General features: G+C 37.1%; 76 protein-coding genes (1 of these 76 cut by a window edge). 14 read left to right on the top strand and 62 right to left on the bottom strand.

Features of this window, described 5'->3' with window-relative positions; all coding sequences use genetic code 11:
* Positions 1–112: 112 nt before the first annotated feature.
* The 4 genes from CKK03_RS04825 to CKK03_RS04810 are packed head-to-tail and all read right to left on the bottom strand — an operon-like array spanning position 113 to position 2,608.
* Positions 113–1,240 (bottom strand): nuclease-related domain-containing protein, encoded by a 1,128-nt coding sequence (locus CKK03_RS04825; protein ID WP_099361483.1) that lies wholly within the window; start codon positions 1,238–1,240, stop codon positions 113–115.
* Positions 1,237–1,590, bottom strand: coding sequence for a DUF4181 domain-containing protein (locus tag CKK03_RS04820; RefSeq protein WP_099361482.1), 354 nt, complete (start codon positions 1,588–1,590; stop codon positions 1,237–1,239). Before CKK03_RS04820 ends, CKK03_RS04825 begins: the two co-directional genes overlap by 4 nt.
* An 8-nt stretch (positions 1,591–1,598) precedes the next feature.
* Positions 1,599–2,015 carry a hypothetical protein gene (locus tag CKK03_RS04815; RefSeq protein WP_099361481.1) on the bottom strand — a complete coding sequence of 139 codons (417 nt, stop codon included), beginning with the start codon at positions 2,013–2,015 and terminating at the stop codon, positions 1,599–1,601.
* Complete coding sequence (locus CKK03_RS04810; protein WP_099361480.1) at positions 2,012–2,608, bottom strand: hypothetical protein; 597 nt, start codon at positions 2,606–2,608, stop codon at positions 2,012–2,014. Before CKK03_RS04810 ends, CKK03_RS04815 begins: the two co-directional genes overlap by 4 nt.
* A gap of 113 nt (positions 2,609–2,721) precedes the next feature.
* On the opposite strand from CKK03_RS04810, the gene CKK03_RS04805 reads away from it, so the two are divergent.
* The gene (locus CKK03_RS04805; protein WP_099361479.1) at positions 2,722–4,383 is read left to right on the top strand and encodes a ribonuclease J; all 1,662 of its coding nucleotides are present in this window, start codon (positions 2,722–2,724) and stop codon (positions 4,381–4,383) included.
* A gap of 23 nt (positions 4,384–4,406) precedes the next feature.
* On the opposite strand, the gene CKK03_RS04800 is transcribed toward CKK03_RS04805, so the two are convergent.
* From CKK03_RS04800 to CKK03_RS04775, 6 genes are all read right to left on the bottom strand, one after another.
* On the bottom strand, positions 4,407–4,880 hold the full coding sequence (locus CKK03_RS04800; protein WP_099361478.1) for a tetratricopeptide repeat protein: 474 nt from the start codon (positions 4,878–4,880) through the stop codon (positions 4,407–4,409).
* Complete coding sequence (locus tag CKK03_RS04795; protein WP_099361477.1) at positions 4,877–5,407, bottom strand: cysteine hydrolase family protein; 531 nt, start codon at positions 5,405–5,407, stop codon at positions 4,877–4,879. The genes CKK03_RS04800 and CKK03_RS04795 overlap by 4 nt, the downstream gene beginning before the upstream one ends.
* A gap of 9 nt (positions 5,408–5,416) precedes the next feature.
* The gene (locus CKK03_RS04790) at positions 5,417–5,818 is read right to left on the bottom strand and encodes a VOC family protein (RefSeq protein ID WP_099361476.1); all 402 of its coding nucleotides are present in this window, start codon (positions 5,816–5,818) and stop codon (positions 5,417–5,419) included.
* Between the two features lie 154 nt (positions 5,819–5,972).
* Positions 5,973–6,452 carry an SRPBCC family protein gene (locus CKK03_RS04785; protein WP_099361475.1) on the bottom strand — a complete coding sequence of 160 codons (480 nt, stop codon included), beginning with the start codon at positions 6,450–6,452 and terminating at the stop codon, positions 5,973–5,975.
* A 10-nt stretch (positions 6,453–6,462) separates the two neighbouring features.
* On the bottom strand, positions 6,463–6,987 hold the full coding sequence (locus tag CKK03_RS04780; RefSeq protein ID WP_099361474.1) for a GNAT family N-acetyltransferase: 525 nt from the start codon (positions 6,985–6,987) through the stop codon (positions 6,463–6,465).
* 9 nt (positions 6,988–6,996) lie between these two features.
* On the bottom strand, positions 6,997–7,470 hold the full coding sequence (locus CKK03_RS04775) for a hypothetical protein (protein WP_099361473.1): 474 nt from the start codon (positions 7,468–7,470) through the stop codon (positions 6,997–6,999).
* 148 nt (positions 7,471–7,618) lie between these two features.
* Between CKK03_RS04775 and CKK03_RS04770 the strand changes: the two genes are divergently transcribed.
* Positions 7,619–7,843, top strand: coding sequence for a hypothetical protein (locus tag CKK03_RS04770; protein ID WP_099361472.1), 225 nt, complete (start codon positions 7,619–7,621; stop codon positions 7,841–7,843).
* 552 nt (positions 7,844–8,395) lie between these two features.
* On the opposite strand, the gene CKK03_RS04760 is transcribed toward CKK03_RS04770, so the two are convergent.
* Complete coding sequence (locus tag CKK03_RS04760) at positions 8,396–8,896, bottom strand: P-loop NTPase family protein (protein ID WP_099361470.1); 501 nt, start codon at positions 8,894–8,896, stop codon at positions 8,396–8,398.
* Between the two features lie 90 nt (positions 8,897–8,986).
* Here CKK03_RS04760 and CKK03_RS04755 point away from each other — a divergent pair, with 90 nt between their 5' ends.
* Positions 8,987–9,586, top strand: coding sequence for a lysophospholipid acyltransferase family protein (locus tag CKK03_RS04755; protein WP_099361469.1), 600 nt, complete (start codon positions 8,987–8,989; stop codon positions 9,584–9,586).
* 76 nt (positions 9,587–9,662) lie between these two features.
* Here the strand turns inward: CKK03_RS04755 and CKK03_RS04750 are convergent, their stop codons facing one another.
* The gene (locus tag CKK03_RS04750) at positions 9,663–10,223 is read right to left on the bottom strand and encodes an AAA family ATPase (protein ID WP_099361468.1); all 561 of its coding nucleotides are present in this window, start codon (positions 10,221–10,223) and stop codon (positions 9,663–9,665) included.
* A gap of 117 nt (positions 10,224–10,340) precedes the next feature.
* Between CKK03_RS04750 and CKK03_RS04745 the strand changes: the two genes are divergently transcribed.
* On the top strand, positions 10,341–10,697 hold the full coding sequence (locus tag CKK03_RS04745; RefSeq protein WP_099361467.1) for a DUF3221 domain-containing protein: 357 nt from the start codon (positions 10,341–10,343) through the stop codon (positions 10,695–10,697).
* A 70-nt stretch (positions 10,698–10,767) separates the two neighbouring features.
* On the opposite strand, the gene CKK03_RS04740 is transcribed toward CKK03_RS04745, so the two are convergent.
* Positions 10,768–11,994, bottom strand: coding sequence for an MFS transporter (locus tag CKK03_RS04740; protein ID WP_180271151.1), 1,227 nt, complete (start codon positions 11,992–11,994; stop codon positions 10,768–10,770).
* 134 nt (positions 11,995–12,128) lie between these two features.
* Between CKK03_RS04740 and CKK03_RS04735 the strand changes: the two genes are divergently transcribed.
* On the top strand, positions 12,129–12,605 hold the full coding sequence (locus CKK03_RS04735; protein ID WP_099361466.1) for a glutathione peroxidase: 477 nt from the start codon (positions 12,129–12,131) through the stop codon (positions 12,603–12,605).
* Here CKK03_RS04735 and CKK03_RS04730 read toward each other — a convergent pair.
* A complete protein-coding gene (locus CKK03_RS04730; RefSeq protein ID WP_099361465.1) occupies positions 12,600–13,106 on the bottom strand; it encodes a DNA-deoxyinosine glycosylase in 507 nt (168 codons plus the stop codon). The two genes, CKK03_RS04735 and CKK03_RS04730, sit on opposite strands and share 6 nt — an antisense overlap.
* Positions 13,107–13,153: 47 nt before the next feature.
* On the opposite strand from CKK03_RS04730, the gene CKK03_RS04725 reads away from it, so the two are divergent.
* Positions 13,154–13,585 carry an SRPBCC family protein gene (locus CKK03_RS04725; protein ID WP_099361464.1) on the top strand — a complete coding sequence of 144 codons (432 nt, stop codon included), beginning with the start codon at positions 13,154–13,156 and terminating at the stop codon, positions 13,583–13,585.
* A 30-nt stretch (positions 13,586–13,615) separates the two neighbouring features.
* Here the strand turns inward: CKK03_RS04725 and CKK03_RS04720 are convergent, their stop codons facing one another.
* From CKK03_RS04720 to CKK03_RS04700, 5 genes are all read right to left on the bottom strand, one after another.
* Positions 13,616–14,410: an MBL fold metallo-hydrolase gene (locus CKK03_RS04720; protein ID WP_099361463.1), complete on the bottom strand. Its 795-nt coding sequence runs from the start codon at positions 14,408–14,410 to the stop codon at positions 13,616–13,618.
* Positions 14,411–14,440: 30 nt separating this feature from the next.
* On the bottom strand, positions 14,441–14,944 hold the full coding sequence (locus CKK03_RS04715) for a hypothetical protein (protein WP_099361462.1): 504 nt from the start codon (positions 14,942–14,944) through the stop codon (positions 14,441–14,443).
* A gap of 22 nt (positions 14,945–14,966) precedes the next feature.
* Entirely contained in the window at positions 14,967–15,407 is a 441-nt protein-coding gene (locus CKK03_RS04710) for a hypothetical protein (RefSeq protein WP_099361461.1), read from the bottom strand.
* 12 nt (positions 15,408–15,419) lie between these two features.
* Positions 15,420–15,740: a hypothetical protein gene (locus CKK03_RS04705; protein WP_099361460.1), complete on the bottom strand. Its 321-nt coding sequence runs from the start codon at positions 15,738–15,740 to the stop codon at positions 15,420–15,422.
* Positions 15,741–15,861: 121 nt separating this feature from the next.
* On the bottom strand, positions 15,862–16,239 hold the full coding sequence (locus CKK03_RS04700; protein WP_099361459.1) for an S-Ena type endospore appendage: 378 nt from the start codon (positions 16,237–16,239) through the stop codon (positions 15,862–15,864).
* A 272-nt stretch (positions 16,240–16,511) separates the two neighbouring features.
* On the opposite strand from CKK03_RS04700, the gene CKK03_RS04695 reads away from it, so the two are divergent.
* Positions 16,512–16,829 (top strand): S-Ena type endospore appendage, encoded by a 318-nt coding sequence (locus tag CKK03_RS04695; protein ID WP_099361458.1) that lies wholly within the window; start codon positions 16,512–16,514, stop codon positions 16,827–16,829.
* Between the two features lie 68 nt (positions 16,830–16,897).
* Here the strand turns inward: CKK03_RS04695 and CKK03_RS04690 are convergent, their stop codons facing one another.
* From CKK03_RS04690 to CKK03_RS04615, 17 genes are all read right to left on the bottom strand, one after another.
* The gene (locus CKK03_RS04690) at positions 16,898–17,119 is read right to left on the bottom strand and encodes a hypothetical protein (protein ID WP_099361457.1); all 222 of its coding nucleotides are present in this window, start codon (positions 17,117–17,119) and stop codon (positions 16,898–16,900) included.
* A gap of 56 nt (positions 17,120–17,175) precedes the next feature.
* On the bottom strand, positions 17,176–17,715 hold the full coding sequence (locus CKK03_RS04685; protein ID WP_099361456.1) for a histidine phosphatase family protein: 540 nt from the start codon (positions 17,713–17,715) through the stop codon (positions 17,176–17,178).
* Between the two features lie 13 nt (positions 17,716–17,728).
* Complete coding sequence (locus CKK03_RS04680) at positions 17,729–18,139, bottom strand: hypothetical protein (protein ID WP_245864003.1); 411 nt, start codon at positions 18,137–18,139, stop codon at positions 17,729–17,731.
* Positions 18,140–18,225: 86 nt separating this feature from the next.
* Positions 18,226–18,723, bottom strand: a complete 498-nt coding sequence (locus tag CKK03_RS04675) for a GNAT family N-acetyltransferase (RefSeq protein ID WP_099361455.1) — start codon at positions 18,721–18,723, stop codon at positions 18,226–18,228.
* Between the two features lie 255 nt (positions 18,724–18,978).
* Positions 18,979–19,383 carry a GNAT family N-acetyltransferase gene (locus CKK03_RS04670; RefSeq protein ID WP_099361805.1) on the bottom strand — a complete coding sequence of 135 codons (405 nt, stop codon included), beginning with the start codon at positions 19,381–19,383 and terminating at the stop codon, positions 18,979–18,981.
* A gap of 34 nt (positions 19,384–19,417) precedes the next feature.
* Positions 19,418–19,843, bottom strand: a complete 426-nt coding sequence (locus CKK03_RS04665) for a hypothetical protein (RefSeq protein WP_099361454.1) — start codon at positions 19,841–19,843, stop codon at positions 19,418–19,420.
* A gap of 15 nt (positions 19,844–19,858) precedes the next feature.
* Positions 19,859–20,650, bottom strand: a complete 792-nt coding sequence (locus tag CKK03_RS04660; protein ID WP_099361453.1) for a DUF817 domain-containing protein — start codon at positions 20,648–20,650, stop codon at positions 19,859–19,861.
* Positions 20,651–20,866: 216 nt separating this feature from the next.
* A complete protein-coding gene (locus CKK03_RS04655) occupies positions 20,867–21,700 on the bottom strand; it encodes a glycerophosphodiester phosphodiesterase (RefSeq protein WP_099361452.1) in 834 nt (277 codons plus the stop codon).
* A gap of 166 nt (positions 21,701–21,866) precedes the next feature.
* On the bottom strand, positions 21,867–22,022 hold the full coding sequence (locus CKK03_RS23580; protein ID WP_180271150.1) for a hypothetical protein: 156 nt from the start codon (positions 22,020–22,022) through the stop codon (positions 21,867–21,869).
* Positions 22,023–22,049: 27 nt separating this feature from the next.
* Positions 22,050–22,709, bottom strand: coding sequence for a phosphate signaling complex protein PhoU (phoU, locus tag CKK03_RS04650; protein WP_099361451.1), 660 nt, complete (start codon positions 22,707–22,709; stop codon positions 22,050–22,052).
* A 17-nt stretch (positions 22,710–22,726) separates the two neighbouring features.
* On the bottom strand, positions 22,727–23,554 hold the full coding sequence (gene pstB / locus CKK03_RS04645) for a phosphate ABC transporter ATP-binding protein PstB (protein ID WP_099361450.1): 828 nt from the start codon (positions 23,552–23,554) through the stop codon (positions 22,727–22,729).
* A gap of 23 nt (positions 23,555–23,577) precedes the next feature.
* A complete protein-coding gene (gene pstA / locus CKK03_RS04640) occupies positions 23,578–24,462 on the bottom strand; it encodes a phosphate ABC transporter permease PstA (protein ID WP_099361449.1) in 885 nt (294 codons plus the stop codon).
* Between the two features lie 2 nt (positions 24,463–24,464).
* Positions 24,465–25,403, bottom strand: coding sequence for a phosphate ABC transporter permease subunit PstC (gene pstC / locus CKK03_RS04635; RefSeq protein WP_099361448.1), 939 nt, complete (start codon positions 25,401–25,403; stop codon positions 24,465–24,467).
* 48 nt (positions 25,404–25,451) lie between these two features.
* Positions 25,452–26,411, bottom strand: a complete 960-nt coding sequence (locus CKK03_RS04630) for a PstS family phosphate ABC transporter substrate-binding protein (RefSeq protein WP_099361447.1) — start codon at positions 26,409–26,411, stop codon at positions 25,452–25,454.
* Positions 26,412–26,581: 170 nt separating this feature from the next.
* Positions 26,582–28,270 (bottom strand): HAMP domain-containing methyl-accepting chemotaxis protein, encoded by a 1,689-nt coding sequence (locus CKK03_RS04625; protein WP_180271149.1) that lies wholly within the window; start codon positions 28,268–28,270, stop codon positions 26,582–26,584.
* A gap of 189 nt (positions 28,271–28,459) precedes the next feature.
* Positions 28,460–28,978, bottom strand: coding sequence for a DUF4352 domain-containing protein (locus CKK03_RS04620; protein ID WP_099361445.1), 519 nt, complete (start codon positions 28,976–28,978; stop codon positions 28,460–28,462).
* Between the two features lie 369 nt (positions 28,979–29,347).
* Positions 29,348–29,842: an NUDIX hydrolase gene (locus CKK03_RS04615; RefSeq protein WP_099361444.1), complete on the bottom strand. Its 495-nt coding sequence runs from the start codon at positions 29,840–29,842 to the stop codon at positions 29,348–29,350.
* Between the two features lie 224 nt (positions 29,843–30,066).
* On the opposite strand from CKK03_RS04615, the gene CKK03_RS04610 reads away from it, so the two are divergent.
* The gene (locus tag CKK03_RS04610) at positions 30,067–30,348 is read left to right on the top strand and encodes a hypothetical protein (RefSeq protein ID WP_099361443.1); all 282 of its coding nucleotides are present in this window, start codon (positions 30,067–30,069) and stop codon (positions 30,346–30,348) included.
* Positions 30,349–30,373: 25 nt separating this feature from the next.
* On the opposite strand, the gene CKK03_RS04605 is transcribed toward CKK03_RS04610, so the two are convergent.
* The 4 genes from CKK03_RS04605 to CKK03_RS04590 all read right to left on the bottom strand — a co-directional run bounded on the left by CKK03_RS04605 (position 30,374) and on the right by CKK03_RS04590 (position 32,395).
* The gene (locus tag CKK03_RS04605; RefSeq protein WP_099361442.1) at positions 30,374–30,736 is read right to left on the bottom strand and encodes a hypothetical protein; all 363 of its coding nucleotides are present in this window, start codon (positions 30,734–30,736) and stop codon (positions 30,374–30,376) included.
* A 163-nt stretch (positions 30,737–30,899) separates the two neighbouring features.
* Positions 30,900–31,247, bottom strand: a complete 348-nt coding sequence (locus tag CKK03_RS04600) for a rhodanese-like domain-containing protein (RefSeq protein WP_099361441.1) — start codon at positions 31,245–31,247, stop codon at positions 30,900–30,902.
* Between the two features lie 14 nt (positions 31,248–31,261).
* Complete coding sequence (locus tag CKK03_RS04595) at positions 31,262–31,528, bottom strand: adhesin (RefSeq protein ID WP_099361440.1); 267 nt, start codon at positions 31,526–31,528, stop codon at positions 31,262–31,264.
* 84 nt (positions 31,529–31,612) lie between these two features.
* Entirely contained in the window at positions 31,613–32,395 is a 783-nt protein-coding gene (locus CKK03_RS04590; protein WP_218962798.1) for a class I SAM-dependent methyltransferase, read from the bottom strand.
* 118 nt (positions 32,396–32,513) lie between these two features.
* Here CKK03_RS04590 and CKK03_RS04585 point away from each other — a divergent pair, with 118 nt between their 5' ends.
* The gene (locus tag CKK03_RS04585) at positions 32,514–33,245 is read left to right on the top strand and encodes a class I SAM-dependent methyltransferase (protein WP_099361439.1); all 732 of its coding nucleotides are present in this window, start codon (positions 32,514–32,516) and stop codon (positions 33,243–33,245) included.
* A gap of 47 nt (positions 33,246–33,292) precedes the next feature.
* Here CKK03_RS04585 and CKK03_RS04580 read toward each other — a convergent pair whose 3' ends face one another.
* The 9 genes from CKK03_RS04580 to norA form a co-directional block, all read right to left on the bottom strand.
* Positions 33,293–33,670 (bottom strand): VOC family protein, encoded by a 378-nt coding sequence (locus CKK03_RS04580; protein WP_099361438.1) that lies wholly within the window; start codon positions 33,668–33,670, stop codon positions 33,293–33,295.
* A gap of 35 nt (positions 33,671–33,705) precedes the next feature.
* A complete protein-coding gene (locus CKK03_RS04575; RefSeq protein WP_099361437.1) occupies positions 33,706–34,158 on the bottom strand; it encodes a GNAT family N-acetyltransferase in 453 nt (150 codons plus the stop codon).
* Between the two features lie 36 nt (positions 34,159–34,194).
* Entirely contained in the window at positions 34,195–35,232 is a 1,038-nt protein-coding gene (locus CKK03_RS04570) for a serine hydrolase domain-containing protein (RefSeq protein WP_099361803.1), read from the bottom strand.
* 235 nt (positions 35,233–35,467) lie between these two features.
* Entirely contained in the window at positions 35,468–35,872 is a 405-nt protein-coding gene (locus CKK03_RS04565) for a group-specific protein (RefSeq protein ID WP_099361436.1), read from the bottom strand.
* 122 nt (positions 35,873–35,994) lie between these two features.
* On the bottom strand, positions 35,995–36,459 hold the full coding sequence (locus tag CKK03_RS04560) for a DUF3291 domain-containing protein (RefSeq protein ID WP_099361435.1): 465 nt from the start codon (positions 36,457–36,459) through the stop codon (positions 35,995–35,997).
* 82 nt (positions 36,460–36,541) lie between these two features.
* Positions 36,542–37,711, bottom strand: coding sequence for an MFS transporter (locus tag CKK03_RS04555; protein ID WP_099361434.1), 1,170 nt, complete (start codon positions 37,709–37,711; stop codon positions 36,542–36,544).
* Between the two features lie 217 nt (positions 37,712–37,928).
* Positions 37,929–38,414 carry a nitroreductase family protein gene (locus CKK03_RS04550; RefSeq protein ID WP_099361433.1) on the bottom strand — a complete coding sequence of 162 codons (486 nt, stop codon included), beginning with the start codon at positions 38,412–38,414 and terminating at the stop codon, positions 37,929–37,931.
* Between the two features lie 16 nt (positions 38,415–38,430).
* Complete coding sequence (locus tag CKK03_RS04545) at positions 38,431–38,835, bottom strand: hypothetical protein (RefSeq protein WP_099361432.1); 405 nt, start codon at positions 38,833–38,835, stop codon at positions 38,431–38,433.
* Between the two features lie 267 nt (positions 38,836–39,102).
* Positions 39,103–40,293, bottom strand: a complete 1,191-nt coding sequence (norA, locus tag CKK03_RS04540; RefSeq protein ID WP_099361802.1) for a multidrug efflux MFS transporter NorA — start codon at positions 40,291–40,293, stop codon at positions 39,103–39,105.
* A 106-nt stretch (positions 40,294–40,399) separates the two neighbouring features.
* On the opposite strand from norA, the gene CKK03_RS04535 reads away from it, so the two are divergent.
* On the top strand, positions 40,400–41,227 hold the full coding sequence (locus CKK03_RS04535) for a MerR family transcriptional regulator (RefSeq protein ID WP_099361431.1): 828 nt from the start codon (positions 40,400–40,402) through the stop codon (positions 41,225–41,227).
* 44 nt (positions 41,228–41,271) lie between these two features.
* Here CKK03_RS04535 and CKK03_RS04530 read toward each other — a convergent pair whose 3' ends face one another.
* Positions 41,272–41,658, bottom strand: a complete 387-nt coding sequence (locus tag CKK03_RS04530) for a nuclear transport factor 2 family protein (RefSeq protein ID WP_099361430.1) — start codon at positions 41,656–41,658, stop codon at positions 41,272–41,274.
* A 154-nt stretch (positions 41,659–41,812) separates the two neighbouring features.
* Between CKK03_RS04530 and CKK03_RS04525 the strand changes: the two genes are divergently transcribed.
* A complete protein-coding gene (locus CKK03_RS04525; RefSeq protein ID WP_099361429.1) occupies positions 41,813–42,415 on the top strand; it encodes a LysE/ArgO family amino acid transporter in 603 nt (200 codons plus the stop codon).
* A 123-nt stretch (positions 42,416–42,538) separates the two neighbouring features.
* On the opposite strand, the gene CKK03_RS04520 is transcribed toward CKK03_RS04525, so the two are convergent.
* From CKK03_RS04520 to CKK03_RS04505, 4 genes are all read right to left on the bottom strand, one after another.
* Positions 42,539–43,336: an HAD family hydrolase gene (locus CKK03_RS04520; protein ID WP_099361428.1), complete on the bottom strand. Its 798-nt coding sequence runs from the start codon at positions 43,334–43,336 to the stop codon at positions 42,539–42,541.
* Positions 43,337–43,462: 126 nt separating this feature from the next.
* Positions 43,463–43,672 (bottom strand): hypothetical protein, encoded by a 210-nt coding sequence (locus CKK03_RS04515; RefSeq protein ID WP_099361427.1) that lies wholly within the window; start codon positions 43,670–43,672, stop codon positions 43,463–43,465.
* Between the two features lie 229 nt (positions 43,673–43,901).
* On the bottom strand, positions 43,902–44,444 hold the full coding sequence (gene lepB, locus CKK03_RS04510; protein WP_099361426.1) for a signal peptidase I: 543 nt from the start codon (positions 44,442–44,444) through the stop codon (positions 43,902–43,904).
* Positions 44,445–44,631: 187 nt separating this feature from the next.
* Positions 44,632–45,201, bottom strand: a complete 570-nt coding sequence (locus CKK03_RS04505) for a hypothetical protein (protein ID WP_099361425.1) — start codon at positions 45,199–45,201, stop codon at positions 44,632–44,634.
* Between the two features lie 151 nt (positions 45,202–45,352).
* Between CKK03_RS04505 and CKK03_RS04500 the strand changes: the two genes are divergently transcribed.
* Together CKK03_RS04500 and CKK03_RS04495 are read left to right on the top strand one after the other, a co-directional pair.
* Positions 45,353–46,798 carry a PQQ-dependent sugar dehydrogenase gene (locus CKK03_RS04500; protein ID WP_099361424.1) on the top strand — a complete coding sequence of 482 codons (1,446 nt, stop codon included), beginning with the start codon at positions 45,353–45,355 and terminating at the stop codon, positions 46,796–46,798.
* Between the two features lie 84 nt (positions 46,799–46,882).
* Positions 46,883–47,179, top strand: a complete 297-nt coding sequence (locus tag CKK03_RS04495; protein ID WP_099361423.1) for a 4a-hydroxytetrahydrobiopterin dehydratase — start codon at positions 46,883–46,885, stop codon at positions 47,177–47,179.
* Positions 47,180–47,304: 125 nt separating this feature from the next.
* On the opposite strand, the gene CKK03_RS04490 is transcribed toward CKK03_RS04495, so the two are convergent.
* From CKK03_RS04490 to CKK03_RS04460, 7 genes are all read right to left on the bottom strand, one after another.
* A complete protein-coding gene (locus tag CKK03_RS04490; protein ID WP_099361422.1) occupies positions 47,305–47,802 on the bottom strand; it encodes a DinB family protein in 498 nt (165 codons plus the stop codon).
* A 330-nt stretch (positions 47,803–48,132) separates the two neighbouring features.
* Positions 48,133–48,483: a DUF2200 domain-containing protein gene (locus tag CKK03_RS04485; protein WP_099361421.1), complete on the bottom strand. Its 351-nt coding sequence runs from the start codon at positions 48,481–48,483 to the stop codon at positions 48,133–48,135.
* Positions 48,484–48,591: 108 nt separating this feature from the next.
* Positions 48,592–48,933, bottom strand: a complete 342-nt coding sequence (locus CKK03_RS04480; protein WP_180271148.1) for an avidin-fold protein — start codon at positions 48,931–48,933, stop codon at positions 48,592–48,594.
* On the bottom strand, positions 48,933–49,382 hold the full coding sequence (locus CKK03_RS04475) for a GNAT family N-acetyltransferase (protein ID WP_099361420.1): 450 nt from the start codon (positions 49,380–49,382) through the stop codon (positions 48,933–48,935). The genes CKK03_RS04480 and CKK03_RS04475 overlap by 1 nt, the downstream gene beginning before the upstream one ends.
* A 120-nt stretch (positions 49,383–49,502) precedes the next feature.
* Positions 49,503–50,381, bottom strand: a complete 879-nt coding sequence (locus CKK03_RS04470; RefSeq protein ID WP_099361419.1) for a PhzF family phenazine biosynthesis protein — start codon at positions 50,379–50,381, stop codon at positions 49,503–49,505.
* A gap of 80 nt (positions 50,382–50,461) precedes the next feature.
* On the bottom strand, positions 50,462–52,315 hold the full coding sequence (locus CKK03_RS04465) for an LTA synthase family protein (protein WP_099361418.1): 1,854 nt from the start codon (positions 52,313–52,315) through the stop codon (positions 50,462–50,464).
* A 183-nt stretch (positions 52,316–52,498) separates the two neighbouring features.
* Positions 52,499–52,909: an RrF2 family transcriptional regulator gene (locus CKK03_RS04460; protein WP_099361417.1), complete on the bottom strand. Its 411-nt coding sequence runs from the start codon at positions 52,907–52,909 to the stop codon at positions 52,499–52,501.
* A 175-nt stretch (positions 52,910–53,084) separates the two neighbouring features.
* Between CKK03_RS04460 and CKK03_RS04455 the strand changes: the two genes are divergently transcribed.
* Positions 53,085–53,966 carry a sulfite exporter TauE/SafE family protein gene (locus CKK03_RS04455; protein ID WP_099361416.1) on the top strand — a complete coding sequence of 294 codons (882 nt, stop codon included), beginning with the start codon at positions 53,085–53,087 and terminating at the stop codon, positions 53,964–53,966.
* Between the two features lie 86 nt (positions 53,967–54,052).
* Here the strand turns inward: CKK03_RS04455 and CKK03_RS04450 are convergent, their stop codons facing one another.
* Positions 54,053–54,233, bottom strand: the 3' portion of a protein-coding gene (locus tag CKK03_RS04450) for a VOC family protein (RefSeq protein WP_099361415.1). Its footprint extends 197 nt past the window's final position; 181 of the gene's 378 nt are visible here — the last part of the coding sequence; its start codon lies off the right edge, out of view; its stop codon occupies positions 54,053–54,055.

Raw genomic sequence — 54,233 nt, 5'->3', positions numbered from 1 at the left:
TGGCTGTAGTGGCAGTATTTTTTGGATAGTGGCAGTAAATCTCGGATAGTGGCAGTATTTTTAAATTAGTGGCAGTAAAACTTAGGATCAATTTTTTTAAGACAAATTAATGCTATTTTTTCAGGCTTTGTTCAGTTATTATGTATTTTCTATCCTTGTATTTCCCCTCACACTCCAAATTTAATGAAGATAGTATGTTAGTAGCTGTAGAAATTGATTGTATATCAAAAAAATCACGTAATTGGCGATTCGTAATCGTGTTGCCGAAGAGTAGAATATACTCGTTTAAAGAATTGTAACAAGGTTTGGACGAAGAATAGTGGCAAGAAGGGCAAGACCATGATCTAACGTTTCGAGTCATTGGGAGAAAATCGCATTTCGGACAACGCACGCCCTTAATGAGCTCATGCTCTTTTATCCCGAATTGTGCGAGTATGTCGTGATCATGTGGGGTGTGTTTCTTTAAAAGTAGTTTTGACACTTTTTGAAGTTGCTTTTTATCCAATATTTCTTGCCTGTTCCTTTTCTCAAACAATTCTATTTTCGAAAGAAAGCTAGGGCTTTTTATGACTTTATGAGAATGTTTAAAGTCTTTGCTGGCATCAATAATAGCATTGGGATTTGTAAAGACAACTAGGGTTTCAATTGTGGGGCTGGGTAATTTGAAGGTTTCGAGGAGTCTTTTTAGCTGTAGTTGGTGCCTGGTTATTTGGCCAACTGGGCAGTGGTATGGTTTCTTCGTATCTTTGTAGGTTTGGATCAGTTGGTCAAACTTTCCGTCAAAATATAATTCTCCGCGATAATTTTTAGCATCGATGATTAGTTGGAATTTGGGGCTAATTAGAAGGAGATCTATTTCAAAAAAGTGCTCACCGGAGATGTCAGGAAGACGTAGGTTGTGGAAGATGGAGTAATTTTTTTCTTTTAAAAAGGACAAATAGTACTTTAAGGATTGTTCACCGCGGTAGCCGGACATCCTTCGGCCATATTCATCGCTAATTTCTTGATATTTTGGGTGCGATTCCGGCAGTCTTTTAAGTTCGGCTTCAAGTTTTCTAATGCGTAAAGGAATTTCTAACTCTTTTTTTCTCATTAATCTAACTCCTTTAAGATTTGATAATACCTTTTTCGACAAAATCCCTACAAATCCTTTTACATTTTTCGGCGTAGGACACTTAATGGCTTTTATTAAAACTTTTATAGCCGTTATTTTTCTTTTATGGCCATTAGCCTCAATCACTCAAAAATCCACCAATAGGCCACAGCCCAAACTACCACTAACATCACTAATTCATAGAGAAAAAGGATATGGTGCTTCGTTTCGGGTTCGTATTTCCAGTGCATAAATGCGCGGAGAGAATTAAGGAGCGTAAAGAAACTGATCATGTAGAGAAAAATATTTTCTATCACGAACCAAATCCCTACTATATATACGACAAATAGTGCGATTTCAATGCAAGCTTGGACTTTGTTGACCCAGCCATAAATCCTGCTTCTTTTCTCTATATTAAACCTTCTTCGTAAATACTTTTCTCCGGCCGTACCCACCAAAATTCCAACTAAAACAAGAATAATCAACTTTAAAATCATAGATTCACCTATCCTCTCCGAAAATTCAAACCGATAAAATTGACCAAAATCACATAAAATGGGTATACAAACAAAGCACCAATGAGTACAAAACCGACGCCAGGGCTTGGTATTTCCCCAGGGTTTACGATTGGGAAAAGTGAAGCAAACATATAAACAAAGAGTACTAGATATGGTGCCCAAAGTGCCGCAGACCAGTAGCTAGATTTCCTTGCCTTCATCCACCTTTTCGTCATCAAAATGAGCAGAAGTGTTGCCCCAACAAATCCCACAAAAACAGGAATAATGACCACATTTGTTACACTTCCAAGCTCCCAGCCTGTGAGTCTACTAATCCGATAAACATTTAAAATTAGTTCAATCGCCACAAATAATACAAGGGCATAGAGTATGCCCATTATATTCAGTTTTATAAAAAATCTCATAATTCAATTTCAAACTCTACTCCAGTTGGAGCTTCACGATGTGGTGTTTGATATCCTTTGAATTGCAGGACTAGCCCCTTTGGTTCGTCGGGTAGTGGTGGTGACACAACAAATTTATAAGAAACATGGCCTCCTGATCCACTACCACCTTCTGTTCTGCACTCGTACTTATCCCCCATTTCTAATTCCCAAAAAGTGTGTACCCACGTTTCTTCGATTTCCTCTGATGCATCCCAATCAATATTTAAATTAATGACACTTGCGTTCGAGTATTGTCGTATAAAGTTGACAGTATAAAGTACATTTTTTACTTCAACCGCTTTTAAAACCGGTAGGTGCTTTTTAAAACCTTTGGGCTCTACCCTAGGTTTGAAGTATTTTTCAGATCGAAATGATTCAAAAACAGCAATCAAATATTCTTCGTAGAATCCATATTTTTTCGCCCACCCGGAAATCATTTCTTCCTTTGGTATTCCCGGATTGTCCTTTGAGATGTTCTTTCTCTTCTCTAAAAGGGCACATATTTGCTCATCTATTTCAAACAGTTTTTCATCATAATGTACGTTTGGTCGTTCAAATGGTAATCGTTTCACGTTTAATACCCCCTCACAAACTAATATTAACATATTTTGGAACACGTTATAAATAAATCCAAAAGACTCTGGTCAAACTAAGAACACGATTTAATATGTAGGAGGCGTGAGGATTGAGTAACGGATTATCGATTTTTGCACTTGGCGGGATTAATGAGATTGGGAAAAATATGTATGTGCTCCAGTATGATGATGATATTTTGGTAATTGATTGTGGGGGGAAGTTTCCGGATGAGAGCCTTCTTGGCATCGACTTAATCATTCCGGACCTTACTTACTTAGAAGAAAATCGGGAAAAAATTCGCGGCTTACTCGTAACTCATGGGCATGAGGATCACATTGGCGGGATTCCATACTTTCTAAAGAAACTCAATGTACCGATTTATGCGACTCGTTTTACACTTGGGTTAATTGAGTTAAAGCTAACAGAGCATCGACTTATTGCCGATTCGGAGCTAATAACAATTGATGCAGATTCAAAGCTTACGTTTGGAGAAATTTCAGTTTCCTTTTTCAAAGTAAATCATAGTATTCCGGATTGCCTCGGAATTGTGTTTGACACTCCCGAGGGTAGGGTTGTACATACTGGTGACTTTAAATTTGATTTGACACCTGTAAATGATCAACATTCTGACATTCATCGGATGGCTGAAATCGGGAGAGAAGGTGTGCTTGTACTATTATCAGAAAGTACGAATGCGGAGCGCCCTGGTTCAACACCGACTGAGCTAAAAGTTGGAAACAGTATTGAGGAAGCTTTTTTCAAAGCAAAGCGTAAGGTATTTGTGTCAACGTTTGCTTCCAATATTAGTCGGGTGCAACAAGTTGTTGATGCGGCGATGAAAACAAACCGAAAACTTGCTCTACTAGGGCGAAGTATGGTGAATGTGGTAGACGTTGCAGTCGAGCGTGGGTACCTCAATCTTCCAGATGGGATGCTGATTGATGCCAAAGAGGTGAACAATCTTGCGCCAGAGAAGGTTTGTATTTTATGTACTGGAAGTCAGGGGGAACCACTGGCTGCGCTCGCCCGTCTTTCGAATGCAAGTTACCGAGATGTGCAAATCCTTCCTGAAGACACAGTAATCTTAGCGGCGGGGCCGATTCCTGGTAATGAAAAAAATGTATCTCGTATTATTGATAATTTGTTCCAGCTTGGGGCGGTCGTTTTATACGGTGGCAGCGCAACTGGAATGCATGTTTCTGGTCATGGGTATCAGGAGGAATTGAAGCTCATGCTGACCTTAATGAAGCCGAGATATTTTATCCCGATTCACGGCGAATATCGAATGCTTCATCAGCACAAATTGCTTGCAGCATCCGTTGGAGTGGATCCAGAGAATACCTTTATCATTCAAAATGGTGATGTGGTTGATGTTACAAATTCGGAGGCCCGTCAAACTCGAAAAATCCCTTCTGGAGACACGTATGTGGATGGAATTGGTGTGGGTGACGTGGGCGATATTATTTTACGCGACCGCAAGCAGCTGTCTGAGGATGGCATGGTCGTCATTGTGGTTACACTCAGTAAACGAGACCAAAAAATCATATCAGGGCCGGATACAATTACGCGCGGTTTTGTGTTCAATCGAGACTCTGAAGAGCTTCTACGAGAGACAAACCGTCTTGTGAAAAAGGCGATTCTTGACCTTCAAAGTGAAAACAAGTACCAGTGGAATGCTATGAAAAGAGAAATTAAAAAGGCAGTGGGGCAATATTTATTTGCACAAACGAAACGAAAGCCGATGATTGTTCCGTTTATAATAGAAGTCTAACCCTCCAATTGTGGAGGGTTGTTTTATTTCCAAACTTCATCAAGTTTATCTGCGTAAAATTCAATTGCACGTCTGTATTGTTGAATATTCTTGTCGTTCGAGGTCATGGCCAAACCTTTTAAAAGAAGTTCCATAGCCTCCTGATGCCGATTAAGATTATAGAGTGTCATCGCGTAAAAAGACTTTATCGCATGATTTTCAGGGAATAGCTCGAGACCTTTTACTAAAGTCTCTGCTGATTTTTCATATTTTCCGAGGGTCCGATAAGTGCTACCCAAACCTAAAAGTGCCCCTTCCAAGTCTTCACCTTCTAGACCTAGTGCGATTGATTTTTCATAAAAAGGGACAGCTTCCGATTCCAAACCTAGCACATCAAAACTCCAGGCAACCTGATAGTTTAGCTGAGGATCATTTGGTGACTCTTTTACCAAACTCAATAGCCGTGCATTTGATTCCTTAAAATGGCCCGCTTCTCTAAGTTGAAGTGCTTGCTTCATTTTTGATAGGTCTCCTTATACTCATCATAATATAGAACCTCAACAGCATTTGACCAATTAAGGACTGTTCCTACAAAGTCCTTAATATCGAGTCCTTTCATCTCATAAGTATCTTCAGTGTTTGTGGTTCCGGTTGCATCCTCAATAAAGGTTACTTTATAGCCACGATCATATCCGGAAATGGCAGTAAACATGCAACAGAACTCTGTTTCAAAGCCAGTAATAAATATGTGCTCTACTCCGAGTTCCTCTAAAATACTTGCTAGCTTTGTTTTAAAAAAGGCACTCGGTGTCTCTTTTTCAACGATATAATCCGCATAATCTCTGACAGATTCATGTAGTTCAGAGCCCTCAGATTCCCGATATAACGGACTTTCCTCAACCTCATCAAAATGACGTACCATGATTACTGGTAGTTTTTTCTTTTTAAAATCTTGAATGATTTGTTGAATTTTGTGAAGTTCCTCGCTAAAATCTTTAAACTTCACTATTCCATTTTGGACATCAATCACTAGTAATGCTTGCATTTATTTCCCTCACTTTTTAAAAGTTGGACTGAGTACGCTCCAAACGTCGAATTGGTTACCGTCTGGATCACTAAATATAAAGTTCTTACCTGCATGGCCACGGTCCTCGATTTCTCCGACTGTGATATGAAGTTCTTTGAATTCATTATGTAAGTTCTCTAATGCTTGTAAACCATCAACCTCAAAAGTTAGTGAAAAGCGTTCATGACCCTTTGAATCAATGAAGTTTGCGGATTGCCCTTCCTGTGCTGCAACAAGGAAAAAACTTTGATTCGCCAAATCGATGATGGCTTTGTCCTCAGCCATATAGTTTAGCGTAGCTCCAAGTTTTTCAGTATACCAGTTAGCTGAATGCTCCACGTTTGAAACAGGAAGGTAAGTGGTTCCAACCCGTATGAGTTTTTGTGACATGTTTCTTGGCCTCCTTTTTCAACAGGATTTGTAATGTACTTTATTCGAGTTTTATCTTGATTTCCCTTTTAATTTTATGAATATTTTCCAGTCGAGAACATGATTGGCATAAAAAAGAAGCCATACCTTTAGTGGCTGGCTTCTTCTGGAATTTTTATTTGGTTACGTTAGCGATAGTTTGGACGTATTGTTCATACAAGGGTTCCCAGAGTTTTTTACGGTCATCCACTTGTTTTCCATCAAGTAAAACACCTATGACATCTAAACAAACATGCCAACCAGCTAAGTCTCTTGGGGTATGGTCAGTCAACTTTGTGATCGTTTCAACTAATAGAAGTTTACAACCACTCGGCTCAGAGGTTAACTCAAAGCGGACCTTATCGTCTCCCCACGTATATTCCAAAACAGCGTGGTCACTAAAATCAGTGATGTCCATTTCTTCGAAGGTTCCATCCCCCATATCAAACAGGATTCGGCCTCCCTTATAAAGACCATCAACCTTTAATTCTGAAAACCATGATTGTAGTTTATCATTTTCTGTTAGCATCGCCCACACCTCATCAACGGAATGTGGATAATGACGTTCAAATGTAGCTATGTAATTGGGTTCATTTTTTTCAAGAGTTGCTAGCATGCTGTGCCTCCTATTTTATTATCGTTGCAAAGCTTGTTTTTAGATTATCCCATCCGTAAACCGCTTCTTTCAGTTTCTTCCCGCCGATCTCAACTTCGACTGAATCTAGTTTGATGGCTCCAAGCGCTTCGTAAAATAGACAGGAGTTGTTATCTTCCAATACTAATACTAGCATGGTGGTTATATTTTTACCTAAAAGTTGTCTTACAACAGGGGCTACTAACTTTTTACCCAAGCCTCGCCCTTGATATTCTTGTAAAATATAAATGGCGTATAGCTCGCCATGAAAGTTTTCGTATTCCCCACTCCGTTCTTTCCCACCACAGGCAAATCCTACGACTTCACCTTGCTCATTTTCTGCTATAAATATATGTCCGTTAGGAATTCCCTTTTTCCACATCATTTCCCTAGATTCATAAGATAATTTCTGAAGAAAATCATCAGGTACAATTCCTGAGTAGGTCGATCTCCAACTGTCGACATGCACCTTGGCGATGCCTGATGCATCAGTTATAACCGCTTTTCTTATTTTCATAATGTCCTCCTATCTTACTTCCAGTGCAAAGGCGTAAAATGCATCTCCGTTTGATACATTCTCTTCGTTTTCATCCATCCACCAAACGCCATAGGAATAGTAATATATCCCTTTTTCCTCGGGAGCTGTAAAACGATGATTTTCTACTTTTACTTCTGTTTCCTTGTCACCATTATAATAGGCTACGTGCACCTCATTTGGCATTGGTTGATAATCCATCACGAATGTAATTTCTTCACCAGGCTGCACGACGACCGGATCTTTTCCTTCCAAAAGTACTTCTGGCCCTGCTGTGTCAACACATTCACTTGTATTTGAAGTGCTCCAGCAATACGTACCTAGTTTCGTTGGATATGTCTCATTTCCAATTTTAATCATCGTCTCTGGAGGCTTGCCTCCTGTTAGTTTACCTGCATCACTATCTCCGCAACCTGCAAGAGCAATTGAAATCCCTATTAAAAGTACTAGCATCCATTTTTTCATCATCTGACCTCCCATTGTGCGCTTTAACTAAACTGACGAAAGATTCTAAAAAAGGTTACACATTTTGAAACCAAACGGCTTATTCTTCCGTATATTTGGTATAATGGAATATATATGAAGAAACGGATTTTTGTAAGGAGGTCTTATAATGACGGGTATTGTTGCGGTTGTAATGGTTTTTTCAATTCCACTTGTTGCGATTATTACGAGTCACTTTCAGACACAATCTAAATATAAACATAAAATGATCCAAGATGAATTAGAGTTAGAAAAATTGAAGCATGATAATTACTTGCTCGAAACTGAGAAAATGCGTGTCGAGCTCGAAAAAATGAAACTTGAAGCCCCAAAGGATGAAACGAAGATTATTTGAGTAAGTAGTTCCGATAAAAAATTTAAAAGCTCAGTTCAAATAACATACGTTTTCACAACTTAATAGCAAGGGAATTAATAATACTTTTAACACACATTAAAGCCAGGTAACTTGACCTGGCTTTTTATTTTGATCTCCCCAGTATTTTCATTACTAGTTTTTTAGGGAGTTCATAATGAGCTATTAATATAAGTAAATATATATCGAATAACCAAATATTTGAGCTTATATCATAATCCTCTTTATTTATTTTCTTTTCGAATTCATTCATCAAACCTATTAATAAAGCACAAACAAGAAAATATAGATATTGTGTTAACACATAAATCCAATCTTCTTGAGTTCCTCCTATTGCAGCAATCCCTGAAAATACAGTTACGACGAAGAACCATATACTTAATAATATGGATATAACTAAAATAACAAATCGAACAAACCCAAAAATATATAAGAAGAGCGTTTTTATTTTTATCACCACCATATGTACATATACTTCGGAGAAAGCCTATACATTCCACATTTACTACTTTTTAGGGTGTTTTTTATTACCCTCTACAATTTACTCATAAAATCATGAATCTCTTTTTTCCCTCGTAAAATGACCACAGTTTTATGCTTTGCTAATCGGTTAAGCCGTTCCTGCATTTTTTGTATTCTTGGTTTATAGGTCGTCCAGATGAATTTGATAAACTCCCAATCTAATTTTTCAGTGCAGCCAAGGTCTGGACGCTTTTTTCCAATGTGTGTTAGATAGCGTTTGAGTACCTGGTAGAGGCACCTATATCTTGGTAGTTCCAAATAGATAATGGTATCGGCTTGCTCCGCACGAAGGTCGAAGGTTTTGCTATAATTGCCATCGATAATCCAACTGTCATTCTTGAGAATCTCCTCTTGGGCTTGTGTAAATTCTGCAAGTGGAGCCTCCACCCATCCTGGTTTCCAAAAGTAGCTGTCTAAATGGAACACGTCAATTCCAGTTTTATCACCTAATTTTTGAGCAAATGTCGATTTTCCAACGCCAGCCGATATTCCGATGACCATGATTTTTTTCATGCAGACCCTCGCTTTTTTAGTATTTTCGACCCATTCTTTCATGCTATAATTTTACTAGTTTAGAAGTTTCTTATGAAGGGGTAAGTCAAGGTGTATCATTTCATTGCAAATTTAGTAAAAGCCAGCCTTACAATTACAGGTGGAATTAAGGTTTTTAACAAGGAACAGTTGCCAAAGGACGGCGCTTATGTTGTCGCTTGTACGCATACAGGTTATATCGATATTTTGTGGCTTGGTGTTTCACTACTCCCTCGACAAATACATTATATGGCAAAAAAGGAATTGTTCACAAACAAATTTATCGGTGGCTTTTTAACAAAGTTAAACGCCTTCCCAGTGGATCGTGATAACCCTGGTCCGAGTGTGTTAAAAATCCCATCTAGATTGTTTTCAAAAGGGGAAATCGTAGGAATCTTTCCAAGTGGAACACGTACGAACGAGCAATCTGCGCTTAAACAAGGAGCGATTACAATTGCACAGCGCAGCAAGGTACCTGTCGTTCCCGCTGTGTATATTGGGCCAAATAAGATTGGTGAGTTGATTAAGTTTAAAAAGGCGAAGCTTATTTTCGGTGAACCCATGTATATCGCCTCTCCAGATATGGATGCAAAGCAGGCACGTGAGCATTTCACCCATGAATTGGAGAGAAGATTGGGATTGCTCCGAGAAGATTTAAACAAGAAAAAGTGATTTGGAAAACGTTTAGACAAATGTGAACTGCACCTCCTCCAATGGGGTGCAGTTCACACAGATGCCAAGCATTTTTTTATAATTGAAATCTTTCTTTGATCATTTTGGCTACTTCTGTAGCGCTTAAATGTGTATTGTCAATTTTGATGTAGTTATCGAATGTGATTTCACCATCAAATGAATTCAAGCGATGTTTTTCCATTGTCTTTTTCATGTCATTTTCTGACCATTTGATATCGCGTTTTTTAGGTTTATGTTCGAGGCGATTCGGTGTTTTATTCCGTTTGAATCTCTCTTCCAAGTCGGCTTCGAGTTCGACATAATAAACAGTTGCCCCTCTTGATTCAAAAAGCTCAGATAAATCTTTTACATACTCCCAATCTGATTCCATATCGAACATCCAGACATACGTAAAAATCATACCATCTAAATCACTCTTTGATGCTTCTTCAAAAATCTCCTGACGAAACAATTTTACTAATCGTTTCCCTTCTTTTGTACTATAATCGAAAAAATGACTGACTAAATCAATCGTCATATGATTGTGAAACAGCTTTAAGTCCGTTATTTTCGCTAGTTCCTGTCCTACCGTCATTTTGCCAACCGCTTGAGGTCCAAAAAGATGAATAAATTTCATAGCGTTTCCCCTTATCTTTTCAAATATTTTAACATAATTTTACAAAATTTCACTTACTATTTTTCTAGTTTGTAACCTTTACACATGAATTTTCGCCAATTAAGATGAGGTGAGAATATGAGATGGATTGTTTTACTTTTTAGCTTTTTCACTTTGTTGCTTACAAGTTGTGGAACAGGTGAGCAAATTGGTAATCGTGCCGAAACAACTATTACTGGCTACATTCTTGAAATCGGAGATCGAATCCTGGTCAATGAACTGATTACGGGAGATGAATTTGATACAAAAACGGGTCAAAAGATCTATGACGAGTACTATTATTCAAGTATTTTTTTCAGCATCAGTTCTATCGACAAGTCCGTTATTTCTAAGCTCGAGGTTGGGCAAAAAGTAAAAATTGTAGTTGATGGCGAGATTGCAGAGTCTGCACCAGCTCAGGCGAAGGCTAGTAAAGTTGCAATTATTGAGGAGTGAGTGCTGCGACTTTTTGGGTCGCAGCATTTTTAATGATTTGTGCTTATGTATAAGTCATAAATCTAACAAGCTATACTGCCTTTTCCTCTGTAAAGTACATTTTTTTCGTCGGTTGAGATACAAGGATAATCACAAACACAGCAAGCACCACGCTAATGACGGATAATGTGATAATTGTGTATCTTAATGGCAGAAGGTCGCCCATGATCCCAATAAATAATAGGAACACAACAGACACTGCACTTTGTAGGACACTTACGATACTTGTGACACGACCCATGATTTCCACAGGTACATTGTTTTGATAAAAGGTGGTAAAACCTGTATTTGAAAAGGCAAAGAAAAAGCCTAGTATAATAAAACCAGTTGCTGCCATCGCAAAGGATGTGGACAGGGAGTAGATGAAATAGCCGGCTGCAAGCATGAAGAGTCCCGTTCCGATAAGAGCTCGAATCGATAAAAATCTTGAAATAAAAATGACCAATAACCCTCCAGCGGCATAGCCAATCCCAGTCACACTCATTAGTAAGCTATACTCCACTTCAGTGAGTCCAATCACCCTTTGTGTAAACACAACCTCCTGTGAATCCATAGCCATGGTAAAAATATCAAATATGATAAAGCTGGAATAGATGGTCATCACAAATACTGCCTCTTTTCCAAAGCGAATGACCACGCGCCAATCTTCTAGTAAATTCTTTAATTGAAGCTTTTCCGTTGTGTCATTTTGGCTACTATCAATATTCGGCAAAAATGCGATAAGAATGGCAGAAATAACAAAGGAAATGGCATTACTATAGATGGCAATTTCAAGACTACCAATTATCAGAAGCACACCCGCAATCGCTGGTCCTGTTATAAACGCCCCTGAGGAAACCAGACTTCTAATCGAATTAAAGGTCTTCCGCTGTTCCTTTGGAATGAGGGCAGTTATATAGGTAGTTGATGTCGGATTAAAAAAGGATTTAGCAACACTGATTACAAATAACAAAGCATAAATCATCCAAACACTTGGAAGAAGTGGGATGATGGCGACCGCAATGGCCCGAACAATATCCGTGATGATCATGATTTTCTTTTTATTTGAGCGGTCAATGATGCTCCCAGACCAGCCATTTACAAGGATTGACGTAATGGGACCAACAACCCATAATGCAGCAACTGCCGCGGCCGAGCCCGTCATTTTTAAAACAAGTAGATTAATAGCAATAAGATAAATAAAATCACCCAAAGAGGATAGTCCCAACCCTGTTAATAGCAATGCAGGGAACTTCCACTTTTTCATTAGCTGTTTCATTCGGCACCCTCGTTTTCAAAAAATTCTTTCTCTCCTGAATCTTACATGAAAACCAGTATGAAAAGAAGTCCAAACTTGAATCCTACGTCCAGATAAATTACGATTAAGATAATCGTCCATAGGGAGTGAGTAAAATGGCAAGTGTATATGATTTTGAAGTAACCATGCCGAATGGTGAAAGAAAAGCGTTGAAGGAATATGAAGGAAAACCACTAATTATCGTCAATACAGCAAGTAAATGTGGATTTACACCTCAGTTCAAGGGGTTGCAGGAGCTTTATGATAAATATCAAGATAACGGTTTAGTTGTTCTTGGGTTTCCATCTGCACAGTTTGGAAATCAAGAGTTTGAAAATGTGGATGAAACAACTTCATTTTGTGAAATAAACTATGGTGTGAAATTTCCTATGTTTGCAAAGATTGATGTCAATGGTGAGAACGCCGATCCATTGTTTGAATATTTAAAAGAACAACAAAAAGGTGTTTTATCGAAAGCTATCAAATGGAATTTCACCAAGTTTTTAGTAGACCGTGATGGCCAAGTTGTGGGCCGCTATGCTCCACAAACTGAGCCTGAGAAAATTGAGGAAGACCTTAAAAAAATACTATAAATACTCTTTGATCTTTCTCCACTCTTGGAGCTTGCCTTCAAGAGTTTTGTTATATTTGCCGGGAACGGGGCTTGTAGACGGAAGTTTAATAACCTCAAGTCCTGGAAAGCGATTAAGCCCAATGTATTTGTGATAGCTTTTATAGGCTTTTGTGCCATTACATACGATTAAGCGAAGGTTTGGGTGTCTTTTTACAAAAGACTCAATCTCGTTCGGTTCTTCACTTTTGATATTCGAATCCAAACTTCCCTCACGATGACAGCTATACAGCACATCCCAAAGAGCAATGTTTTTTTCTTTTATAAATGCAATCCTATCCTCGTACTCTGTTAGCTCGTGACTATCAAAAAGCTGAAACATGATTTTCCAAAAATGATTTCGTTTGTTGCCGTAGTATTCCTGTTTCCGTAGTGACTCCACACTTGGCATCGAACCAAGAATTAATACTTTCGGATTCTCTCCAACTACAGGATTTAGGCCAAAAATTCTCTCCACAAACATCACCTTTTCTGCTATGTTTAATCTAATAAAAATGACGAGGTATTGATATGAAACAATCGATTGTTATCGAAGCACCAATTACAGAAGTATTTGACTGTATTATGAAGGCCAAATTGCGGGAAAAATGGTTTCCGAATGTGACTTCTATCCATTATTCTAACCTCGAGCATGAATCTCATCCTGGTGCGAGCTTTCAGCTTACAGCCGTGGAAGAAAAAGAACAGGTTACATTACAGGGTAGAAATAAGGATATTAGCTCCCCATCGTTCTTCGCTTTTGAACTTGAATCTCAAACCTTTAGGATGACTTTTACGTATCGTTTGCAGCAGCATGCCAATCATACCGTGATCGAGCAAGAGTTTGAAACAAAGTATTACCGACCTGTTATGAATGTAATCGATAAGCTATTTAAGAGTTCCACCAAACAAACTGGTGAATTTGTTCTTAATAGTTTAAAGGATTTCTGTGAAGCTAGGTAAGACCCGAATAGGTCTACCTAGCTTTTTTATTTAATAATTTTTATAAGCACTGACAATCGAAGTAATAATATGCAAAGAGTCCCACTCACCCTCTGATACAAATGTGATTGGGTATTTTCTTTGGAAAATCTTTTGGTCAATTTCTTCTTCGGATAGGCCATTTTCATATAGATTTGTCACTTCGCCACAAAGATTTTCAAGGTAATCTACCTTTTGTTGCATCTTTCGTTTTCCATCCTGTATGTAGCCAGCATGACAGCAAAACATGGGACCGAAGTCATGGGTAAGAACCTTCCTAATTGAAGCCATGATTTGAGGAACTGATTCAGACCTCATTATTACTTTTGTTTTTGGAGCTACAAACAAATCACCTGTGAACAGGGTTCCTGTTTCTTTATTCAATAAAGCAATATGGTCCTCTGCATGGCCTGGTGTCTGTAACACTTTCCACTCTTTTTCCCTAGAGTGTATTGTGTCTGAAATTGGTAGTGGTTTGAATGGCTCTCGTTTGCCCCAAATTTCGTGGCGATATTTCGGGTAAGGTGCGAATTGTGAACATATGTCGATACCGAGAGGCGAAATATAAATCGGAACATTTATGTTTTCTTGGATCCACGGTGCTGTACCAGTATGGTCTTCATGACTATGCGTTAATGCAACAACATCAAATGAAGCCTCTTTTAAAAAAGGAATAATTTCAGTCTCGTAGCTTTTAGCTCCGGTATCAACAAGCATTCCATCAGTTACAAATAAAAAGAGGTTGGGCATATTCGGAACCTCTAATTCAACACAAGTAACATTTTCCCGATCATATACTTTCACCATTTGATTCCACTCCCTTTTTAATGAGTAACTCTAATAAACTATGTAATCTGCGCCATCGCTAAAGAAATCCACAATCCAGATGATTCCCATGAATAGGATCCAGATTAGAAATGGGATGATTAGGCTTTTAAAAGCATGGCTCCATTTGTATCTACTTTTCTTTTTTCCTAAGATACGGTCTGTTACAAAAAATAGGATGGCTGCACCAAGACTTATCCATTGGAGCACGAAACCAAATAAAATATGAAAGACGGCTGACAGATATGGTTCCATTCGTATCCTTTTTTTCGTAATGAGTCCTGAGAGGAAGTCGCTAATGATGGATGTTACCGTTCCGTATACGAAGATGACTGGAAAGCTGTACATGAGGTAGAATGGCACGGTTTTTGTAAAACCCCAAATATATTCTTTTATAGAGTTGATTTCACTCCCAAATGAACCTGGAAAAAGTAAGCTCAGCAAGATTGCAAAAAGAGAGCCGGAGATGGATGCGGTTAGTAGCTTTCTAGGTAATACATGTTTGATAAGTGTCAAAATTATTACACCCCTCGTAAAATCAGCTTTGTTTTGATTTTAACACAGTAATCCCCACTAATAGAACAATACCTATTCCAAAGATGCCCCAAAAATAGGAGCTTGTAAGGACATTCTTGATATGAGATGGAGCATCGTGGACGTAGACCGCTTTCACGTACAGTGCTTCTTCTGTTTCTACAGCAATTGCCTCGGTGATAGGGACACCTTGTATCTTATAATATCGTGTACCGATCTCATAATAGTTTGATGCATTTCCATAATAGTCCCCATTATACTCATCCGCTTTGGTTTCCACCTTACCTATCGGTTTTCCTAACTCGGTTTGATTGAGTAGCACTTCTTCCTTTACCTCGTATACTTTTCCATCATTAACGACAAAGAAATACGCCCAACTAAGAGCGTTAGCAGAGATTGAATGAAAGAATAAAAGAAAGATTGTTATACAAAGAGTTTTTTTCATCTATTTTCTCCTTCAAGTAAAAATCCCTAAATAATACAAAACAAAATACATTCCAAAACAAAAGATTGAGCCGACTAGAAATGGACTAATTTTTAATGTCATTTTCTCGTGGTGTGGTTTGTAGCTTCCCAAGAACATATCAAAAATGGCTTTTTGACTATTTTTCGAGAACACATCACCAGTCGAACTCATTAAAAATGCAAAAATCATGAAGATGCATGAACCAATAAACATCGTGTTCACGAGGTTTGTATCAAAAAACAGCGATATACCGAAAAGCAAGCCTAATTCTAGAACTACCACTACTAACACAAAAATCATATATCTTTTCAAGGAACTCACTCCCTTCTTTATATATGTACGTAAATTGTTTACAGATGTTTCAGTTTATTTTTGGACGTAAATAAACGCTGACCCTTAGCAAGGGTCAACGCAAAAAAAAATTCTACCCAGTTTATGAATCCTGAGAGGAATGCAGGTTAATGTCTAAACTGAACCTTCCTTCGATTGAGCCGTTGTTCACTCGCGATACATTTATTAGATCCGCATGGTCAACGGTACCGGAACTTGTATTTCCAGGAGGAACATTGAAAAAGAGAAAAGAACCATCTGTTCTAAATGCACGAACTCGAATAGAGTCTGTACTCGCTGGGCTATTGTATACAGATAGGAATACTGTTACATCTTTTTCATTGTATGCTTCCCAGATATCCAAATCAGTCACCTGGTTGTTTAACTGTATGTTGCCACAGATATTTCCACTTTCTTGTGCTACCTTTTTCTTTTTACATTCATCGTTTTTATTTTTTTTACATTTCTTCTTCTTTGACACTTTCTTAACACCTCTTCCAAGCACATTTTCTTTATCATATGAGTATAAAAGTCTAATGGCTTGGACGAATAACTTGAGGAAATAGACCAAATTGAGAGATTCATATAGTAGTTATGCCTTTTTCCAGCTATCACCAACCTTTGGAACTCCCTCATGAGGGGTGTTGTACGATTGTCCATTCTCTAGTAAAATCCGCAAAAGCATGGTTCGGGTTATGGAAAGTTCGCATTCTATAGTAACGTAGTTATTTTCAAGAAGGAGTTGATAAAGATATGTGTAAAGACAACAAATCATTTTGCTGCCCTGAAACTAAGGTTTTAACAGAAGAAATATGTGGTGTACTGCAAGGTCCAATTGATCAAGTCATATGGACTGCACCTTCTCCAAGCGATTATTTTCAAGGTACTTTTACAGTAACAAACACTGGAAACACACCATTCATTTTTTCTGTAAACGGCACTGTCTTCACAGTGCCACCTGGGAATACTGTCTCAGTGTCAGTAAATAATCCTACTAATTTTATTGTTACACTTGATCCAGGCGAAGAGGGCAAATTTTGCATTACCCTCTATAAGCGTTTCTTTGTATAACAGAAAAGAATAATCGCACCTCTCATTTTGGGACACAGGGACAGGTCCCTTGTCCCACTTTTAATTACCTACTCTTTCTCTTTTTTAATTTCTTCTACGACATATCTTGATCCAAGAATCGTACAAAGAATAACGGTAAAAATCAGAGTTACTAGTAGTGCGTGAGTTTGTAAATGATAGGACGATTCAACAGATGAATAGCCAATATTGGAGATGATTGGAGCTACAATGAATACACTAAGAAAAAACAGGGCAATCGTTGCAAAAAGTGAAACTCCAAGTGTTTTCATGGAAATTCTCCTTTCACCTCAAAGTAGGTTAATATATATATGAAATTCGAACTTAATCAATAATTCCAAAGTCGCTCAAAAATGATTTTATTTTTTGAAGTTAAGAGATATACATCCGGATTGCTAAGTGTTGCCCATTGTTCGAATCCGAAATTCTTATCGAAATGATTCAAAAGCAATGACAATAGGTCACCATGTGTCACTATGATTGTATTCTCAGCATCACTTTTCAGAACTTCGTCGACAACCTCAATGATTCGGTTTGTAGCTTCTCGACTGGATTCTCCACCTTCATATATCAGATCCAAGTTCTCATATGTTTCTCTTAATTTTTCATACCAATCTGGCATATTCCTTGTACTTAAAACACGTTCTGATAGTTGATGATTCATTTCGATATCAATATCACGTTCATTTGCTAATGGTTGGATTGTTTGGATGGCACGTTTGAACGGACTCGAAATGATTCGATCTACTTTTCGCTTTTCAAAAAAGGCTGCTAAATCAATGGCCTGTCGTATGCCTTTATCGGTTAGAGGCGCTTCAGGTTCCTGGCCCCCTGCCTCACAATGCCTGATCAAATATATGTTTTTCATAAGATCCTCCCTATTAAGAAATTGGCTCTTCTACTTCTCTAACGAGCATCCACTTTCCTTTTATAAGTTGCCAAGTTTCGATTGTGAACAATCTGGCCAATACTTTTTCATCTTTTTCAATTAACAGTTCATAAAAAACGGCTGCATTCTCAGAATTCTTCAACCGAATGACACGATTATTGAATTTCTTTTGAGCACCAAGCAGTTGATTAACCGATTCCCGCATCCCCTCTGTTGCTTCTTCCCTGCTAAATAGCATCGGTTTCTCATGAGAACCATTAAAAAACGTAACGTAATAGTCTTCATGCATTCGTTCAAGTGCAGAAGTATCCCCCGTTTTCATCGCTTTGTTCCAATCTATGATAAAATCATCATGCATCATGGTAAATTCGGCTAATCCATTTTCTATTGTCAACTCACTCACTCCTCTTTTTAGGAATTTTCCTTTTTATGTTAAATTCCACAAAAAAGGTGTGAATCCTGCTTGGAATATCACACCTTATCTTCCATTTATAAAAGCTTTGACATATAATACTCATCCACAAACTCACCATCAATTAAGAGGGAATCTCTCTTCGTTCCTTCAATTTCAAAACCCATTTTTTGATACAAAGCTACCCCCGCCACGTTTCGAGTCACAACGGTTAATTCCAGACGATGGATTTTTTGTATTAACGCCCACTTCTCCAGTTCTTCAAACAGTTTTGTGCCTACACCTTTGCCTCTAGAATCCTTCAAGATTCCTACAACAAGATACACTGAATGCTTGTTTCTCTTGGCATTGCCACCGATTGCCATTAAGAAACCGATTAATTGGCTTTTTTCTTCGGCAACGAAAATCGTAGAGTTATCATCCGAACCAATTCTTTCTATCATTTTTCGTTGCTGGACTGAATTTACCTCCCTTTCCCCCGCTTCCCAAAGCATGAATTCAGAAGTCATTTCAATTTGTTGTGTAAGATACCCAAAATTCTCCGCATCTGAAAGTGTGATTTCTCTAACTAGCAATCTACTTCCCTCCCCTAAACTACAAAGTTTCTATTTTGAATTTACCACATTTACTGTGTGTATGCTCCACTATTCGGTTCACTTACATATAAAAAAACCACTCTATTTTAAAGAGTGGCATGAGAAGAAAATGAAATCTAGATATAGAGAATTACGTTAAAACCCATATATTTAGTATATACGAATAATATCTTATTGGATGTTAATTATTTGTTAATCATAAATTTACACTCTTTACAAAATGCAATATGTTAACTAACAATGCTTCTCCATAATCACATAGGCTTTGCCACCTTTTACAAAGTTAAAATTAGTTTCTTGCAAACCAAATTTTTTATAAAAATCCACTTTATTCTTTCTGGCATTACACCATATTCTTTTCAATTCACGATTCTTTGCTTCCTTTAATACATAATCCAACAATGAGCTTCCATATCCATTGCCTTGCTCTTCTTGGAGTGTCGCAAACTTTCGAAATTGGGCTTCTTCGTTCTTTATAAAAAGAGAGACAACTGATGTCAGCGTGTTATCTTTAAAAAGTCCAAAATGAATCCCTACATCATCATCTTCTAATTTTATAAAATCAAATTCTTTATCAGGCCACATAACTTCATGCCTTACTTCCCAAGCTTGTTCTTTATTGATTCTTGCAATGATGATTGCCATATTCTCACCCTCATAATTAACCTTACACTTATTTTAACCTTTTAAATTCAGCTTTGCTTATTGTTTCTCCAGTAAGTTCAAATACTATTTCCTTATTGCTGCGTAAATCAAAGGTTACTTTTTGATTTAGTGGAATTCGATCACCATTATCTTCTATGTGGTTGTCCGTTAACATAAAAACCGTCATTACACCTTCACCTTCTAAATGAAAGTCATCCTCAAGGAATTCAAACAAAAGTTCATCTCCTTTTTCTAATTTAGATCCGTCCGCATTTATCGTACCTTGTGTATGATTACGTATGTCTAATTCCAGACCATAAACTTCAAAATCTGCATTGTTTTTTACTTTAATGATCATATTCTTTTCATTTGGCACAATCGGCGTTCCATAATTTTCTGTACACGCTGATAAAAATAGAAGAAGAAAAAGCATTATGGGTACTAGTTTTTTCATGTTACCATCTCCTTTTTATAAAGTATGTCCAGTAGTTACCCTATTGGAGTTTTTCCCTTTAACCTGCTTCAATGTCGCCACGATAAGAAAGCTCACAATCACTAGTAGAACCCATGAACTCACCTTACCTAAATGAACAAGACTCCAGGCTTTGGTTTGGTTAGGATATTCCCAAGCTCCAAAGAAGGTTGCGATATTTTCTGCTATCCAAATAAAAAATCCGATTAACATAAAAGAAAGGGCGATCGGCATCCGGTAATGAGTTCCATTAATCTCGTATGTGACCCATGACTTCCAAAACACAATTATGACAAGTCCCGCTAGATACCAACGAACATCAATCCAAAAATGATGAGTGAAAAAGTTCAAATAAATCGCAGCTGCAAGGGCGACAACTAGCCAAAATGGTGGCCACTTTACGAGGTCCACATTAAGCCTTCGCCATGCCTGGCAAAGATAACTCGCCACACTCGCATACATGAACCCACTATATAATGGCACGCCGAAAATTTTGAAATACCCTTCCTCCGGATAGGACCATGAGCCCATATGTGTCTTGAAAAGTTCAAGCGCAAGCCCGATTAAGTGAAACAATGTGATCACCTTTAGTTCATCCCGTGTTTCAAGGCCCGACCGTACCATCCACCACTGCATCACAAGACAGATGATTAACAGCCAATCATACCGAGGCAGAAAAGGAAGAGGTATGATTTTCGTAAGAGCCAAAGAGGCAAAAATAACCACAGGAAACAAACAAGAAAGGGCCTGCTCCCAACCAAAACGAAAAAGCTGTTTCAACGCTCTCATGTTCCTAACCTCCATTTTGGGACAAGGGACCTGTCCCTGTGTCCCACCGAAAATTCAATTATCTTAAAAATGATTATAGATTATTATTTATCGTTTTTCAATAAAAAGTTATTGTGTTTTATATTTATTTTATTGTTTTGTAAAACATTTATGTTGTTTTTCGCAAAAATAAAAAAGCATTCCTCATTAGAAATGCTTTCATCCGAAGTTCATAAACTATTGTTCTTGTAAGATACTCTTCGTATAAAGGATGTAATCTGTAAAATAACCATCGACTTGTAATTGTTTCATTCGTTTTTGTTCTATTTTTTGTGTTTTTCTATTCGTAAAGAAAGCATGCACTTTCTTCCCGCTTGTATGCAATTTCGTCACAACACGGCGTGTTACATCGCTTGATTCAATTCCTATAATCTGATAGTTCGATAAAATGGCCTTCTCTACATCAAATTCCCCTTTTTTAAATAAAAGGGTTAGTGGAATAGCTGGTGCCAATGAATGAATTTTTTCTAGACTTTTTGCAGAGAAAGATTGTATGATTACCCGTTTATTATTTAATAGGTTATATGCCTTTAAGAGGTCAATCAATTTCTCCTCCATGGCTAACTGATTGTTTACGAGTCTCGTTTCAATATAGAAATTCTCAGTTTCAGAAAATGCATCAAAAATTTCTTGTAAACTAGGAATTTCCTCTCCTTCAATTTGATGCTCGAGATTCGAAATCGTATGGAATGTTTTTAGTTCTTCTAACGTATAATCAGAAACCTTCCCCGTTTCATTCGTTGTTCGATTGATGGTATCATCATGCATTGCCACAAGTTCACCATCTTTTGTCATTCGCAAATCAATTTCTATATAATCGACACCATCATCTGAGGCAATTTTATATGCAGTTAATGTATGTTCATTAAACCGATCACTAGCTCCTCTATGTGCAATTATCATAGATTCACCTGCTTTTACAGGTTCAACATTCTGTTCCGTTATCGCTAATGCTATCGTTGTAAACCCTATGCTTATTAGTAATGTAAGAATCATATATCTTTTTATCAAACTAATTTTTCCTACCGTTTCTTAATGATAATCTCTTACCATTTAAACATAATTATTAATCTTAAAAAGCAGTTTAACTAATTACTTACAAACACTTAAAATGTGGTTTACAATTACAATGGATTGAAATAAAAAAATGCTTGGCAGGCCAAGCATTTTTTTGAATTTATTCGGTTTCTGTTTCCTGATTTTTAACGACTAATGAAATGTTATTATTGTTTATAAGAGAATCAACATCAAAGGATTCGTTATCTTCTTCACCGTTTAGTCTTTGGTTAATTTTGATATTAGCTAGTTCGGCTTCGGATTTTCTGTCTTTCATGGTTGCACCTCCAATAATGACCTATTCCTATTCGTTTAAATCATATCTTTTGCCTTTTATTAAATACAGGATGCTTTCTGAAATGTTAGTAGAGTGGTCTGCCACTCTCTCTATATTCCTGCAAATGAAAGACAATTGTGTAATTTGGGAAATATATTCAGGCTTTTGGGTCATCAGCTCTAATAATTCCTTAATTAATCTGCCATACGCTTCATCAACCTCGTCATCAACCTTGGCAACATCTTTTGCGAGTTCCACATCTTCCTCGCTATATGCTCTAAGGGAATCTGCCACCATTTTTTTGGCTACCTCTGCGATTCGTGGTATATCTTCGATTGGTTTAATCAATTGTTGACTTCCAATTCGAATGACTGATTTTGCAATATTTACTGCAAGGTCGCCGACTCTCTCAAGGTCTGAAGAGATTTTAATCGCAACAATGACTCTTCGAAGATCAATGGCTACTGGTGCTTGCTGTGCAATTAACAAAGTTGCTTTATCATTGATTTCTTCTTCCAGTATATTAAGATGAGTATCATTTTCGATGATTTTTAACGCTTTGTCGACATCCTGATTTTTCAGGGCCTCAATAGCTTGTCCTACTGCATCTTGTGCTTGACTTCCTAATTTTAAAATCATTTCCTTTAACTCATTTAAATCTGCTTGAAATGTCGCTCTTATTGTCATCGTAGCCCCCCCTTTTTTTACCCAAATCGTCCGGTGATATAGTCTTCTGTTTCCTTTTTATCCGGATTTGAGAACATTTTGCTTGTGTTTGTAAACTCAATGACTTCCCCACTTAGGAAAAATGCTGTTTTTTCTGAAATTCTCGCTGCTTGTTGCATATTATGCGTCACAATGATGATGCTGTAATTCTTTTTCAATTCTTGAATCAAATCCTCGACTTTTAAAGTAGAAATGGGATCCAGTGCTGAGGTTGGTTCATCCATTAATATGACATCGGGTTCAATCGCCAGACATCTTGCAATACATAGACGCTGCTGTTGACCTCCAGACATCCCATAAGCATTTTCTTTTAAACGATCTTTGACCTCATCCCATATCGCTGCTCCTCGTAGACTTTTTTCTACGATTTCATCTAATATTTTCTTATTCCGGATTCCATGAATTCGCGGTCCATATGCGATGTTATCATAGATCGATTTCGGAAAAGGATTTGGTTTCTGAAACACCATTCCTACATTTGTTCGTAGTGTTTCAACTGGATAGGATTTGTCAAAAATATTTTTCCCACGGTACAGAATTTCCCCAGAAGTACGAACAATGGGTATTAATTCAACCATTCTGTTCAATGTTTTCAGGTATGTAGATTTTCCACACCCCGAGGGACCAATTATAGCCGTTACTTCATTTTCTGCAATTTGAAGATTAATTTCTTTCAAGGCCTGGTCTTGCCCATACCATAGGTTTAAATTTTTCGTATCATAAACAATATTCTTTTCACTATTTGATTTTTCCTCTTTTTTATCAATACCTTGTACAAATTTTTGCTTGTTTTCAGTAACTGGCATTTGTTTATCCTCCAGTAGCTTAGTTAATACCGCTTTTGAAATTTATTTCGGATGATAACAGCAATTGAGTTCATGATCAAAAGTATTAGTAGTAAAACCACAATTGTTGCAGCAGCTAAATTTGCATATTCGGCCACTAAAGCTGAGTCTAATGTCCAATAGTAAATTTGCATGGGTAATACTGTGAACTTGTCAAAAACGGAATTTGGAAATGGGATTAAAAGTGCAGGGATTCCAATTACAACCAGTGGAGCTGTTTCACCAACTGCACGAGATAAAGCTAAAATAACACCGGTTAAGATTCCTGGTATTGCAGCTGGAAGTACAACCTTTTTAATGGTTTGCCATTTGGTTGCTCCCATTCCATAGGACGCTTCCCGCAAAAATTGGGGAACTGCACGGAGTGCCTCTTGACTAGCTACCACCACAATAGGAAGCACAAGAAGTGACATCGTAAGTCCGCCAGCTAGAACAATATTACCAAGTCCCATTGTTCTTACAAAGACCGTTAACCCAAGAATTCCAAAAACGATAGATGGAACCCCCGCTAAGTTTGAAATATTCGTTTGAATAAAAGATTGCAATCGGCCTTTTGTAGCGTATTCCTCGAGGTAAATCGCTGTACCAATCCCAAGTAACATTGTTACGGGGGCAACGACAACCATTAACCACACTGTCCCTAAAATGGCTCCCATGATTCCAGCTCTATCTGGATTAGTGGATAATTTGTTGGTTAAAAAATCTAAATTGACCCAACCTAGCCCATCGGCTAGTACTCGATAAAATAATGTAATCAGTACAATTAATCCTACTAATGTAGATAGAAGAAATATAACTTTCGAAATTCGATTCGTCAGTAGTCGAGCACCCATTTTTTTCTGTACCTGGCTAGCATCCACATACTTCATGATTAATACCCCTCCCTAAATTTTTTAGAGATATATTGGGCAATGAGATTCATAATTAAGGTAAAAACAAATAACGTGATTGCAACAGCATATAAACTATAGTATAAAGTTGAACCGGCAGCTGCCTCTCCGCCAGTAACCTCAACAATATAAGCCGTCATTGTTTGCATAGATTGCGTAACATCAAATGTGAAATTTTTTGAACTCCCACTTGCAATGGTTACAATCATTGTTTCTCCAATGGCTCTGGATATTCCGAGTACAAAGGAAGCGATAATCCCAGACATTGCCGCAGGTATAATAACACGCCATGTTACCTCAAGCTTTGTCGCACCTAGAGCCAAAGCCCCTTCTCTCATGGCATTAGGTACTGAACTCATGGCATCTTCAGAAAGTGAGGCAATCATTGGAATAATCATTACCCCCATGACAAGCCCTGGACTAAGGATATTGGTCGGTTCTAATCCAGGAATAAATGAACGCAACAATGGTGTAACAAAGGTAAAAGCAAAGAAACCATACACAATGGTCGGTATACCAGCTAATATCTCCAAAAGGGGTTTTAAAGTTCGTCTAACCTTTTCTGAAGCATATTCGCTTAGATAAATAGCCGACATAAGCCCAATGGGTATTGCTACGAGCATGGCAATTGCTGAGGAAATAACGGTACCTGTTAATAAAGGTAATATCCCAAATTCCGCATTAGCGCCTAGGGGTTTTAATTTAGTTCCAGTAAAAAAATCAAGAAGAGGCACATCTCTAAAAAAATGAACGGCTTCACTTAATAATGTATACAGGATTCCAATTGTTGTTAGGATCGAGATGAGTGCGATTATAAATAATAACTTGGGCATTAACCTTTCAGTCACATTATTAATGCTCACGTTTTTCTTACTTTCTTGAATCATCTCTCTTACTTTTAAATCCTTATAATTTCCCATTCCTTATCCCCCTTTAACCCACTGATACGAAGAGAGAACCTACTCTAGCTACTGTTTTAAGCCTTCTAAGTAATCAACAGATGCCTGAAGCTCCTCTTCTGGTAATGGCGCAAAACCTGTTTCTGCTGCCGCAGTTCCTGCATTCTTCATCGTATAGATAGCAAAGTCTAGAACCTGTGGCTTCTCTTTAGCCATCCCCTCGTTTAGATAGGTAAATACGGGACGAGTAAATGGAGCATATGCACCGTCTTCTTTAATCGTGTCAAGAGAAGGCTCTACCGGGCCATTACCAAAATCAATCTTAATCGCATTCAATTGATCCTTATTGCTTGCATAATAGCCATAACCAAAGAACGCAACTGCATTTTTATCTTTTGACACCAAGCTCACTAAGGTCGCATAATCCTGCTGTAGATTAATATCTTCCACGAGATCCTGCTCTTTCATAATGGTTTCCCAAAAGAATTCGTATGTACCATGGTTTTCGTTTGGACCATATGTTTTTATCGGTTCATTAGGGAATCCTTCTCGAACATCTGACCAATTCTTTTTACCAGCACTCGCAAGAAAGATATCAACGATTTCCTGTTGGGTAAGCTCTGTTGCCCAATCATTTTCCTTATTCACGACAATTGTTATTCCATCGAGTGCAACCTTTAATTCTTTTACCGTAATTCCTAGTTCCTCAGCTTTTGTAAGCTCTTCCTCTTTTATCTTTCGTGAGGCATTATTGAAATCTGTTCCGCCACCTTCTACCAGGAACTTTTTAAAACCAGCACTTGTCCCAGAGCGGCTTACTTCAACCGACACGTTCTCCTGCTCATTAATCATGTAATCTTCGGCGAGCTTTGTCATTAACGGGAAAACGGTTCCTGACCCATCTATTACAACACTACCCTCAAGTCCTTCACCATTCCCATTTCCGTTTTCATCTCCACCACCACAAGCAGCTAATACAAAGAGTAATAAAGACACAATAAAGATATTGATCACCTTATAAAATTTCATCGAAATCACCCTATCTATTTTTTATCACTCTTACATTTCCCACTAAAAAGAAAATTTATTAAATAAGAAGTAATAAAAAATAAAAAAAGCGTTAATCCATTGATTAACGCCTCGTGGACACAGGGACAGGTCCCTTGTCCCTTGTCCCTTGTCCCTTGTCCCTTGTCCCATTAAATTTTAAACTTTTTAATCAACTCTTGTAATTCTTCTGCCATTTCGGTTAATGAAGAAGAAGATGCGGTTATCTCTTCCATTGCAGCAAGTTGTTCTTCAGTAGACGATGACATATTTTGTGTGCCATCAGAGGTTTGATGAGTGATCTCCGCAACCACTTCCATACTCTTTACCATCTCGTCCGCTCCTGCTGATAATTCATGCACTGCGGATGTAATTTCTTGAATTTGAGAGGTAACCTCTTGCGTAGCCTGCCCGATCTGATTAAATGAGCCTCCAACGTCTTGAATATAATTAATCCCATCGGAAACTTTTGTTGTCGTGTCATCCATTGAGCGCACGGTTTCCTCAGTATCTGTTTCAATAACCTTAATTAGCGTCGATATTTGCTGGGCAGAAACCGACGATTGTTCTGCCAGTTTTCTAACTTCATCTGCTACTACTGAAAATCCTCTTCCATGTTCTCCTGCCCTCGCTGCTTCGATTGCTGCATTTAAAGCTAATAGATTTGTCTGCTCGGCAATACCAGTGATTACTCCAATGATTTGGTTAATTTGATTTGTGCTTTCCCCTAACTTCTTCACTTTTTGAGAGAGGTGATTCACAGTTTGACTGATTTCATCCATTCGATGAATAATTCCAGAAACTAAATTACTACCATCAATTGCTTTATCAGAGGCTTCAAATGATGTCTTAGATACAATCTTTGAGCTTGTATCTATTTGTTTTAAAAGTGAGGTTAATTCATTAACCGTTTGATTGGTCTCGTTCAAGCTTACTACTTGTTGGTCAGTTCCCGCCGCTACCTCTTGAACAGTCGACGCAATCACTTCTGTTGCTCTTGTTGTTTCTTCAGAGCTTGCTGATAATTGTTCTGAAGCTGCAGCAACTTGCTCTGCATTCATCGCTACCTGACTTACTAAATCTCTTAACTTACTAACCATCAAGTTAAAGGATGACGCCATTTCCCCTAATTCATCTTTTGTTTTTATTGATATCGCCTGTGTGAGGTCTGCCTCACCTTCTGCAATTTCCTTCAAACGCCTATTCATGATCCGTACTGGTTTATCAATTGATCTTATTATGAAAGTTGAAGCTAAAACTCCACCAATAATTGAGATAACCATCACTGCATACAATATGATTGAACTTATTTCTTGCCTATTTTCTAAAGATTTTGTGTCACGTTTAATCGTTTGGGTAACTTCATTTATAAGAGATTCAACAGATGGATCTACCAATTCTTTTCTGATTGTTCTTTGTTCTTCCATATGGATCGTGAGCGCTTCTTCCTGATCTCCATTTGTGTAAGCATGTACAACCTTTTTATTTGTTTCAAGATATGTTTGTAAGTTATCCTTGATTTCTTCTACTGCCTCTGTATTTTCGGAATCCAGTCGCATGTTCTTGATTTCAGTAAAATATCCCTCCAAATCATTTACCTTTTTCTCAATTCCATTGACTAGTTCTTCATCACCCGTAAGAAGAAAAGCCCTCTCGTCATTGGAGATCCCTGTAAAACGGTATTCTATCGACTTTAGAGTAAATTGTAAGGTTTGATTTTCTTCTAATGTTCTAGATGCCTTCTCAGTTTCATTCTGAATATAGATTGATAAAGCGCCTGAGAAAAGTAGAGCCACTAATAAAAGTGAAACAAGAAAACCTAATTTTGTTTTTATTTTCATCATTTCCCTCTTCCCTGATGTATCAGATAATACTGCATCACATTTCGACAATTTTCTACATATTAAACTACTAGAATTTTATCATAGGAGATTCGAATAGACTATGACTTTGTTCCTGTTTCACAATAGAAAAAGTGGTACCAGATCTTAATCCAGTACCACTTTTCGAAAAGAAAAAACTATATGTTCTTATTGAAAGTCTTCTGAAGCTAGGCTCCATTCAAGTTTATTGGGTTCTGCTTTTCCACCAAGCAGTATTTTATATGTTTCAGATTCACGAGCATCAAATATAAGTTCACCAGTTATGGAATCACCTCCAGCGATTTCCCCTGCAATTTGCTTTCCAAAACTGAACTCTTTGCCAGCTGTTACTGTGTTCCAGTTGACAATGTCATCTACAAAGATTTTAAATGGTAATACTTTTTCTAAGTTTGTTGTCTCTGATGCTCTACTCGTTATCGTCACATTTGCAACGACATATGTACCCCTTAAAGCCGTCTCTCCATCTCCTCCGGCTTCTTTCTTCACACTATTTATTGTCACTTCAAAATCGCCACCCTTGGTTGCATAAAGACCAGTTTCACCTATTGTTAAGATACCATCTTCGCTGATCCCGTCCCCACCTGTTTCTGAACTTCCACCCGCACCACAAGCACTGACGAACAATACCAATACCAGTAGTACCGACCAAAGACTAAATTTTTTCATTTTTATTAACCCCCTTTTTTATATTGTAAAATTGTCAATTTTCAGAATAATTATATCAAAAGTCACCCATAAATTAAAGACTTATTATAAAAATAACGATTGTACTTGCACTAATGGAGGCGAATAAGTATGGTACTAAACTTATTTTTATTTTAGAAGTATTAAAACAGTTTACTCGCAAAAAAAGGCTATTAGTACGATGATTACCGCTCCTTGTCCCATGCTTGAACTGCTTCGGACACAAGACGGCTTTTTCCACTCGGCCTTGTCTGAAGTTCACATAGTTTCAGACACAAGCCCGCTTTTTCGCCCCGCCCTTGTCCGAAGTTGAACAGATAAGTTGGATAAAAACAAGTCACCTTCTATCTATTATTTTAGAACTGGTTCAACCAAGGGTATTCTGCTGAAATCCACAACGTCATCCCCGTCATAAATGAATCGATGTTCATAGTTTGTTTCATCTTGTAAAACTTCTCGCAAATAAAATTTCAAATTTGCTAAGCCTACGTTTTTTGGATGTATGATCCAAGTTATGTCTTTCCAATCCAAAATACCTTCATCGGTTTTAATTGGTGTAGAGTAGTGATAGGACTCAGGCAGCTCCGCTACATAAACGTACATTCCATCAAAATAAGAATGAGTTGGATTTGTCCATGTAATATTACCTTTATGCTCTATATTTTGAGGTTCTATCTCAATTCCCGTTTCCTCTCGTATCTCTCGAATGATACATTCAAAGGGGTTCTCCCCTTCCTCTAATTTGCCGCCAACACCATTCCAAATTCCCATCCACTCAGGGGACTCGCGATTAAGAAGTAGGATTTTATTCCCTTGCTTAATGAAACAGATTGTATATGAAAACATTTTAATTCCTCCGTTAAATCATACTTGTATAATTAATTCAACAAAAATTATCATTATTCCTTTTATAATTTGATGTCAACGTCGATTCTTTACATAATTTTAGTAACCCATGTCTCTACATTTCATTATCATTTAATTAATGCCAACGATATGGAATTTATAGGAAAAACTTACTATTTTTATGTTAAAATGTATATAGTGAATCGGTCGATGGAGGTAAAATAATGAAAGAAACAATCGGAATATTTCTTATTCTACAATCTATACTAACTTATTTAACTATCGATATACTTTATAATCCTATTCCTAGCCAGTTAGAAATGACAGATTTGAGCACTGGAATTACTACTACTACAACATTTTATAATCACCCTTTTTGGTATTACGTTATTCATGTCATTTTAATTATTACTTTTATTCTTGGATTATACTTAGTTTTTAAAAAAGGAATAGAAAAAAGTACATTTCATCTAAGACGGGTGCTTTGGTATTACAAAAATAGATAATAATACATACACAAAAACCACCGGATTAATTTCGGTGGTTTATTTTAAGTGACGAACAAAAACTCCTTAATGTGTGAAGTCTGCCCGTTGACATAAATAACTCGTCATAGTTTCTCTCGACGTATTCCTCAATCACATCCAAGCCCTTTTGAACATCATCAACTAATAAGATGGTGTACTTTTCATTCCAAGAAAATCGGTTGATTCTCCTAAGTTCGGATGCGTTAAGTTGAAACTTAAATTCTTCGGTGAGTAGTTTCACTTGGTACCATTTATCCGGATTTTCGATGTAGGTTTTATGTTTATTTTCATAGTTTTCTTGAACGAGTTGAATAAAACCATCAATTTGATCAGCCAGCATCGTCGCGATTCTCATCTCGTAACTCATTTTGCCATCTCCCCTCAGATACATGACTTGGAAACAGGAGGACTACATACCTAAATATATGTTTCTATTATACAATCATGAAAGGCGAACAAATCAAATCCGGACATTAAAATTTAGTTACAAAAATCGACCGCATACCATTAGCGATCGATTTCGTTGTTCACTATTCTTCTTTGGCTTTTAAAAATTCCTTCCACGCCGTAATTCCACCCTCTAAAACGGCAACATTGTATTCTTGATTTGAAAGGATGTTTGCACATTTAGTAGCAGAATTTCCTGTTGTGCATGTTACGACTATCTCTTGATTTTTTGGTAAGGACTTAACCGCAACATTCTTGTTTTCTTCTGATTTAAAAATTTCCTCTTTATGAATGTTTTGACTCTCAATACTTGGTCCTTCAATATGAAAGTCATTGTACTTGTCCTCTGCTCTTACGTCTAAAAGGAAAACCTTTTCCTGAGTATTCATTTTCTGAAATAACTCCTCAGGTGTAATCTTTTTAAGGGGCATTTTCATTCCTCCTTTTACGAATAACTTCCTGGGCCAGTTAACACCAATCCAACTCCATGTTCAGTTTCTTCTTTGTCTAACGTTAAGACTTCCGTTCCAGTTACACTTGGATCAAAGGCTACTTTGATTCCTTTAATCGTTTGAACACGGTCAAACTCATGTGGTTCAACTATTGCTAAAGCGATTTGCGGTCCATGTTCGTGACTAGGAACTGTGTAAAGTCGAATTCCCACAGCACCTGACTTTTCCAATAATTGCTTCGCCTCGTCTGTTATGTACATCTTTTCTCCTCCTATCCATCCATACATTCATTATAAACCTTATCTTTATTAGACCCAACCCTATTGGGACGTTTTTGCACCTAATCATTTTTTTCGAAACCGCAAGATAAGTACAGGTGGAATCTCTAGCCAATCAAATTTATCGGTCTCATTTTGGAAGCTTGGTTCTTCCATACCGTCCAACACAAAATTAGCTTCGAAAAATAGATTGTGATAATACGATAAAGGGCGGTGGAACATGAGATGTGGACTGGACTGTCCTTTTATACCGATGGCTTCATACGGTTCTGGTGTGAGATATCTTGAAAGTTGAATACTATTTCTAGTGATTACATTTCCATTCCTTTCTTCAGTTTCCGTGACTTTACGGACACCGGGTGGTTGAAAGCATGGATGTGTGATCGAAAAAACAAAAACGCCATTTGGCTTTAACATCTGGTGTAAGGATTTGACTAAAGGCGTGATATCCGCTATGTCCATTAAGGCCATATTGGCTACTGCACGATCAAATTTTCCAGTTCCAAGTTGAGACAATTCCTCGTTACTAGTTGCATCCACAACTTTATAATCGATTTGATCTATGTAGTCCTTCGTTCTCATTTTTGCCCGTTCTATCATTTTCTCAGAGTAATCAAAGGCAACAACATCTGCTCCCAATGCTGCAAGTCTCCTTGAAAAGTTTCCGTTTCCGCAAGCAATGTCTACTATGGCCTGGCCATCTTTTATGTTTAATAGTTTTTCAGTATAAGGGCGAATCAGTTCGCGATGATATCGATTACTTTCGTCTCCCATATAATCATCCCAATGTTCCGCATTCTCTTCCCATCTTGCTTGCGAATCCTTGATTAGCTCCTTCCACTCACTCAATCGGCATTCTCCTTTCAACCATTCTATAAAACGTTAATTTCACTCCATAATTTTACAATACATGTTAAAATAACCATTAGCAATGAGAAAATACTGGTGAGAAAGGGGTTATGAGTGGATGGAATTTCGAGGAGCAAGTGCATACGACCACGAGGACTTTTTTTCAAATTATATGAAGCGGAGAGGTAGAAAGGATAGTCCCAATAATGCAATCGAAAGTCCGATTATTTATGAGCTAATCGGTGATTTTCAAAATAAGAGTATTCTAGATTTAGGTTGTGGTGATGCCTCTTTTGGCAAAGACTTACTGAGTCAAGGTGCTTCCTATTACACGGGTGTTGAAGGTTCTGAGCAGATGGTCGCAGCTGCAAAGCTTAATCTTAAGAGTGAGAATGGAACCATTTATCACGAAAACCTGGAAACATACAGCTTTCCTTCAAACCACTTTGATATTGTCGCTTCTCGCTTCGCCATACACTATATTTCAGACATTCGGTCTCTTTTTCAAAACGTGTATCGTGCTTTAAAAAAGAACGGAAAATTTGTGTTCAGTGTCCAGCATCCCCTCACAACTTCTTCTTTCATAAGCAAACAAGAAGGGGATAAGCGTGGGAACTGGGTAGTTGATGATTATTTTCTTGAGGGCGAAAGAAAAGAACCTTGGATAGATCAAATTGTTGTAAAATATCACCGGACGATTGAGCAGTACTTCCGGGCTCTGACTGAGACTGGTTTTAGAATCGATGATTTACGTGAAGGTGCTCCCCGACGAGAACATTTTTCAAATGATGATGAGTATAAAAGAAGACAACGAATTCCAGTCGTGTTGATATTTTCTTGTAGGAAGTGACCTGTTTTTTTCCTGAGAAAACAATGGGACAGTGATCCTGTCCCACTTTATTGGCAAACTCCTAATGGGTTGTTGTCTGGGTCGTAGAAGGTAAAGAATCTTGTTGTTCCTTCTCCTCCGATTGGATTTACATTCACATTCTTTTCAAGTAAGAGTTTGTGAGTTTCTTCAATGTCTTCAGGGATGAAATTATAATATTTTCCGACACCAAAGTTATTTTCCGGAAACGCCATTGGTTGATGATTGAAGGTTCGAACTAAGCAAACTACAGTCTGCGCTTGTTCAGAAATCTTCATAACCGCAGCTTCTTCCTCCATGTAAAGCAATTTAAATCCAAGTATTTCTGCATACCATTTTGCGGATACTTTAGGGTCTTTGACTGGGATAAATACACCTTCCATCCCTTTTAATAGTGGTTTTGTCATATAGTACATTACCTCCTCGGTTTAATTTAGATCTCTTACAAAGCTATTGCGTAAATACGCGAACTCGCTCCCCACGGATGATAGCCTGTACCAATATGGTTGAATCCGTATTTTTCATATAAACCAATGTGGTCTGTACAAAGATATAAGTTTGAAAAACCTCCAGCTTTCGCATCGTTTTTAGCTCGTTCTAATAGAAGTGACCCATAATTATTACCTCTATACTCTTCTTCAATGTATACTGCACACACCCAAGGATACAGGTCCATTCGGCTTATAAAATCATTTGTAATCAGGCCTGCGCAGCCAATTATTTTTTCTTCTTCCATCAATAGATACCATTGTGGCAAGGGGTTTGTGCTCGAACAACAATGTTCAATACAATCTTCATATACCTTCATGCTTTGTTCACTAGCCCATTTGCTTTGAATATAGGTTATGGCACTTTTCATAAGTTCTGGATTTTCTTTAATGGAGATTATTTTCATTTTCCGCATCCTCCAGTTATAGAATAACTAAATTTGTTATATTTCAAGGGATTTGTATATTTCACCAATAATCCCCTCCATTTGGTGAACACCTAATTCAGCGTTTGTCATTATCACCGCACCGGACTCTCTTTGCGGAAATGCCACCATCATACATTGGAACCCTACTCCCCAACCAAGTGAGGAAATTTCAATTTCTGTTTCTTGCCCGTTTAAAAACACTCCCAATCCGCACCACTTCTTATCTCTTTGAGGGCTTATCATTTCCTTTGCTTTACTTTCGGAAATACCAATTTTACTATCACCTTTTAAAGCATTCATTAATTCAAGAAGTAAACGAGTTAAGTCTGTAGTGGTTGTCCATAATCCTGAAGCTGCAAAGTAGGGATATATCGGATATGTTCCATCCACGATTTCACCATTTTTGTTATGTCCACTAGATATGTTTTCATTTCCTAGATCTGTGACTTTCGGAACAAATAAGCTATTTTCCATATTTAATGGTTCAAATAAAAGTTCGTTCACAACCTGGTCAAATGGCATTTTAGTAATGTCTTCTATTAGCTGCTGAATAATACAAAAACCTGCATCCGAATAATGAAATTCACTCTCAGGTTCATGTTTTACTTCAATGGGTTCGTTGCAATAAGGTGTTCTTCCCTCTAATAGGTCAACCATTGAAGGTACACTGATGTCCATTTTTAGCTCTGTGAAACTATATTTAGGGTCGACAATTCCCGATTGATGGCTTAGCAGGTTTCGTAATGTAACCTTTTTATTTTTTGTATATTCATTTTCAGGTACTTTCCAAGATTTTAGTTTTCTGTTAACATTCTCATCTAAATCAACGAGTCCCTGTTCGGTTAGATTAATAACTAGCATTCCTGTTAGGAACTTACTAATTGAACAAGAGTTAAAGATTGAACTTTCAACTACATTTTTAGTTGTCCCTGCTTGTAAGACACCATGGTTCTCTATTGTACTGATTTGACCTTTTTCAATTAACGCAATGCTCAAACCCGGTACATGATAATGTTCCATAAGCTCTAGAATGTCATCATTTTTTAATCTCATAAATAGCTCCGTTTCCATTGCTAATTCTGCTTTTCACCATTATTTTGTTTGTATATTTTTTTAAGTGTGGAGTGAATATTATTTAAAGCTAGTAATATAAACCCTAACATGATAAAAGTTACTATTTCACCAGTAAAAAAGGATACCACTCCTAAAACTATAAAGTAAAAGCTATACCACAAATTATTCATTTTCATATTCACTCCTGTATAAAAAGCCTTCTTTAAAAATATAATCATTTGTTTGCATTCGGGTTCCTTTCAACAACTCTTTCTATTAAATCTTCAATAGTCCCAATACACTTTTCCACTTCAGGTAAATGATAAAATGTACTTGTTGTTTCAAAGTTATTTAATTGATCATCCGGTGAATAAAGATAGATTTTCTTATCTTGTCCAAGTGCTATTCCAAGTTCAATGTGGCTGCCTTTTCCTGCAGGAATTAGGACGATAAGAAAATCCGATTCTATTACTGCATTTTTCTCTTCGGTCCCAATAGCTTTTAAATCATCGAATGTCGAGGCCCTTTCATTTTTAGTCCAATCATATGTATGTATAAAACCTCTTTTTACTAATCGTTGTGAAACATAACGAACTGTTTCTATGTTCTTAAAACTTGATGCAACATAAAACTTTTTCATATTTCCCCCTGTTTTTTGCTTTTATTACCTATTCTCCTATTCGTTTAGAGAATCCTTCTGTAACCGCAAAAAATGCGCTAATCACTTGATTAACGCATCTTTTCAATAGAGAAGATCTTTCCCTATTTGAGCAAACAAGACTCTCCTGTTTCATCAAAAGCATGCTTAAAATCAAATGCAAAAGGAGTAGACCCATGCTGACTATAGTAGTTGTATCTCTTAAAGGACTCCTCCCAAGAAACATCCTTTACCTTCTCTGTCCACCACACAACATATGAAAGATGTTTTTCTTGATAAGGCTCCACCCAGTTGCTCCTATTTTTTAAAGCTTGGCTATGCCTACCTGAATAAGTAAATCGGTATAAAGAATAAATGTCCGTCCATACTGTTAGTGTCAGGACAGGATAACCCTCCCCGGTAGCTTCTTTGGGTAGAGATACCCCATCTGATGAAAACTCCTCTATAAGATTTCCAGATCCATATGCCTGACGCATGACTTTATATCCTTTTTCAAAAAAGTCACGTGAGACAGGGTGGTCATAGGGGTGATGTAACCGACCCACCGTATAAATTGCAACTAAAGCCATATATAGCCCTCCATTTACAGTCTATATCTAGATATATTCTTATATGGTGGGGTCTTATTACTTCCAATAAAAAAAGCGCAACTTAAATTGCGCTCCTTGTTTTATACGTATCTTTTTCCTTGCTCCTAACAGAAATGACGACTGTAATGAGTGATAAAATGATGAAGATTCCACCTGCAAACGGGTTTACTGTAACTGAAAGTGTATCAACGATTCCAGCTCCAATCACGGAGCCGACAGCAACACCTAAGTGAAGTGCTGAGTTATTCAAGCTTTGCTGAATTTCCGATGATTCAGGGGCTATTTCAATCAGATAGGATTGCATGGCCGGTGATATCGCCCAACTGAGAATCCCCCAAACAATTAAGACGATGAAAAACACAAGATAGAAGTCTGCTGAATATGGAAATACAAAGAATAAAGCACTAAATATGACTAGTGAAATAACCATTGTTTTTCTTGAGCCCAATACATCTGCCAAGACACCGCCAAGACCTCCACCACTTACCGCTGCAAAACCGAAAATGAAATAGATGACACTAATCCAAGTCGCGTTAAAATCAGTGGTTGCTTCTAAATAAGGTTTGAAATAGGCATACATGATTGTATGACCTGTCATATATAGAAAAGTCGTAGTCAGTCCTAATGTAATTTTGTGATTTTTCAATGTTGCGAGCTGTTGTCTTAATGGAATTTGAGGCTTTGGTTGTACTCTACTCATTAATAGATGAACGCCAATGATGGATAATCCCGTCAAAATCGTGATGAGTACGAATGGTGCTCTCCAGCCAAAACTATTTCCCATGATAAGTCCGATTGGTACCCCTAAAACTAAAGAAGCACTTACTCCCATGGACACAATCCCAATGGCCCTGCCTTTATACTGTTCTCCTACTAAGCTAGGCGCCATAACCAAACACAAGATTATTAATAACGCTCCACTCAGTGCCAGAATAATTCTTCCTATAAACAAAATTGAAAAAGTCGGTGCAAGTACGGTAACGATACAACCGATGAAAAAGATATATAAGCATACTAAGGTAAGCCGTTTTCTTTCTACTTTAGCTGTCATGACAAGTAAAATAGGTGAGGCCACTGCAAAAATGACAGCAAACACAGTAATCAGCAAACCAACTTGGCCGATACTTACATCTAAATCCTCTGCAATCAAATCCAAAATGCCGCTAATGATGAGTTCAACTAACCCAATGATAAAGGATATGATCATTAAAAAATAAATACGTTTATCCATGTTGTCTTCCTTCCTTTTGACGTCCCAAACTCTATAGTATCTGTTGATGAAGGCTTACTCAAGAAAATAATCTCATCTCTATTATTTGATTTCGTCCAATTTACAATTAGCTTAAAATTTTCCTGAAAGTATGAGGTTTTAATCACTAAAATAAAAAAGTGTGTTAATCCAATTTAGGGATCAACGCACCATGATTGCAGTGACAATATGAGCTTTTTTACGATAGGTACTTTATTTTTTCTTGAATAGATGTTCTTTCTTTTGCCTCTTTAATCTCATCAGGATATCCGACACCAAATGCTCCAATGACATCATACCCTTCAGGGACACTTAGAATATCACGACTTTTTTGAGCATTTGCCATTGATGACCAGAATGTACCTACGCCTTCAGCCCAAGCGGCTAAAAGGAAATTCTGTACAAAACACGACGTTGCAATCGCATTTTCGTACGTCTCTACTTCTGATGCACCATGTCTTGATAAAACAACAAGAACAACTGGTGCATTAAAGAAATTCGTCTTATGATTTAACTTTTCTCTTGTCTCTGGACCAACCACATACACTTCCCACGGTTCGGTCATTCGATGGTTCGGAGCCATTGAACCCGCTTGTAACCAATTATTGATTTGCTCCATTTCAATTTGGTCTTGTTTAAAACTTTTTATATTACGACGTGTATGAATTACCTCTAGTATATTCAAGTTATTTTCCTCCATTTTACATTTCAAAATGAATACTCATGCTTCGAATGACCTTCTCTCTAAGTTCGTTCAAATCACTGAGTTCATTTGACACTATGTGAAATGCCTCTTCATTTCTTTCATCTAGTGATTCATCGAGCTTATATTCTAGATAGTTTAATTTTAAATCAAGGTCTATAAACGAGCAGAAAATATTTTCAAAATAATATTTTTCAAAGTCATGAATGTTTATGTATACTTGGAATTTCTCATCAAAATCAATGAGCACGTACCAACCAAGGCTGTCTAAAAACATTCTATCTGGGGTAATGGTTAATATCGTTCCTTTTTTAGCTTCTATTTTTTTCAATCCTTCACAATTTGTGCAAGGACATTCCACTTCTATCACACTGGTTTTTAATAAAACAAAGCGATGATTCATGACATTCACCTTCCCTAAACAATCTTCATTTAGGTGGAGGAACTAGCGCTTCATTATGGTTTAATTATGGGGAGATAATTAAAAAGGGGATTTCACGTCGTTCCTCCGATTCAAATGAGAATGTATCTCAAATAACACTATAAATGAAAATGATTCTCATTGTCAAATGATATGTGCAGAAAGATGAAAAGATAATACTTATTCCTTTAAAAAAGCACAAAGAGGAACCCCTCCTTGTGCTTCCTTCAATACATTATTTAATCTTACTTAATTAGCTACACTGGGTTTTACTTGTTTTACAGTTTTTTCTTGTTTCCGCCAGAATAGGGTTAATACAATCCCGAAAGCAATGATCACTGTTGCAAAGTAGTAAGGATAATTTATGTCGATATCGAATAGCATACCGCCTAAAATGGGTCCACTAACGTTTGCTAAACTTGTGAACATCGAGTTCATTCCACCAGCCCATCCCTGTTCATTCCCTGCGTTATTTGAAAGATATGAAGTAACAGCTGGTCGGAATAAATCAAACCCAACAAACAGTATAAATGTAACGAGCAATATTGCGAAATAGGAATGAACGACGGTCATTAGGAAGACAAGTAAGCCTGACAAGATTAAACTATAACGAATGAGTTTAATTTCACCCCAAATCCGTGTTAACCGATCAAATAGAAGAACTTGAGACACTGCACCAAAAATAGCACCACCGGTAATCACGATAGCTATATCAGCTGGTGTAAATTGAAACTTGTGGTCCACAAATAAACTAAAGAACGATTCAAAAGCTGCTAAACCAAACGAAGCAATAAAAATTAATATAAACGCTATGAAATATTTTGGAGCAAACATCCGTTTAAACCCAATTTGTTCTTCTGATGGATGTTCATGATTTTCTGTTTGACGTTCGGGTTCAGATAATAAAATAATCGAAAGAATCGCTGCGATCGTACCAAGTCCCCCTGCAAAAAAGAAGGGAATTCGTGTCCCCAATTCAGCAAGAAATCCACCTATACCTGGACCAATAATAAACCCTGTGCTTATGGCCGCAGACATATAACCGAGTGCTTTCGGACGAGTCTCCAATGTCGTAATATCCGCAATAAAGGCTGTAACGGCTGGCATGATGAATGCAGCACTAATTCCACCAAAAATACGCGAAATGAATAAAATCTCGATTTCTTTCCCAATCCCAAATAAGAATTCTGAGAAGCCGAAAATAAATAAGCCAAGGACAATCATGATTTTTCTTCCATATTTATCTACAGCCTTACCTGCAAATGGTGAGGCAATCAATTGAGCAATCGCAAACACAGCGGTTAAATAGCCAACTGTTGTACCGGTTAAACCTAGTTCATTCATTAACGTTGGTAATACAGGAATGACAAGGCCAATTCCCAAAAAGGCAATGAACAAATTCATTAATAATAACCATAAGGTGACTTTATATGTTTTCATCATTTTCACACTCCTTAACAAAACAAATTCCAGTAGACCTTTCATTTGTATAGATGTTATCGTAGTGTATATAGTAACTATATAGTCAAGGAGGGCGATGTAAAAAATGAATGAAAAAAATGTAAAGTATTTAACGACTGGTGAATTCGCAAAGCTTTGCAAGGTTAACAAACAGACTCTTTTTTACTACGATCAAATTGGTCTATTGTCTCCAGTATATAAAAATGAAAAAGGATACCGATTTTATTCCATTAACCAAATGGAGTTATTTTATGTAATTGATTTATTAAAAGATCTTGATATGTCGCTACACGACATTCAACAATATACACAAAATAAATCCCCTGAAAGCTTTTTACGTTTAATGTATCAAAAAAAGGAAGAGATCGTGAAAAAGCGCCAAGAAATTGAAATGAAGGAAAAATTGATTGAGGCAAAAATAGCCTTAATGGAAGATGCCACTCAAATTAACTTTGAACAAATTACGCTTGAACACTTACCTGAAGCCACACTTTATTTAAGTAGAAACATTGAAAATATATCGGATGAAGAATTTGTAGAAGTCATCTCTGAATTTATTGATGAATTAAATGAATCACAACTTGACACTGGCTACCCTATAGGTGGTATAACCAAACGGGAGCAAGTATTAAAGGGTGATTTCTCTAAATATAGCTACTTATATATGGAACAACCTAATCCCAAGGAAGGATATCCATATTTTCAAGCTGTAAAAGGTGATTTCCTTATTGGGTATCATATCGGTGATGATAAAACAATACATAAAACATATAAGCGACTTCTTTCAGAAATGGAACGATTAAATCTAACCTTAGGAGATCATGTTTTTGAGGAGTATGTTTACGATACGGTTGTAACGAATCAAAAAGAAGAATATGTAACAAAGATTATGGTAGAAGTCATTAAAGAATAAGCTTGGGGGTTTGCTGCCCAAGCTTATTCTTTAGGAAGGTATTTTTATTCAGAATATCTTTCCATATGCTGTCTATATAACTTCCATACACCTGATTCTTTTTTAAATACCTCCATTGCTAAAGCGGTCGCAACCTTTTCCTCTTGTAAATAAAATTCTACTATTGAAGATAATATTAGCTCATCATCTGTCCTTAAATTATGAGTTAAATCAGTGTACTTCCAGTATGGTCTTTTTCCTTCATATCCTTTTATGGTTTCAACGTTACCTTGTTTATAAGATTCAGCCCGATAAATTTCATAGTCCTTATCCGTGTAGTAACCAAAGTACCCAATAAAGTCATCCGAGATCCATGCATTTATCTTTTCAATATTACCTTCATTTAAATCCTTTCGGTAATCATAAACCACATTTAGTGTTTCTTGAATCAAACCCTTCCCCCCTAGATATTAGTTTTTATATTCTATTCTTCTATTTTTTGTAAAATCCTTCTTAACCTTCTGTTCTTGGGCTCAAAAACTTTTAATGTGATATTGTAATTTTCTAGACACAATGTACGATAGTATGTATTAGGGAGTTGAGTATATGGAAGCCATTTTACATGGGATCATCTTAGCATTCGGTCTAATTTTACCTTTAGGTGTACAAAATGTATTTGTTTTTTCGCAGGGAGCAACACAGCCAAAACTAATGCGGGCGTTTCCTGCAATCATTACAGCTGGTTTGTGCGATACTCTGTTAATCCTATTAGCTGTGTTTGGTTTATCCGCTATCGTTCTACAATTTGAATGGTTGCGGATTAGTCTGATGAGTGCTGGGATTTTGTTTTTACTATATATGGGATATGCGATTTGGCGGTCTGCACCGATAGCAAATGAAACGAATAAAGCATTGCCCATCCGGCAACAAATCATCTTTGCTTTATCCGTATCATTGTTAAATCCGCATGCCATTTTAGATATCGTCGGGGTGATTGGGACAAGTGCGTTAAAATATGTTGGAACTGAACAAATACTATTTACCGTTTCTTGTATTCTCGTATCTTGGATCTGGTTCTTTGGGTTAATGTTGGCAGGTGCGGTTATGAAAAAATTAGATGGTACTGGAGTCTTAATGAAGATGTTCAACAAATGCTCTGCCATCTTTATTTGGGGGACAGCTATTTATCTTTTAATGGGTCTGGTATAAGAACTAATTTGAGTTTGATAGAGATGAAAAAGCCATATAATGAATTCACTTATATGGTCGAATGTATCGTGTATTAAGTTTTCATTCATCTACGAAAAAAAATCACTTACCATTTAGTTTACGTTACAAGGCAAACGGCTCATATGGTATACATAGATAGCGTTCAATGAACTGAGCTAATCCATCATTTTGGTGGTGCCCTGTAACAAAATCAGCTGCAGCTTTTACATCATGATCTGCATTCCCCATTGCCACACCAGTACCGACATGACGAAGCATTTCGATATCATTTGGTCCATCACCAATGGCTACGACTTCTTTTGGGTTAATTCGATATGCATGAATTAAGCTTTTTATAGCAGACCATTTCGAAACTTTAGGAGCAACTAACTCAAACCCATCATTCCAATCAATGACTTCTGCTTCCTTTTTAAATATAGAAGATAACTCTGGACTTGCTGTACCTGTTCGAACACTATATTTAAGGACATCTTGATATTGAGCCTGTCTTAAATCTCCAATATATGTTGGCGGAGTTTGCCCAACTTTTGTCCAATAATCGATTTCTTCATTTGTTTCCTTACAATAAAGCCCATTTGCTGTATGAACGATAACATTACAAGGTCTATCAGCAGTCAGATGGTGAAATCGCTCTTCATTTATGCTGACGGTTCTCTTTTGTAACGCTCTTCCCGTCAATGCATCATGAATAGAAGCGCCATTCAAACAGATCATTGGGGTTCGTAATCCGATTTCTTTATGGTAGGGCGCCGTTACTTCATAGTGTCGACCAGTCGCTAGAAAAACCTTTACTCCCTGATTAATCAACCTATAAATAGCTTCTAAATTTCGTTGGGAAATGGTGTTTGAAGCGGTTAGTAATGTACCATCCATATCAATAAATAATGCACGCACATTCATTTATAATGCCTCCTCATTCGTTGATAAACCAATCATATCATCTGAATATTAAAGCCAAGTAAATATAGTGTACAGATAACATGAAGTTTACCGGGAAGAGTGAGGCTATTCCAAATCCTATCAGGCTTACTTCACTCGTGAATGCCTTTTATCAGCAGCACTTAATACAAATAAAGTAGCAATACCCCAGATAATACCTTGGATAATAATCGTTATCCAATTACCTATAGGGAATAAAAGTGAAAATAGAAATAATAATAATGGACTGATTACGATAATAGAAATGCCGATCCTGAATGCTTTTTTCTCGGGTAGTGCTTTAATCTTAGCTATCATTTATTTCACCCCGTTTTCGTTAAATTACGTTCTTTCTTTACCTTTTTTCCTTTTATCCAATACATGAGCAATGGCACCAAATATATTCTCAAGAATTGTATAAATCGCTTCCATCAAGACTTCCCCTTTACTTCATTCTACATGTGTATACGGAATTAAAATGAGAAGGTTTCAAAATACTGGAACTCCATATAAAAAAGGTGCTAATGAGCGCACCTTTTATAGAAACTTAATCAAGTATTTTGATCTCTTTGATTGGCCAGACTACAAGATTCGTAATTCCAACTACACTATCTATTGGAATCGCCCCAATGTGACGACTGTCCATACTATTTCGGCGGTTATCTCCCATAACAAACAAATGTCCTTCAGGAACTACCTCACTCCCCACTGGAGTTTCCAGTAATGTGAATGAATTTGTTAATGGACCATCAATTAGCTCTTCTTTACTATTATCTAAATAAGGCTCATCGTACGGTTTTCCATTAATGTACAATGTATCATCTTTATACTCGATACGATCTCCTGGCAAACCAATCACTCTTTTAATATAGTCTTTTTCCTCAGTTGCGTGAAATACGACAACATCAAATCTTTTCGGTTCACCTATTTTTGTAACAATCATTCGATTTTGATCGTGCAAAGTAGGCTGCATCGAGGCGCCTTCAACAATAGCAGGGGTAAAGAAAAACACACGAATAATAAAAGCTATTAAGAGTGCAATAAAAAGGGCTTTAATCCATTCCCAAAACTCACTTCTAGTATCAATCACATTTTCACCTTCCTACATACTCTCCATCGTATTTCGCCTTTATTCCTGGTATTAAGAATACTTTGGAAATCTATTTTAATGATTATATTCCACAAAACAACTCAAAATCCTTCTTGGTCCAACAAGCTAAAACCAAACTTCACAAAACATTTACATGGGACACAGGGACAGGTCCCGTGTCCCTCTATCATCGTGAAATAATTTTATGGAGAACTTTAAAAGCAGAAATACTTACTTTCTTCCAAATCCAGCTATACAATAAGCAAAAAGCAAATGTCCCTAATAGAAAAGCACTATTAAAATGGGATGATACGGATGGCCCTAGTATAGGAAATTTAAATACATATAATAAAAGACTTATACCTAACGTCAAACTTAATGCTGCAAAAACGATCGTTAATATGCTCCTCTTAAAATACTTAAGGCCGATGCCTAAACTGAGCCCTAATAATCCTGTAGTAAAGAGAAAAACCAATAGTTCACTTGGCTGGAGCATTGCCAATAGGAATGCAGATACGAAATAAGTCATCACACCTATTTTAAGTGACATGAGGCTAGCAAGTACAAGAGGACCCGTACTCATCATGCTCAGGATAAAGCCGATCCCCGTAAAAACCCCAGCAGACTGAAAAATGACGGCAGATGAACCTAATAATGCTCCTACTATAAGCCTCGTTGTCTTTGAATACCTGTCAATTGAAAGGTTTATTTCATCTCCCCAAAAACCAGATGTTACTTTTTTAATAAATGACCGCATGTGACACCCCCATATTAGGTAAATGCGGTAAGAATGAAGATTATGCTAGAAATTGTTGTTCTAGACCAGCAGTCTTTATAAATAGGTACTATTAGAAATCTTTGACTCATATTTTAATTAAAAGAAAGCAATGAGAAGGGGTGTAAGTTTGTTGAGAAAAGTGAAGGTTCGTTTACGTCCCATTGTACAACGGATTAATTTACCCACTGTTATAAAAACAGCTTTTCTTCCGGGTGACTCAATTGAACGATTATTTATTGCAACCCAAGTTGGAGAAATCTTTTACATAGGAAATGGTGATATTCGGACTTTTTTAGATATTCGACCACGAATCATCAAACTTGGTGCTTCTGGCGGATATGATGAGAGAGGTTTGCTAGGACTAGCGTTTCATCCCGGATTTTATTATAACGGCTTGTTTTATCTTCACTATTCAGTAGCTGGAAGCCAAGGCCCAGGGGCTCTTCCTGAATCTTATACTCCGAACCCGTGTGATCCCAATACATTAAACCTTAGATGGACAAATCGAGATGCTCTATTTGACCATATTGATACAGTTGAAGAATGGATGTTACAACCAAATGGCCAGCCCCAAAAAAGGCGGACTTTACTTAATTTAAGGAGACCATTTTTAAATCATAATGGAGTCAACAGCTTAACCTTTTCACCAGAAACAGGGAAACTTGTTCTAACAACCGGCGATGGTGGATCAGGTTATGATCCGTTTAATTTAAGTCAGGATGATATGGAAATCGCGGGGAAAATCATTGAAATCGATGTTGGGAAACATACAACAATTCATAAGCCACCCGTCGTCACTCGTTTTAATGAATTACCGGTACCTATTCAGGAAACACTTACGGTCATCGCTAAAGGGGTCCGCAATATACCGGGGATTTCCTATCAAAGGATGAATAATCAATTTATTAAATATGTGGGAAATGTCGGACAGGAACTAGTCGAGTCCATCTTTTCATTCGTTCATTACAAACCAATACCGGTTACTCAAATTGTGGGGCACAGAGACTCCCTTCCTAACCCAGTTGAGACAAGGAAACTGTCCCCTAATCCCGCTGACCAAGAAGAATTTATTAATTTTGGTTGGCGAGGGTGGGAAGGTGTTTTGCCAACTTCGATTATAAGGAACTGTACATCTAATCAGACTTTGAATGAGAAAATAGCTGCATTTTACAATGAGGTGATTGAAACTTCAGTGAGTCGGATTCATCCCTTAACTAGTTATTACCATCAAGATTCTCGTCCTGATAAGTTTAGTGGAACTGCGCTCACAGGCGTGCAAGCCTATATGGGGAATGGCATCCCTGCATTAACAGGAAGTGTCGTATTTACTGATTTCGCACGAAAGGAAGAATCACAAACTCCGGTAAGAGGGGCCTTAGCTTATACGAGGGTGCGGATGGATGGTAAACTGAATGAATATAGTATGATTGAAACCAATTATAATTCTGGTACTCAATCAACTTACTACGTTAGCCTAGGAACGAACATAAACCAAACCAAATTATACTTAGGTACTCATGGCTCTACGAAAGTGGCAGATTTTAACCAAGGAACAGTCTTTGAAATTGTTCAATAAGTGGGACACAGGGACAGGTCCATTCTCCCAGCTGGGAAACGGGACCTGTCCCAGTGTCCCCATAAATGCAAAGGGGAAATGAACATGGAAAAACTTAGCGAGGCAGCCATCCAAGAAAAACTAATAGATCATGCAAACTGGAAGTTAGTCGATGGAAAATGGATTCAACGGAAATATCTCTTTAAGGAATATCTAAACGGTATAGAATTTGTTCAAAATGTCGCCCATCTGTCAGAAAAAATGAATCACCATCCCTTTATCTCCATTGACTATAAACTTATCTCGGTTAAGATTACATCGTGGAAAGCGAGGGGACTAACGACTTTGGATTTTGCATTAGCAGAAAAATATGATGAGTTGTATTTACAGATAAAAAAATAGGTGATCAATAAAATGATCTCCTTTTAATCTTGCTATCTATCTTTGATTGGAATTTAATTATTGACTTTAAACACCATTTGTAAAACCGTTTTGGCTATTTATGAATGTCACTGCATTATAGTGTTTTAGGACCAATCAACGCCACCCCAAGAAGATTGCAACTTCCGCAACAGAACAATTTGGCCAAGATGATAAGTATCGTGCATCATGATATTGCTCAGTAAACGCTCAATTGAGTGCCTGTTAGCTGCATAAGGAGCTTTTAACTTTTCATCGTCAAGGTCCGCAATAACCGTTTTTAAATTATTGAATACTTCATTAAGGCGCTGCACTGTCTGAGCCCACCCATTTTCGTCTCCTGGATCCCCCGGGTTTCCAAAGGTTTCTTCATTGTCTTCTGCCTTATGTGGATTCTCTGTGCCCTTAATTCGATGGATTACATCCTCATTCCAAAAGATCAAATGGTTAACAATTTGCCAAATTGAATTACTTTTTCCTGAACTTGTCCATGCTGCCTCGGCTGCGGTGACTCCATGCAGCGCCTGTTCCATGGATGCAAACCAATCATTCTCATGGCAATGCATCTCTAGTTGTTCTAAGAACATTTTGGTTACAACTTTCATACAACCAATCTCCTTACTGTTTAGTGTATTCTTTCAAAGTTAAAGGCTCTTTTCTAAAAGACTACTGCTTTTTGATATAAATACAAACCTAGTTTATTGGAGCCTAAGGTGGCGACTCCAGATTTTGAAAATACAACAAAACCTTAATCACTATGATTTATTCGGCTCATCCAGCTTTTATTCCTTCATCATGAAATATAAAGTACCCTATCGGACAGACCTTTTTTTAGTATGTTCCCCCGCCCGATGTTAAAAGCGTGGGTGAACATAAAAAAAGAAACACTATTCCTTTTACAATTATATGGAATCAGTGTTTCTTCATTTTCACTTTTATTTCCGCAAAATCTTCTCCATCGCTTTTCCTTTTGCTAACTCATCGATTAGCTTATCCATATAGCGAATTTCCTTCATCAGTGGGTCTTCAATTTCTTCTATTCGGACTCCGCAGATGACACCTTTAATCAAAGCCCGCGAAGGATTAAGTTTGGGAGCTTCGGCAAAGAAGTCTTCAAAGTTTGTCTTTTTTTCTAGATGTGCTTCTAACTCTTCCTGACTATACCCTGTTAACCAGAGAATGATTTCATTGACTTCTTCTTTCGTACGTCCTTTTTTCTCAGCCTTCGTAACATAGTGAGGATAGACTCCTGCGAAACTCATTGTATAAATCCGATGTTTAGTCATGAAATAACCTTCCTTATATGGTTTTCTTTATTATAGTTGGAAAAATAGTTGGGTTCAAACAAAGTAACCACCTATGTAGCTGTCAATTGAATATTGACTATTAAAGTATTAGATTACTTCTTCGATTGTAGATTTCCCTTCGGTTTGTTCATTATCAAGCCATTTCCAACTCTCATGCAGTCTAATTCTACCGTCTGGAAGTAACTCGGGAGTTGAATAACATTGTCCTCCCCTTATCTCATTACTGGTATTTACATGGTTATATCTAAAATTCAAACATCCATTTTCCTCAACTATACCGATTAGAAAACCTTTTACAATTTCTCCGCCACTGTAGGAAGCTGAAAGGATATTCCCTTCTTGGGTGTATTCGAAAAAAGTCTTTGAGGAAACCTCTCCATTTTTGGTGTTAGCTATTGAAACGAATCGTTTCCCATTGTAATTGATCATCATAATCCCGCCAGTTCTAATTCATAATGATAAAATTGTGTATCCTTTTTGTAGCCATTCTTTTCATATAATCTTTGCGCTGAAACATTGTCTGGGGCTGTACTGAGACTAATGCTCTTAGCACCCGTTTCAATTGCATATTCCTTGGCTTTATGTAAAAGCATTTCTCCAACGCCCTGTTTTCTTGCATTAGAATCCACATACAAGTCATTTAAGATCCAAGCTCTTTTCATAGATATAGATGAAAATGTAGGATAAAGTTGAGTAAAGCCGACATAGTGTTCTTTGTCTTTCACAACAAATATAACGGACTCCTTACTCGCCATACGTTCTTTTATGTAAGCCTTGGCACCTTCTATATCAGATTCTTGTTGATAAAACTTCCGATATGAATTAAATAAATTTGTTACTCCCTCTAAGTCTTCAATTGTTGCCTGAACTATTTTCATAGTTTCCCACCCTCATCAAAAATGACTTCATGAGAATACTTTATACTAATTTTGGTATTTCCGCTGTAATTTTCCCGCAACTCCTTAACTTTTCTACTGCAAAGCAGCATATGAAGGTTATTATAGCAACCACTCACCCTGAGCTATTTTTATAACTTTCCCACCTACATGAACATTAATTTTCTCTTTTTGCTCATCTGCCTTTAGAAATAATAAAGATGGTCTTCCAATTTCGTATCCTTGTTCTACTCGAATGTCAATTTCACTTTTATTGAAGTACTTATATTTCACTAGGTATGCAGCTAAACATCCATTCGAACTGCCCGTTGCCGCATCTTCTGGAATACCATAGTAATCTGCAAAGTCTCGAACATTTATATCATTTTCGGCGTTATAAACTTCTGGTGAAAAAACTAAAATCGCTTTAGCTTCCAAATGCTCAATTAACTTATAATACTTTTCTCTATTTATATTTGCTTTCTTTACTGCCTCTAAAGACTTTAAGGGGACAATGATGGCCGGAAGACCCGTCGAAACTTCTTGGATTGGAAACCGATCGTCTATGTATTCACTATCTATGTTTAAAACATCCGATACTATTTTTCTATCTAAAAGCTGACCAAAGGTAGGCTCATTTTGTTTCATCCATAGAACTTCTTCTTGGTTATTAAATGAAACTGGAATCTGACCAGCCGTATAATTTAGAATCAGAGTTTCCACTGGTTTCTCTACTATTTCATTTTGAATGATAAAAGCAGTTCCTAAAGTAGGATGACCCGCAAAAGGAATCTCTTCATTCGGTGTAAAGATTCGAACATCATACCCCCCTGCATTTTTTATATCAGACAAAATAAAAGTAGTTTCGGAGTAATTGACTTCTTTTGCAATTTGCTGCATTTCCCTGTCAGAAAGATTTCCAGCATTTTTGAATACAGCTAGTGGGTTTCCTGTATATTTTCCTTCTGAAAAAACATCAACAATGGAATAATTAATCTTCATTTTTTTACCCCCAGACAAGTTCCTTATTTACATGGCAAACATGGTGTCATATAGATTTAACACCATGTTTGACTTCTTACTTATTCTTCAACTTTAAAACGTAATACATCCCCGAAAATAATATTGTCCGATAGTGTTAACTCTTGTCTTACCAGGTCCAAATAAGGATCGCATTTTTCTAGGTCTACAGATTCTTCATCCTGCTTGTTATAACAAACGTTATCCTTATATAAGTAATGTTCGGATAAAAAACCACCATCTCGGAAAATAACAGGATGGTCACTATCCCTTGTGAAAAGGTTATGTCCAAATGAATAACGATTATCAATATTTATACCAAGGAGATGGAGTAAAGTTGGACGTATGTCTATTTCTCCACCTTGTGTGGTTATTGTTTCCCCCTCTTGGCCAGGTACATGAATAATTAGTGGAATTTGTTTATGTTTTACTTGATTGACAATCGAATCCTCTTCATCTAGTAACTCATTGAGGCCTTGCTCATATTTCTCAGAAAGACCATAGTGGTCACCTACAAGCACAAACACTGTATCATCGTACATCCCCTGTGCTTTCAACTCTTCGAAAAATAGTTCAATCGATTTATCCAAGTAACGAACAGTTGTCACATAGCGATTTACTACTTCTTCCTCTGTATTTGCTGGGTCAATAAACAGATCTTCCTCATCTAATAAATAGGGAAAATGATTGGTCAAGGTAAGGAATTTTGCATAATACGGTTCAGGTAAGTTCTTCATATGCTCGACTGATTGTGTAAAAAACGGAATATCTTTTAATCCATAGTTAACCGAGTTTTCTTCAGTTACCGTATAATCCTCCATTGAAAAATACCTATCGTAGCCTAGGGATTTGTACATGACATCCCGATTCCAGAACGTATTTACATTCCCGTGAAATGCTGCTACATAATAATTATGGTTCTCTTTTAAAATATGAGGAAGACTATAATACGTATTTTCAGGTCTTCTTACAAAAACAGAACCGCTTGATAATGGATATAGACTTGTATCGATCATAAATTCCGCATCGGATGTTTTTCCCTGAGCTGTTTGATCATAGATTTGATTAAAATAAAAACTATCTTTAATCAACTCATTTAGGAATGGTGTCACTTCTTCTCCATTTATCCTTTGGTTGATCACAAAGTCTTGGGTCGATTCCAACGTGATTAAGACAACATTTTTTCCTTTTGCCATTCCGAATAAGTCCGTTCGCTCGGAATCTTTACGCTGCAAATGTTCCTCTAACGCTACTGCATCTGCCTCTGTTACAAGTAATCGCTCTAGAGGCGCTTTGAGACCTAAAGCAATATCATACACATGATAATTTAGTGGGCCTAATGATTTCACCATTTGCTCTCTGTCGTAAGCTTCCGAAAAAAGGTGAACTGATTTTAGCAAACCAAAACAAATTGCTAGTACTGCCAACGCTGAACTAACTGCTATATATTTCTTCTTTTGTTGTTTTGAAACGATAAGATTGGACTTTGTCTTAAAGAAAAGCCATCCTATTAAAAATAAATCTGGAAACAAAAAGAGATCCCATGGACTCATCAATTCAACCGTACTTGCACTCAATCCACCAACATTATTAAACTGAAACAGGATTGGCACCGTCACAAAATCATTATAAAAACGGTAATAAAGAAGATCAGCATAAAGAATGGCCGTCCCCACAACTAATAGTGCAAACAATACAAATCGATTTACCTTTTCACGAAAATAAAAACTTAAACCCATCACTAATAATAGAGACCCGATGGAACTTGTAAGGACTAATAAAATATCAAAATAGGATTGGATGCTAAGATTAAACCCGACAAAACAAACAATCACCGTTTTTAACCAGAGAATACCCGTTACGAGCAAAGTGTGTTTTATACTTCCGGTGCCTGTTAATTGAATTTTGCGAAACATTAGATGAATCCCTCTCCACTCTACGATCATTCTTTTTCCTTTATCAAACCATTTTACACTAAAATTCAAGGATTTTCGTTTTTTATCATAATGAATTTACAAGATTTTTACAATAACCGGATAAGAAGTGTAGCCGATTACATAGGGATGATTACTACATGGAAAAGCAGTCATCTCTCTTGTCTAGACATTACCCTTTAATAAGTCAGAAAGTGTTGTATGATCTAATAACTCTGCAACTTTATCTCTAACAAGTGCCCATAGAGGTTTTAGTAAACAACTACCTTCTAACGGACAACTTTCATAGGACGTAATACTAACACACCCCATAGGTGCTAGGGGTCCTTCTAAGTTTCGAATGACTTCTCCAATGATAATCTCATTTGGATTTCTACTTAATTTGTAACCTCCGTTAACCCCTCTCTTACTTTGGACATACCCATTTCTTTTTAGTTGCAATAATATCTGTTCTAAGTAATTAACAGGTACAAGTGTTTTCTCCGATATTGCCTCTATATTTATTAGATTATTCGTTTCTTCACCAAGACAGATTAATGCTCGCAGTGCATATTCTCCCCTACTTGAAACCTTCACAAGATGATCTCCCTTCCACCAAAAGTCTAGAGTAGCCTATTTTTTTTAGACAAAGAACCCACCCAAAGAATATGACATATCTTAGGTTAGAATCTTGATTAGATTAGTCAACAATTGAAAATTCTTCTATTCATTTCTAGTCTATTCAGGATTGTTAGAAAAAGGAGAGATAAATATGAGTAGGTTGATTATTCTGGCCTTTATAGGGTTAGCTGCGCAGTTAGTTGATGGTTCTTTAGGGATGGCATATGGGGTTACATCTACTTCATTGTTGCTAATGTTTGGAATAGCTCCAGCGGTTGCCTCTGCATCAGTTCATATGGCAGAAGTTGTCACAACAGCCGCATCGGGTGTATCACATATTCGCTTTGGAAATGTTGATAAACAAGTCGTGTATAAACTAATTATACCTGGCTCGATTGGCGCTTTTCTTGGTGCTTGTTTCTTAAGTAGTATACCAGGTGATATTATAAAGCCTTACGTTTCCATTTTTTTATTAATCCTAGGGGTTTTTGTTATTTATAAATTCCTTTTTAAAGGAAACTCCAACAGAACAACCTCAAATAAGAAATGGACAAAAAAACAATTTGTTCCACTTGGTTTTATTGCTGGTTTTTTCGATGCAACAGGAGGTGGAGGATGGGGTCCAATCGCCACTCCAGTTTTATTAACCGGCAATAAAATGGAGCCACGAAAAGTGATCGGCTCAGTTGATACGAGCGAGTTTGCTATAGCTATTTCATCTACATTAGGCTTTCTTTTAACATTGGGTTGGTCCAATATTAATTTCCAATGGGTGCTTGCCTTGATGATAGGCGGAATAATAGCAGCTCCAGTCGCGGCGTGGTTAGTCAAAATTATACCTACCAACCTCTTAGGCGTACTTGTAGGCGGCATTATTATTATTACAAATATCAGGACATTATTAGGGGCATTAGATCTTTCAAAGACGATTTCACTCTACACTTATATCGTTCTAGGAGTTCTCTGGCTTTTAGCTGTAAGTAACGTCATTGTAAAAATAAAAAAAGGGGCAAATGCTCAAAAACTATTTTAGAATAAACGAAAACAGCACAAAGAAGATCTCTCTTTGTGCTTGACTATTCTTTACCACGTTAATGTGGATACTTACCTGCTGGCCAATTATTTTTTCTCCATGACTGCAAAGTAATTTTCTTCGTTATCAGCAAAATTAAATACCTTACCAGAAGGCATCGTGACAATTTCCCCGACGGTTATATTTTTGTTTGATAAGTCGGTATGTAATTGATCGAGATTCTCCGTGAAAAACATTAAAGATGGTGTGCCAAGGTTTAAACCCGGT

This window comes from Fredinandcohnia onubensis, assembly GCF_002734215.1.
Lineage (GTDB): Bacteria > Bacillota > Bacilli > Bacillales > Bacillaceae_L > Ferdinandcohnia > Ferdinandcohnia onubensis.
Note: the sequence above shows the minus strand (reverse complement) of the source record. Positions and strands in the feature narration are given on the sequence as shown.

Excerpts from the sequence above, each read along its gene's own strand:
- CKK03_RS04605 (WP_099361442.1), bottom strand. The coding sequence starts at position 30,736 with ATGAGTTACGAGATGAGAATCGCGACGATGCTGGCTGATCAAATTGAT.
- CKK03_RS04620 (WP_099361445.1), bottom strand. The coding sequence starts at position 28,978 with ATGAAAAAATTTAGTCTTTGGTCGGTACTACTGGTATTGGTATTGTTC.
- CKK03_RS04490 (WP_099361422.1), bottom strand. The coding sequence starts at position 47,802 with ATGAAAGTTGTAACCAAAATGTTCTTAGAACAACTAGAGATGCATTGC.
- CKK03_RS04750 (WP_099361468.1), bottom strand. The coding sequence starts at position 10,223 with ATGAAATTTATTCATCTTTTTGGACCTCAAGCGGTTGGCAAAATGACG.
- pstC (WP_099361448.1), bottom strand. The coding sequence starts at position 25,403 with ATGGGAAATTATAAGGATTTAAAAGTAAGAGAGATGATTCAAGAAAGT.
- CKK03_RS04485 (WP_099361421.1), bottom strand. The coding sequence starts at position 48,483 with ATGACTAAACATCGGATTTATACAATGAGTTTCGCAGGAGTCTATCCT.
- CKK03_RS04575 (WP_099361437.1), bottom strand. The coding sequence starts at position 34,158 with ATGAAAATAATCTCCATTAAAGAAAATCCAGAACTTATGAAAAGTGCC.
- CKK03_RS04555 (WP_099361434.1), bottom strand. The coding sequence starts at position 37,711 with ATGGATAAACGTATTTATTTTTTAATGATCATATCCTTTATCATTGGG.
- CKK03_RS04545 (WP_099361432.1), bottom strand. The coding sequence starts at position 38,835 with ATGAATCATCGCTTTGTTTTATTAAAAACCAGTGTGATAGAAGTGGAA.
- CKK03_RS04815 (WP_099361481.1), bottom strand. The coding sequence starts at position 2,015 with ATGAGATTTTTTATAAAACTGAATATAATGGGCATACTCTATGCCCTT.
- CKK03_RS04775 (WP_099361473.1), bottom strand. The coding sequence starts at position 7,470 with ATGAAAAAATGGATGCTAGTACTTTTAATAGGGATTTCAATTGCTCTT.
- CKK03_RS04625 (WP_180271149.1), bottom strand. The coding sequence starts at position 28,270 with ATGAAAATAAAAACAAAATTAGGTTTTCTTGTTTCACTTTTATTAGTG.
- CKK03_RS04800 (WP_099361478.1), bottom strand. The coding sequence starts at position 4,880 with ATGAAGCAAGCACTTCAACTTAGAGAAGCGGGCCATTTTAAGGAATCA.
- CKK03_RS04525 (WP_099361429.1), top strand. The coding sequence starts at position 41,813 with ATGGAAGCCATTTTACATGGGATCATCTTAGCATTCGGTCTAATTTTA.
- CKK03_RS04780 (WP_099361474.1), bottom strand. The coding sequence starts at position 6,987 with ATGAAAATAAGAAAAGCGGTTATAACTGATGCATCAGGCATCGCCAAG.
- CKK03_RS04725 (WP_099361464.1), top strand. The coding sequence starts at position 13,154 with ATGAAACAATCGATTGTTATCGAAGCACCAATTACAGAAGTATTTGAC.
- CKK03_RS04475 (WP_099361420.1), bottom strand. The coding sequence starts at position 49,382 with ATGAAAATAGTTCAGGCAACAATTGAAGACTTAGAGGGAGTAACAAAT.
- CKK03_RS04745 (WP_099361467.1), top strand. The coding sequence starts at position 10,341 with ATGAGATGGATTGTTTTACTTTTTAGCTTTTTCACTTTGTTGCTTACA.
- CKK03_RS04515 (WP_099361427.1), bottom strand. The coding sequence starts at position 43,672 with ATGATAGCTAAGATTAAAGCACTACCCGAGAAAAAAGCATTCAGGATC.
- CKK03_RS04790 (WP_099361476.1), bottom strand. The coding sequence starts at position 5,818 with ATGTCACAAAAACTCATACGGGTTGGAACCACTTACCTTCCTGTTTCA.
- phoU (WP_099361451.1), bottom strand. The coding sequence starts at position 22,709 with ATGACAATAAGAGCGACATTTCAAGCAGATTTAAATGAGTTAAAGGAA.
- CKK03_RS04770 (WP_099361472.1), top strand. The coding sequence starts at position 7,619 with ATGACGGGTATTGTTGCGGTTGTAATGGTTTTTTCAATTCCACTTGTT.
- CKK03_RS04455 (WP_099361416.1), top strand. The coding sequence starts at position 53,085 with ATGAGTAGGTTGATTATTCTGGCCTTTATAGGGTTAGCTGCGCAGTTA.
- CKK03_RS04570 (WP_099361803.1), bottom strand. The coding sequence starts at position 35,232 with ATGAGATTAAAAAATGATGACATTCTAGAGCTTATGGAACATTATCAT.
- CKK03_RS04760 (WP_099361470.1), bottom strand. The coding sequence starts at position 8,896 with ATGAAAAAAATCATGGTCATCGGAATATCGGCTGGCGTTGGAAAATCG.
- CKK03_RS04520 (WP_099361428.1), bottom strand. The coding sequence starts at position 43,336 with ATGAATGTGCGTGCATTATTTATTGATATGGATGGTACATTACTAACC.
- CKK03_RS04785 (WP_099361475.1), bottom strand. The coding sequence starts at position 6,452 with ATGCTAGCAACTCTTGAAAAAAATGAACCCAATTACATAGCTACATTT.
- CKK03_RS04630 (WP_099361447.1), bottom strand. The coding sequence starts at position 26,411 with ATGAAATTTTATAAGGTGATCAATATCTTTATTGTGTCTTTATTACTC.
- CKK03_RS04600 (WP_099361441.1), bottom strand. The coding sequence starts at position 31,247 with ATGCCCCTTAAAAAGATTACACCTGAGGAGTTATTTCAGAAAATGAAT.
- CKK03_RS23580 (WP_180271150.1), bottom strand. The coding sequence starts at position 22,022 with ATGAAAGACAGAAAATCCGAAGCCGAACTAGCTAATATCAAAATTAAC.
- CKK03_RS04585 (WP_099361439.1), top strand. The coding sequence starts at position 32,514 with ATGGAATTTCGAGGAGCAAGTGCATACGACCACGAGGACTTTTTTTCA.
- CKK03_RS04505 (WP_099361425.1), bottom strand. The coding sequence starts at position 45,201 with ATGCGGTCATTTATTAAAAAAGTAACATCTGGTTTTTGGGGAGATGAA.
- CKK03_RS04720 (WP_099361463.1), bottom strand. The coding sequence starts at position 14,410 with ATGGTGAAAGTATATGATCGGGAAAATGTTACTTGTGTTGAATTAGAG.
- CKK03_RS04610 (WP_099361443.1), top strand. The coding sequence starts at position 30,067 with ATGAAAGAAACAATCGGAATATTTCTTATTCTACAATCTATACTAACT.
- CKK03_RS04795 (WP_099361477.1), bottom strand. The coding sequence starts at position 5,407 with ATGCAAGCATTACTAGTGATTGATGTCCAAAATGGAATAGTGAAGTTT.
- CKK03_RS04560 (WP_099361435.1), bottom strand. The coding sequence starts at position 36,459 with ATGGCTTTAGTTGCAATTTATACGGTGGGTCGGTTACATCACCCCTAT.
- CKK03_RS04535 (WP_099361431.1), top strand. The coding sequence starts at position 40,400 with ATGAATGAAAAAAATGTAAAGTATTTAACGACTGGTGAATTCGCAAAG.
- CKK03_RS04735 (WP_099361466.1), top strand. The coding sequence starts at position 12,129 with ATGGCAAGTGTATATGATTTTGAAGTAACCATGCCGAATGGTGAAAGA.
- CKK03_RS04465 (WP_099361418.1), bottom strand. The coding sequence starts at position 52,315 with ATGTTTCGCAAAATTCAATTAACAGGCACCGGAAGTATAAAACACACT.
- CKK03_RS04685 (WP_099361456.1), bottom strand. The coding sequence starts at position 17,715 with ATGAAAAACATATATTTGATCAGGCATTGTGAGGCAGGGGGCCAGGAA.
- CKK03_RS04710 (WP_099361461.1), bottom strand. The coding sequence starts at position 15,407 with ATGAAAAAAACTCTTTGTATAACAATCTTTCTTTTATTCTTTCATTCA.
- CKK03_RS04820 (WP_099361482.1), bottom strand. The coding sequence starts at position 1,590 with ATGATTTTAAAGTTGATTATTCTTGTTTTAGTTGGAATTTTGGTGGGT.
- CKK03_RS04730 (WP_099361465.1), bottom strand. The coding sequence starts at position 13,106 with ATGTTTGTGGAGAGAATTTTTGGCCTAAATCCTGTAGTTGGAGAGAAT.
- norA (WP_099361802.1), bottom strand. The coding sequence starts at position 40,293 with ATGAAAACATATAAAGTCACCTTATGGTTATTATTAATGAATTTGTTC.
- CKK03_RS04615 (WP_099361444.1), bottom strand. The coding sequence starts at position 29,842 with ATGTTTTCATATACAATCTGTTTCATTAAGCAAGGGAATAAAATCCTA.
- CKK03_RS04740 (WP_180271151.1), bottom strand. The coding sequence starts at position 11,994 with ATGAAACAGCTAATGAAAAAGTGGAAGTTCCCTGCATTGCTATTAACA.
- CKK03_RS04690 (WP_099361457.1), bottom strand. The coding sequence starts at position 17,119 with ATGAAAACACTTGGAGTTTCACTTTTTGCAACGATTGCCCTGTTTTTT.
- CKK03_RS04595 (WP_099361440.1), bottom strand. The coding sequence starts at position 31,528 with ATGTACATAACAGACGAGGCGAAGCAATTATTGGAAAAGTCAGGTGCT.
- pstB (WP_099361450.1), bottom strand. The coding sequence starts at position 23,554 with ATGCCAGTTACTGAAAACAAGCAAAAATTTGTACAAGGTATTGATAAA.
- CKK03_RS04660 (WP_099361453.1), bottom strand. The coding sequence starts at position 20,650 with ATGAGAGCGTTGAAACAGCTTTTTCGTTTTGGTTGGGAGCAGGCCCTT.
- CKK03_RS04695 (WP_099361458.1), top strand. The coding sequence starts at position 16,512 with ATGTGTAAAGACAACAAATCATTTTGCTGCCCTGAAACTAAGGTTTTA.
- CKK03_RS04665 (WP_099361454.1), bottom strand. The coding sequence starts at position 19,843 with ATGAAAAAACTAGTACCCATAATGCTTTTTCTTCTTCTATTTTTATCA.
- CKK03_RS04580 (WP_099361438.1), bottom strand. The coding sequence starts at position 33,670 with ATGACAAAACCACTATTAAAAGGGATGGAAGGTGTATTTATCCCAGTC.
- CKK03_RS04480 (WP_180271148.1), bottom strand. The coding sequence starts at position 48,933 with ATGATCAATTACAATGGGAAACGATTCGTTTCAATAGCTAACACCAAA.
- pstA (WP_099361449.1), bottom strand. The coding sequence starts at position 24,462 with ATGAAGTATGTGGATGCTAGCCAGGTACAGAAAAAAATGGGTGCTCGA.
- CKK03_RS04470 (WP_099361419.1), bottom strand. The coding sequence starts at position 50,381 with ATGAAGATTAATTATTCCATTGTTGATGTTTTTTCAGAAGGAAAATAT.
- CKK03_RS04495 (WP_099361423.1), top strand. The coding sequence starts at position 46,883 with ATGGAAAAACTTAGCGAGGCAGCCATCCAAGAAAAACTAATAGATCAT.
- CKK03_RS04565 (WP_099361436.1), bottom strand. The coding sequence starts at position 35,872 with ATGAAAAAGTTTTATGTTGCATCAAGTTTTAAGAACATAGAAACAGTT.